58 protein-coding genes (2 of these 58 running past the window's edge) are annotated in these 56,669 nt (G+C 51.5%); 32 read left to right on the top strand and 26 right to left on the bottom strand.

The window, feature by feature from the left end; genetic code table 11:
- The 3 genes from HMY34_RS07360 to HMY34_RS07350 form a co-directional block, all read left to right on the top strand.
- Positions 1–201 carry the 3' portion of a BPSS1780 family membrane protein gene (locus tag HMY34_RS07360; protein ID WP_202718610.1) on the top strand. Its footprint begins 579 nt before the window's first position, so the window shows 201 of its 780 coding nt (coding positions 580–780); the start codon falls outside the window, past its left edge; it ends in the stop codon at positions 199–201.
- 168 nt (positions 202–369) lie between these two features.
- Positions 370–1,353 carry a hypothetical protein gene (locus tag HMY34_RS07355; RefSeq protein ID WP_202718609.1) on the top strand — a complete coding sequence of 328 codons (984 nt, stop codon included), beginning with the start codon at positions 370–372 and terminating at the stop codon, positions 1,351–1,353.
- Between the two features lie 94 nt (positions 1,354–1,447).
- Positions 1,448–2,401: a hypothetical protein gene (locus HMY34_RS07350; protein ID WP_202718608.1), complete on the top strand. Its 954-nt coding sequence runs from the start codon at positions 1,448–1,450 to the stop codon at positions 2,399–2,401.
- Here the strand turns inward: HMY34_RS07350 and HMY34_RS07345 are convergent.
- From HMY34_RS07345 to hslO, 3 genes are read right to left on the bottom strand one after another with little or no spacing between them, the layout of a single operon-like run.
- The gene (locus HMY34_RS07345) at positions 2,398–3,165 is read right to left on the bottom strand and encodes an alpha/beta fold hydrolase (protein ID WP_202718607.1); all 768 of its coding nucleotides are present in this window, start codon (positions 3,163–3,165) and stop codon (positions 2,398–2,400) included. The genes HMY34_RS07350 and HMY34_RS07345 overlap by 4 nt on opposite strands.
- Entirely contained in the window at positions 3,159–3,743 is a 585-nt protein-coding gene (locus HMY34_RS07340; RefSeq protein ID WP_202718606.1) for an NAD(P)H-dependent oxidoreductase, read from the bottom strand. Before HMY34_RS07340 ends, HMY34_RS07345 begins: the two co-directional genes overlap by 7 nt.
- 30 nt (positions 3,744–3,773) lie before the next feature.
- Positions 3,774–4,637 (bottom strand): Hsp33 family molecular chaperone HslO, encoded by an 864-nt coding sequence (gene hslO / locus HMY34_RS07335; protein ID WP_202718605.1) that lies wholly within the window; start codon positions 4,635–4,637, stop codon positions 3,774–3,776.
- A 247-nt stretch (positions 4,638–4,884) separates the two neighbouring features.
- Between hslO and HMY34_RS07330 the strand changes: the two genes are divergently transcribed.
- From HMY34_RS07330 to idi, 5 genes are all read left to right on the top strand, one after another.
- Positions 4,885–5,931: a rod shape-determining protein gene (locus HMY34_RS07330; protein ID WP_202718604.1), complete on the top strand. Its 1,047-nt coding sequence runs from the start codon at positions 4,885–4,887 to the stop codon at positions 5,929–5,931.
- A 37-nt stretch (positions 5,932–5,968) separates the two neighbouring features.
- The gene (gene mreC / locus HMY34_RS07325; RefSeq protein WP_228288044.1) at positions 5,969–6,820 is read left to right on the top strand and encodes a rod shape-determining protein MreC; all 852 of its coding nucleotides are present in this window, start codon (positions 5,969–5,971) and stop codon (positions 6,818–6,820) included.
- On the top strand, positions 6,810–7,304 hold the full coding sequence (gene mreD, locus HMY34_RS07320; protein ID WP_202718602.1) for a rod shape-determining protein MreD: 495 nt from the start codon (positions 6,810–6,812) through the stop codon (positions 7,302–7,304). The genes mreC and mreD overlap by 11 nt, the downstream gene beginning before the upstream one ends.
- Before the next feature lie 90 nt (positions 7,305–7,394).
- Complete coding sequence (gene folE2 / locus HMY34_RS07315; protein WP_202718601.1) at positions 7,395–8,384, top strand: GTP cyclohydrolase FolE2; 990 nt, start codon at positions 7,395–7,397, stop codon at positions 8,382–8,384.
- Positions 8,350–8,940 carry an isopentenyl-diphosphate Delta-isomerase gene (idi, locus tag HMY34_RS07310; protein ID WP_202718600.1) on the top strand — a complete coding sequence of 197 codons (591 nt, stop codon included), beginning with the start codon at positions 8,350–8,352 and terminating at the stop codon, positions 8,938–8,940. The genes folE2 and idi overlap by 35 nt, the downstream gene beginning before the upstream one ends.
- Here the strand turns inward: idi and murU are convergent.
- Both murU and HMY34_RS07300 read right to left on the bottom strand, forming a co-directional pair.
- Positions 8,926–9,612 (bottom strand): N-acetylmuramate alpha-1-phosphate uridylyltransferase MurU, encoded by a 687-nt coding sequence (murU, locus tag HMY34_RS07305; RefSeq protein WP_202719150.1) that lies wholly within the window; start codon positions 9,610–9,612, stop codon positions 8,926–8,928. The genes idi and murU overlap by 15 nt on opposite strands.
- Before the next feature lie 8 nt (positions 9,613–9,620).
- Positions 9,621–10,628 (bottom strand): aminoglycoside phosphotransferase family protein, encoded by a 1,008-nt coding sequence (locus HMY34_RS07300; protein ID WP_202718599.1) that lies wholly within the window; start codon positions 10,626–10,628, stop codon positions 9,621–9,623.
- A 95-nt stretch (positions 10,629–10,723) separates the two neighbouring features.
- Here HMY34_RS07300 and HMY34_RS07295 point away from each other — a divergent pair, with 95 nt between their 5' ends.
- Positions 10,724–11,164: a hypothetical protein gene (locus tag HMY34_RS07295; protein WP_202718598.1), complete on the top strand. Its 441-nt coding sequence runs from the start codon at positions 10,724–10,726 to the stop codon at positions 11,162–11,164.
- Here HMY34_RS07295 and HMY34_RS07290 read toward each other — a convergent pair.
- Entirely contained in the window at positions 11,159–11,818 is a 660-nt protein-coding gene (locus tag HMY34_RS07290) for an NBR1-Ig-like domain-containing protein (RefSeq protein WP_202718597.1), read from the bottom strand. The genes HMY34_RS07295 and HMY34_RS07290 overlap by 6 nt on opposite strands.
- A gap of 201 nt (positions 11,819–12,019) precedes the next feature.
- On the opposite strand from HMY34_RS07290, the gene HMY34_RS07285 reads away from it, so the two are divergent.
- Complete coding sequence (locus tag HMY34_RS07285) at positions 12,020–13,651, top strand: Lcl C-terminal domain-containing protein (protein WP_202718596.1); 1,632 nt, start codon at positions 12,020–12,022, stop codon at positions 13,649–13,651.
- 178 nt (positions 13,652–13,829) lie between these two features.
- A complete protein-coding gene (locus tag HMY34_RS07280) occupies positions 13,830–13,973 on the top strand; it encodes an Lcl C-terminal domain-containing protein (RefSeq protein ID WP_202718595.1) in 144 nt (47 codons plus the stop codon).
- A gap of 239 nt (positions 13,974–14,212) precedes the next feature.
- On the opposite strand, the gene HMY34_RS07275 is transcribed toward HMY34_RS07280, so the two are convergent.
- Complete coding sequence (locus HMY34_RS07275; RefSeq protein WP_202718594.1) at positions 14,213–14,569, bottom strand: endonuclease domain-containing protein; 357 nt, start codon at positions 14,567–14,569, stop codon at positions 14,213–14,215.
- 338 nt (positions 14,570–14,907) lie between these two features.
- Between HMY34_RS07275 and HMY34_RS07270 the strand changes: the two genes are divergently transcribed.
- The gene (locus HMY34_RS07270; protein WP_202718593.1) at positions 14,908–15,450 is read left to right on the top strand and encodes an Lcl C-terminal domain-containing protein; all 543 of its coding nucleotides are present in this window, start codon (positions 14,908–14,910) and stop codon (positions 15,448–15,450) included.
- 70 nt (positions 15,451–15,520) lie between these two features.
- Here HMY34_RS07270 and HMY34_RS07265 read toward each other — a convergent pair whose 3' ends face one another.
- Entirely contained in the window at positions 15,521–15,676 is a 156-nt protein-coding gene (locus HMY34_RS07265; RefSeq protein ID WP_202718592.1) for a hypothetical protein, read from the bottom strand.
- A 10-nt stretch (positions 15,677–15,686) separates the two neighbouring features.
- Between HMY34_RS07265 and HMY34_RS07260 the strand changes: the two genes are divergently transcribed.
- Both HMY34_RS07260 and HMY34_RS07255 read left to right on the top strand, forming a co-directional pair.
- Positions 15,687–15,974 (top strand): toxin-antitoxin system TumE family protein, encoded by a 288-nt coding sequence (locus tag HMY34_RS07260; protein WP_202718591.1) that lies wholly within the window; start codon positions 15,687–15,689, stop codon positions 15,972–15,974.
- A gap of 20 nt (positions 15,975–15,994) precedes the next feature.
- A complete protein-coding gene (locus tag HMY34_RS07255; RefSeq protein WP_202718590.1) occupies positions 15,995–16,330 on the top strand; it encodes an HVO_A0114 family putative DNA-binding protein in 336 nt (111 codons plus the stop codon).
- Between the two features lie 128 nt (positions 16,331–16,458).
- On the opposite strand, the gene HMY34_RS07250 is transcribed toward HMY34_RS07255, so the two are convergent.
- The 8 genes from HMY34_RS07250 to HMY34_RS07215 all read right to left on the bottom strand — a co-directional run bounded on the left by HMY34_RS07250 (position 16,459) and on the right by HMY34_RS07215 (position 26,017).
- Positions 16,459–16,839 carry a type II toxin-antitoxin system death-on-curing family toxin gene (locus HMY34_RS07250; RefSeq protein ID WP_228288004.1) on the bottom strand — a complete coding sequence of 127 codons (381 nt, stop codon included), beginning with the start codon at positions 16,837–16,839 and terminating at the stop codon, positions 16,459–16,461.
- Positions 16,836–17,084, bottom strand: coding sequence for a type II toxin-antitoxin system Phd/YefM family antitoxin (locus HMY34_RS07245; RefSeq protein ID WP_202718589.1), 249 nt, complete (start codon positions 17,082–17,084; stop codon positions 16,836–16,838). Before HMY34_RS07245 ends, HMY34_RS07250 begins: the two co-directional genes overlap by 4 nt.
- A gap of 333 nt (positions 17,085–17,417) precedes the next feature.
- On the bottom strand, positions 17,418–19,364 hold the full coding sequence (gene acs / locus HMY34_RS07240; RefSeq protein WP_202718588.1) for an acetate--CoA ligase: 1,947 nt from the start codon (positions 19,362–19,364) through the stop codon (positions 17,418–17,420).
- A 159-nt stretch (positions 19,365–19,523) separates the two neighbouring features.
- A complete protein-coding gene (locus HMY34_RS07235) occupies positions 19,524–20,285 on the bottom strand; it encodes a PP-loop family protein (protein WP_202719148.1) in 762 nt (253 codons plus the stop codon).
- A 47-nt stretch (positions 20,286–20,332) separates the two neighbouring features.
- Positions 20,333–21,997 (bottom strand): AMP-binding protein, encoded by a 1,665-nt coding sequence (locus HMY34_RS07230; RefSeq protein WP_202718587.1) that lies wholly within the window; start codon positions 21,995–21,997, stop codon positions 20,333–20,335.
- A 32-nt stretch (positions 21,998–22,029) separates the two neighbouring features.
- A complete protein-coding gene (locus tag HMY34_RS07225) occupies positions 22,030–24,321 on the bottom strand; it encodes a 3-hydroxyacyl-CoA dehydrogenase/enoyl-CoA hydratase family protein (RefSeq protein ID WP_202718586.1) in 2,292 nt (763 codons plus the stop codon).
- Positions 24,318–25,445 carry a thiolase family protein gene (locus tag HMY34_RS07220; protein WP_202718585.1) on the bottom strand — a complete coding sequence of 376 codons (1,128 nt, stop codon included), beginning with the start codon at positions 25,443–25,445 and terminating at the stop codon, positions 24,318–24,320. The genes HMY34_RS07225 and HMY34_RS07220 overlap by 4 nt, the downstream gene beginning before the upstream one ends.
- 104 nt (positions 25,446–25,549) lie before the next feature.
- Entirely contained in the window at positions 25,550–26,017 is a 468-nt protein-coding gene (locus HMY34_RS07215; protein WP_202718584.1) for a GNAT family N-acetyltransferase, read from the bottom strand.
- Positions 26,018–26,179: 162 nt separating this feature from the next.
- On the opposite strand from HMY34_RS07215, the gene HMY34_RS07210 reads away from it, so the two are divergent.
- From HMY34_RS07210 to HMY34_RS07185, 6 genes are all read left to right on the top strand, one after another.
- Positions 26,180–27,688, top strand: a complete 1,509-nt coding sequence (locus HMY34_RS07210; RefSeq protein ID WP_202718583.1) for a phospholipid carrier-dependent glycosyltransferase — start codon at positions 26,180–26,182, stop codon at positions 27,686–27,688.
- Between the two features lie 5 nt (positions 27,689–27,693).
- Complete coding sequence (locus tag HMY34_RS07205) at positions 27,694–30,216, top strand: TIM-barrel domain-containing protein (protein WP_202718582.1); 2,523 nt, start codon at positions 27,694–27,696, stop codon at positions 30,214–30,216.
- Positions 30,216–30,581 (top strand): DMT family transporter, encoded by a 366-nt coding sequence (locus tag HMY34_RS07200; RefSeq protein ID WP_202718581.1) that lies wholly within the window; start codon positions 30,216–30,218, stop codon positions 30,579–30,581. Before HMY34_RS07205 ends, HMY34_RS07200 begins: the two co-directional genes overlap by 1 nt.
- Positions 30,578–30,976, top strand: coding sequence for a DMT family transporter (locus HMY34_RS07195; protein ID WP_202718580.1), 399 nt, complete (start codon positions 30,578–30,580; stop codon positions 30,974–30,976). The genes HMY34_RS07200 and HMY34_RS07195 overlap by 4 nt, the downstream gene beginning before the upstream one ends.
- Positions 30,969–31,709, top strand: coding sequence for a dolichyl-phosphate beta-glucosyltransferase (locus HMY34_RS07190; protein WP_202718579.1), 741 nt, complete (start codon positions 30,969–30,971; stop codon positions 31,707–31,709). Before HMY34_RS07195 ends, HMY34_RS07190 begins: the two co-directional genes overlap by 8 nt.
- Positions 31,710–31,854: 145 nt before the next feature.
- Complete coding sequence (locus HMY34_RS07185; protein ID WP_202718578.1) at positions 31,855–32,493, top strand: ATP-binding protein; 639 nt, start codon at positions 31,855–31,857, stop codon at positions 32,491–32,493.
- Positions 32,494–32,516: 23 nt separating this feature from the next.
- Here HMY34_RS07185 and HMY34_RS07180 read toward each other — a convergent pair whose 3' ends face one another.
- Positions 32,517–33,485: a DDE-type integrase/transposase/recombinase gene (locus tag HMY34_RS07180; protein WP_202718577.1), complete on the bottom strand. Its 969-nt coding sequence runs from the start codon at positions 33,483–33,485 to the stop codon at positions 32,517–32,519.
- Between the two features lie 229 nt (positions 33,486–33,714).
- On the bottom strand, positions 33,715–34,899 hold the full coding sequence (locus HMY34_RS07175; RefSeq protein WP_202718576.1) for a trypsin-like serine peptidase: 1,185 nt from the start codon (positions 34,897–34,899) through the stop codon (positions 33,715–33,717).
- Between the two features lie 32 nt (positions 34,900–34,931).
- Here HMY34_RS07175 and HMY34_RS07170 point away from each other — a divergent pair, with 32 nt between their 5' ends.
- A complete protein-coding gene (locus tag HMY34_RS07170) occupies positions 34,932–37,313 on the top strand; it encodes an InlB B-repeat-containing protein (RefSeq protein ID WP_202718575.1) in 2,382 nt (793 codons plus the stop codon).
- Here the strand turns inward: HMY34_RS07170 and HMY34_RS07165 are convergent.
- Positions 37,300–38,001, bottom strand: a complete 702-nt coding sequence (locus HMY34_RS07165; RefSeq protein WP_202718574.1) for a pseudouridine synthase — start codon at positions 37,999–38,001, stop codon at positions 37,300–37,302. The two genes, HMY34_RS07170 and HMY34_RS07165, sit on opposite strands and share 14 nt — an antisense overlap.
- A 52-nt stretch (positions 38,002–38,053) precedes the next feature.
- Here HMY34_RS07165 and HMY34_RS07160 point away from each other — a divergent pair, with 52 nt between their 5' ends.
- The 4 genes from HMY34_RS07160 (at position 38,054) to HMY34_RS07145 (ending at position 43,243) form a co-directional block, all read left to right on the top strand.
- Positions 38,054–39,232, top strand: coding sequence for a PilT/PilU family type 4a pilus ATPase (locus tag HMY34_RS07160; RefSeq protein WP_202718573.1), 1,179 nt, complete (start codon positions 38,054–38,056; stop codon positions 39,230–39,232).
- A gap of 544 nt (positions 39,233–39,776) precedes the next feature.
- Entirely contained in the window at positions 39,777–40,277 is a 501-nt protein-coding gene (locus tag HMY34_RS07155; RefSeq protein ID WP_202715414.1) for a helix-turn-helix domain-containing protein, read from the top strand.
- Positions 40,246–40,683: a transposase family protein gene (locus tag HMY34_RS07150; protein WP_202715415.1), complete on the top strand. Its 438-nt coding sequence runs from the start codon at positions 40,246–40,248 to the stop codon at positions 40,681–40,683. Before HMY34_RS07155 ends, HMY34_RS07150 begins: the two co-directional genes overlap by 32 nt.
- 37 nt (positions 40,684–40,720) lie before the next feature.
- Positions 40,721–43,243 (top strand): Ig-like domain-containing protein, encoded by a 2,523-nt coding sequence (locus HMY34_RS07145; protein WP_202718572.1) that lies wholly within the window; start codon positions 40,721–40,723, stop codon positions 43,241–43,243.
- A 49-nt stretch (positions 43,244–43,292) separates the two neighbouring features.
- Here the strand turns inward: HMY34_RS07145 and argS are convergent, their stop codons facing one another.
- The 3 genes from argS to HMY34_RS07130 are packed head-to-tail and all read right to left on the bottom strand — an operon-like array spanning position 43,293 to position 45,878.
- Entirely contained in the window at positions 43,293–43,862 is a 570-nt protein-coding gene (gene argS / locus HMY34_RS07140; protein WP_228288003.1) for an arginine--tRNA ligase domain-containing protein, read from the bottom strand.
- Positions 43,760–44,314, bottom strand: a complete 555-nt coding sequence (locus HMY34_RS07135) for a histidine kinase N-terminal 7TM domain-containing protein (protein WP_202718571.1) — start codon at positions 44,312–44,314, stop codon at positions 43,760–43,762. The genes argS and HMY34_RS07135 overlap by 103 nt, the downstream gene beginning before the upstream one ends.
- A 34-nt stretch (positions 44,315–44,348) precedes the next feature.
- Positions 44,349–45,878 carry a methionine gamma-lyase gene (locus HMY34_RS07130; protein ID WP_228288002.1) on the bottom strand — a complete coding sequence of 510 codons (1,530 nt, stop codon included), beginning with the start codon at positions 45,876–45,878 and terminating at the stop codon, positions 44,349–44,351.
- 234 nt (positions 45,879–46,112) lie between these two features.
- On the opposite strand from HMY34_RS07130, the gene HMY34_RS07120 reads away from it, so the two are divergent.
- Both HMY34_RS07120 and HMY34_RS07115 read left to right on the top strand, forming a co-directional pair.
- A complete protein-coding gene (locus HMY34_RS07120; RefSeq protein ID WP_202718570.1) occupies positions 46,113–47,627 on the top strand; it encodes a fibronectin type III domain-containing protein in 1,515 nt (504 codons plus the stop codon).
- 71 nt (positions 47,628–47,698) lie between these two features.
- Positions 47,699–48,865: an ATP-binding protein gene (locus HMY34_RS07115; protein WP_202718569.1), complete on the top strand. Its 1,167-nt coding sequence runs from the start codon at positions 47,699–47,701 to the stop codon at positions 48,863–48,865.
- A 30-nt stretch (positions 48,866–48,895) separates the two neighbouring features.
- Here HMY34_RS07115 and HMY34_RS07110 read toward each other — a convergent pair whose 3' ends face one another.
- The 3 genes from HMY34_RS07110 to HMY34_RS07100 are packed head-to-tail and all read right to left on the bottom strand — an operon-like array spanning position 48,896 to position 50,244.
- Entirely contained in the window at positions 48,896–49,480 is a 585-nt protein-coding gene (locus tag HMY34_RS07110; protein WP_202718568.1) for a DNA-3-methyladenine glycosylase I, read from the bottom strand.
- A gap of 13 nt (positions 49,481–49,493) precedes the next feature.
- Positions 49,494–49,709 (bottom strand): helix-turn-helix domain-containing protein, encoded by a 216-nt coding sequence (locus HMY34_RS07105; RefSeq protein WP_202718567.1) that lies wholly within the window; start codon positions 49,707–49,709, stop codon positions 49,494–49,496.
- 4 nt (positions 49,710–49,713) lie between these two features.
- Positions 49,714–50,244: a DUF2975 domain-containing protein gene (locus tag HMY34_RS07100; protein WP_202718566.1), complete on the bottom strand. Its 531-nt coding sequence runs from the start codon at positions 50,242–50,244 to the stop codon at positions 49,714–49,716.
- Positions 50,245–50,320: 76 nt separating this feature from the next.
- Between HMY34_RS07100 and HMY34_RS07095 the strand changes: the two genes are divergently transcribed.
- From HMY34_RS07095 to HMY34_RS07085, 3 genes are read left to right on the top strand one after another with little or no spacing between them, the layout of a single operon-like run.
- Positions 50,321–50,905, top strand: a complete 585-nt coding sequence (locus HMY34_RS07095; RefSeq protein WP_202718565.1) for a hypothetical protein — start codon at positions 50,321–50,323, stop codon at positions 50,903–50,905.
- A gap of 52 nt (positions 50,906–50,957) precedes the next feature.
- The gene (locus tag HMY34_RS07090; RefSeq protein ID WP_202718564.1) at positions 50,958–52,649 is read left to right on the top strand and encodes an AAA family ATPase; all 1,692 of its coding nucleotides are present in this window, start codon (positions 50,958–50,960) and stop codon (positions 52,647–52,649) included.
- 58 nt (positions 52,650–52,707) lie between these two features.
- Positions 52,708–54,396 carry an AAA family ATPase gene (locus HMY34_RS07085; protein ID WP_202718563.1) on the top strand — a complete coding sequence of 563 codons (1,689 nt, stop codon included), beginning with the start codon at positions 52,708–52,710 and terminating at the stop codon, positions 54,394–54,396.
- 9 nt (positions 54,397–54,405) lie between these two features.
- Here the strand turns inward: HMY34_RS07085 and alkB are convergent, their stop codons facing one another.
- Positions 54,406–55,053 (bottom strand): DNA oxidative demethylase AlkB, encoded by a 648-nt coding sequence (alkB, locus tag HMY34_RS07080; RefSeq protein ID WP_202718562.1) that lies wholly within the window; start codon positions 55,051–55,053, stop codon positions 54,406–54,408.
- Between the two features lie 79 nt (positions 55,054–55,132).
- On the opposite strand from alkB, the gene HMY34_RS07075 reads away from it, so the two are divergent.
- Both HMY34_RS07075 and HMY34_RS07070 read left to right on the top strand, forming a co-directional pair.
- Entirely contained in the window at positions 55,133–56,050 is a 918-nt protein-coding gene (locus HMY34_RS07075) for a PGN_0703 family putative restriction endonuclease (RefSeq protein WP_202718561.1), read from the top strand.
- Positions 56,051–56,228: 178 nt separating this feature from the next.
- Positions 56,229–56,669, top strand: partial view of a hypothetical protein gene (locus tag HMY34_RS07070; RefSeq protein WP_202718560.1) — the 5' portion only. Its footprint extends 321 nt past the window's final position; only the first 441 of its 762 coding nucleotides appear in the window; it begins with the start codon at positions 56,229–56,231; the stop codon falls past the right edge of the window.

Here is a 56,669-nt window from a genome sequence, read left to right as displayed (position 1 = left end):
AATAACGTTCCGGTGTTTCAGGCGTTGAGCATGAGTTTTAAGGCGTGTTTGCGTAACCCGTTGGCCTTGATTGTGTATTCATTGCTAATGGTGGTGTTGCTGATTTTGGGGATGATTCCGTTGTTACTGGGGTTGCTGGTGGTAGTGCCGTGGATGTTTGCGAGCATGTATGTTTCCTACCGGCAAATTTTCCTCAAGTAATGCCTTTTACGGCCTGACGTATTTTTGTTGAGAAACCCGCCATTGTGCGGGTTTTTTATGCCTTAAAATGATAAAAATAACTGATTAAGGATGGGTAAAGTTACTCTGGTCTATTAATAGCGCTAATTATTCAAAATTAAGATGCTGTTTACACGAGGGGCTTAGGACATGCGCATTCGAGCGTGGGGAACACTTTTTGCACTGGCGGTTGTTATTGGCACGTCAGGGTGCAGCCAAACTATCCATACGGCTAAAGAGGATGACAGCGATGATTTGCTGTTTGGTTACAATAAGCCGACGGTTGCCAAAAAGAAAACAGCGACTACACAAGCCCAGCATTCATCCGGTGGCAGCAGACAAGTGGCGATGCAAGGCCAAGCTTATCGACCCGCCGTTGGCGCTGGGGTATCGGGGATGCCGACTTTATCCGGTCAAGAATTATTGCTGATTGCGGATCATATCTTCAAAAATGAAAGCGGCGGCGACCCTGACAAGTTAGTGCATTGGAATGATGGCGAAAACTTTGCGTCCATGGGCTTAGGGCATTTCACGTGGTATCCCGCCGGGCGTGCGGCACGTTTCGGCAATACCTTCCCGGATTTGCTGGGGCATTTGCAATCCAACGGGGTGCAATTGCCTGCTTGGGTGCAGCAAGCGCGTTACCAAGGTGCACCGTGGCGGACTAAAGCCGAGTTGATGCGTGCCAAGCAAACCGGGCAAGTGCGTGAGTTGCAAGATTTGTTGTACCAAACCCGTTTGTTACAAGCGGCGTATATTGTGGATCGTACCCGGCGTGCCATGCCGAAATTGGTGAATGCTGCCCCTGCGCATTCACGCAATCGCGTGGCACAAAATCTGAACGCGATTGCGAATACCCCCGGTGGTTGGTATGTATTGGTGGATTACGTCAATTTCAAAGGCGAAGGCTTGAACACTTCCGGTGGTTACAATGGTCAGAACTGGGGCTTATTGCAGGTGCTGGAAGACATGCAACCGAGTCAGCCGGGGCAACAATCATTGCATTTGTTTGCGGATGCTGCCAGCCGTGTTTTAGAGCGTCGAGTACGCAATTCGCCACCCGCCCGTAACGAAGCCCGTTGGTTGGCAGGTTGGTCAAAACGGATCAATACCTACCGTTATTCTAACGTTTAAGTACCGTTAATAGCGCTCGTCGGGTAATGCAACACGACGAGCGAATTTGCATTATAGTCCCACCAAAATACATAAAAATAAGAGGGATTGATTAATGAAAGCAAAAGCCGTTATGGCCTTGGCTGCCATTGCCAGTGTGGGGCTGTCAGCGTGTAGCCCCAGTTCTCAAGCCATCCGTAGCAATGCCGGTGCTGTACCACACACCAGTGCAACAGAATCGCCACGCAATACCTTTGCGATGAATAATCCGGCTGCACAAAATGCCTCACATTATTCATCGCAAAATATTTCCCGCCCTTTGCCGTCTGCTGGCGGTGGGATGCCGGAATTATCTCAAGTGGAATTGCAGGTGATTGGCGATCAGATCTTCAAAAATGAAGGCGGTGGCAATGTCAGCAATTTAGTGCATTGGAATGATGGTGAAGATTTTGCGTCGATGGGCATCGGGCATTTCACTTGGTATCCGGCAGGGCGTCATGCGCGGTTTGGCAGTACTTTCCCGGAGCTGCTAAGTTATATGCAAGCACGCGGCGTGCAAGTGCCTGCATGGTTGCCGCGTGAGGGTGCGCCTTGGAATAGCAAAGGCGAATTGATGCAGGCTAAACACACGCCGCAAGTGCAAGAGCTGCAAAATTTCCTGTACCAAACCCGCTTGTTACAAGTGCAGTTTATTGTGGATCGCACGCGCCGCGCCATGCCTAAGTTGGTTAAAAATTCCCCTGATCAATTGCGCCCACACGTGGTGGGTAATTTGAATGCGGTGGCAAATACGCCGGGTGGCTGGTATGCATTAATTGACTACACCAACTTCAAAGGCGAAGGTTTGAGCCGTAGCGGTGGTTATAACGGTCAAAACTGGGGCTTGTTACAGGTGTTGGAAGAGATGCGTCCGTCACGCCCCGGTGAGCAAGCCTTGCACGAATTTGCCGATGCTGCGATGCGCGTCTTGGAACGCCGGGTGCGCAATTCACCGCCCGCCAATAACGAGCGGCGTTGGTTGGCAGGCTGGTCGAGTCGGGTGAATACGTACCGCCGTTTGTTGGTCTAGTTCAGAAACGCATTCACCACGGCGCTGAATTCGGCGGGCGTTTGCACGTGTGGCAGATGCCCCGCTGCGTCAATGGTCGTTAAGGTTGCTTGCGGAAATACTTGCCAAATGCCATCAATGTCGGTGTCTTGCACGTAATCCGACTGCCCACCGCGCACAAACAGTGTCGGTTGGGTAAACACACTTTCCGGCGCGGGAAATCCTGATATTTTCAAATACTGTTTGGCAATCTCCGGCAAGTTGCATTGCCAGAAGAATGTGCCATCGGTATGCCGCCCCAAATTTTTCAGCAGGAAACCGCGCTCGAACGGGTGTTTGACGGTGCTGCTCAACCACTCATCGGCTTGTTTGCGGCTGGTAAGCGTGGCGAGGGGCAGGCTCGACATCGCTTGTAGCAGGGCTTGATGGCGAGGTGGGTAGGCTTTGGGCGCAATATCGACCACCAGCAAACGCTGTACCCGTTCTGGCTGTTGCAGCGCCAGCGTCATCGCAACTTTGCCGCCCATCGAATGCCCCATTAAATCGCAGTGTGGAATCGCCAAGGCATCCAGCACTTCCACCACATCCGCGCCCATTTGCCGGTAGGACATGCCTTCAACGTGCGGTGAATCGCCGTGATTACGCAAATCCAGCGCCAACACCGCGCGTTTCGCGGTTTGCCCGCGTGCAAAGGTTTGCCAGTTATCCAGCGACCCTAATAAGCCGTGCAGCACCACCAGTGGCGGGTTGCCGTCTAACGTTCCGAGTAGGCGGTAATTCAGCACGCGAATTCACGCCCCATGGTGGCAATGTTTTCCAAAATATCTGCGCGTGCCTCAGCACTGAGTGCGGGGACATTGTAGTAAATGCGATGACGCACGTCCTTAATGCCGCAGAAAGCCAATGTGCCATCCGTGACCGGGCGGTAGATCAAGTGTTCGGCGTCGGTTTGGCGGAAAAAGTCTTCGGTGCCGCCCGCCGTGATTAACACCAACGCCCGCTGGTGTTGCAGCAAGCCTTTCACGCCTTCTTGTGAATATTCAAACGCGGTGCCATTGGTCAAGACGTGGTCAAACCAGCCTTTGAGGATGGCAGGGCGGTCAAACCACCACAGCGGGTAAATAAACACCAAGCCGTCTGCCCACAGCAGGTCTTGTTGCTCACGGCTGATTTTGTCGGGAATCACGCCGGTTTGCAGGACTGCTAAGTCGCTGGCGCGTAATACCGGGTCGAAATCTTCCGCATACAGGTCTTTGACCCGTACTTCGTGTCCCCCTTCCTGCAAACCTTGTTGGCAATAATCCAGCATGGCATGGTTGAAGCTGCTGGGGTTGGGGTGAGCGTAAACGATCAGAACGCGCATGAGTGTTCCCTAGGTAAAGTGAGGATTCGGTTAGTGAAGGGTATCATTCGTTGGCATGGTTGGTTTGAATAATAGCCCGGTATCAATGGCGTCAAGTGTATAGTTTGCATTGCAAAATTCGCAAATGATCTCAATTTTTCCCTGCTCTTCAAGCATGGCGTCGGCTTCAGCCTGACCGAGTGAGCGCAACATGGTTTCGACCCGTTCACGGCTACAGGTGCAGTGAAAGCGAATGCCTTTGGGGTCAAATAAGCGCACGTCTTCTTCGTGGAACAGGCGATAGAGCAATGCTTCCGGTGCAAGCTGTGCCAGCTCGTCGCGAGTCAGGGTATCCAGCAAGGCGGAGGCACGTTGCCAATCGTCGGCATCGTGCTCGGTTTGCGGCAGGCGTTGCAGCAAAATACCGGCGGCGGCGGTGTCATTCGACATTAACCACAGGCGTGTTGGTAATTGTTCGGAACGCTCAAAATACGCTTCGAGTGCGACACTTAAGGAATCACCTTCCAATGGGATTAGGCTTTGGTAACGCTCGTTGCTTTGGTGCGATTCGAGGGTGATTGCTAGTTGGGCTTCACCAAACAAGTCGAGTAAACGGCTGCCGGTGGCTTCACCGTTCCATTGCGCTAGGCCGCGTACCGTGCCTTGCGCAGTGGCTTGAATGACCAGCAAATGGATCGGGCCATCGCCGCGAATTTGCAAGGTCAACGCGCCGTCATGTTTGATGGTGGCGGCTAATAACACGGCGGCGGTCACGGCTTCGCCCAAAATGGTTTTCACAAAAGCCGGGTAATCGGCACGCGCTAAAATTTCCTGCCAAGTTTGGTCAAGGTGTAACCATTCACCGCGCACATGCGCTTGTTCGAGCATAAAGCGTCGTAATGTATCGGCTGACATATTTTCTGAACCTCATGGAGCGAGAATTGCTTTCTAAATGCGGCTTAATCTGCTAAAAAGCACCCATTTTAGCCGGAACGTGAACTTATCACACAAGTCGGCTTGCCCAAAGTAGCGGCGGTTGTTACATTTAGCGAATTATTTTTGGGGGCTGCCCAAAGGTTAGCCTGTTCGCGGAAAAACGACAGTCACACAGGACGTGTTCAAGTACTCCCTTTATTTAGCTTTAAGCCGGATTGATTAGATTATGTTCAAAGCCTTATCAGGTTTATTTTCCAATGATATTTCCATCGACCTAGGCACTGCCAATACCCTGATTTATATGCGCGGCAAAGGTATCGTACTGGATGAACCTTCTGTTGTTGCTATCCGTCAAGACCGTGGTCCGGGTGGCCCCAAGTCGATTGAAGCCGTGGGAACGGAAGCCAAGAAAATGTTGGGGCGTACCCCTGAGAATATCACCGCGATTCGCCCCATGAAAGACGGCGTGATTGCGGACTTTACTTACACTGAAAAAATGTTACAGCACTTCATCCGCAAAGTGGATGCGGGTCGTATTTTGCGCCCTAGCCCGCGTGTGGTGATTTGCGTGCCGTGTGGCGCAACCCAAGTCGAACGCCGTGCGATTAAAGATTCCGCGTTGGGTGCGGGTGCGCGTAAAGTTTACCTGATCGAAGAGCCGATGGCGGCAGCGATTGGCGCGGGCATTCCGGTCGATGAAGCGATTGGTTCGATGGTACTGGATATTGGCGGTGGTACGTCCGAAGTGGCCATTATGTCATTGCGCGGGATTGTGTACTCGGCATCAGTGCGTATCGGCGGCGACCGTTTGGATGATGCGATCATCAGTTATGTACGCCGTAATTACGGCATGTTGATCGGTGAAGCCACGGCGGAACGGATTAAATGCGAAATCGGTTCGGCTTACCCCGGCAAGGAATTGCTGGAAATCGAAGTCAAAGGCCGTAACCTGTCAGAAGGCGTACCCCGCAGTTTCACCCTGACCAGCAATGAAATCCTCGAAGCCTTGCAAGAACCGCTGTTTGGCATTGTCAGCGCGGTGAAAACGGCGTTGGAACAAACCCCGCCAGAGTTAGCTGCTGACGTTGCCGACCGTGGTATCGTTTTGACCGGCGGTGGTGCATTATTGCGCGACTTGGATCGTTTATTGATGGAAGAAACGGGGATTCCGGTGGTGATTGCCGATGATCCGCTGACATGTGTGGCGCGTGGTGGCGGTAAGATTCTGGAAATCATGGAAGAAGAAGGCGTTAACTTCCTCGCTACCGACTGATCAGCAAGCGGAATGACAAGCAGCAGCGGAGGCGACCATTAACGACACCAATTATCATGCCACGCCGGGATTTTCGTTTCGGTTCATGTTGTTGATTTTATGTGCATTAGTGCTCATGGCGGTGGATAATCGTAATCCAGCGTCATTGTCCGCTGTGCGCACCGTGGCAACTATGATGGTTTATCCATTGCTGTACAGCGTTGATTTTCCGCAACAGGCTTATCAACGTTCCAGCGGATTTTTAACCAATCAACAACAATTAGCGGATGAAAATCTTATCCTGCGGCAGCAAGTCGGTGTGTTTTCAGCACAGCAACAGGATTTGGATAAGGTCATGGCTGAAAATCAGCGCTTGCGCACCATGCTCAATGCCGCCCCGCGTGAAACCTACACGTTTACCATGGCTGAAATTCTGGAAATTGCGCAAGACCCGGTGCGTGGCTTGGTGACGCTCAATAAAGGCAGCAATGATGCCGTTCAGGAAAGCCAAGTGGTATTGCATGGCAATAAAATCTACGGACAAGTCGTTAGTGTTACTCCGCTTACCTCCAATGTGATGCAGTTAATTGACATAGGTCACTCGATTCCCGTGGAAAGCAAACGCACCGGCGAACGCGGGCTTGCGAATGGCGACGGACGTGGACGACCGATAAAGATTGAAAATTTGCCAGCCAGCAGTACCGTTAAACCGGGTGATGTATTTGTCTCATCGGGGCTGGGTGGCTTGTTTGCGGCTGGCTACGAAGTCGCTACCGTATTACCCGGTGGCGTCGATGTGAAACAGGGCGACCCATTTGCCACGGTGTTAGCCATGCCTGCGGTGGACTACGAAGCCGTGCGCGAGGTGCTATTGGTGTGGAAAAATACGGGTGATGCTGATGCCCGTTAAAGACCCGCGTTTCCCCGGCGCTGTATTGGTAACGTTGATTCTGGCGATGGTGTTGTCGCTTATCCCCTTGGGCGATGTATTGAGTTTGTGGCGTCCCGAATGGATCGCGCTGACGTTAGTGCATTGGGCGTTAATTATCCGTGATCGCGTCAGTTTGGTGGTGGTATTCGCGATTGGCCTGATCGTAGACACAACTTTACCCGGATCATTATTAGGGCAACATGCCTTGGGGTATGTGCTGGTCACGTATCTTGCGGTGCGCTTGAGTTTGCGCATGACCCCCGAAGCGTTTATGCAGCAATTGGCACTGCTGTTTGTGATTTTGGGGGCATACATGCTGGCTAATCTGTGGATATTGCGGGTGGTAGGCGCTGGTAGCACGGGCGGTTGGTTGTATTGGGCACCATTACTCAGCAGCATTGCGATTTGGCCGGTTTTCCACTCCCTGCTGGGGTATTTCCATGTACAGCGAAAAGCCCTTTAATCAACGCCTGCTCTAGGTAAATTGTCATAGCGCCGCGCATTTTGCTACTGTGGTAGCCATAGAGCCAAGCCTTGACTAAGAGGAATTCACATGATGTCTACAAATGCCTGCCAGGAATTGCCCTGTGCGGTTGCCGCTATGCCGGATGTTGCCAAGCAACCCCTCGCAGGTGCTAAAGGAACGCTCAATTGGGTGGGAATGAGTCAGATTGAGCTGCCAGTCTTTCTGCGCAGCCCCAACGGTGAGCGGGTGCAAACACTGGCACGGGTTCAGGCTTACGTTAATTTGATCGACCCTAACAGCAAGGGCATTCACATGTCGCGCTTATACGTGGCGCTAGACACACTCCTCGGCATGAATGATCTGACACCTGAAGTGTTGCGTGCCACCATTGCGCAATTCGTTGATACCCATGGTGGTTTGAGTGATGCCGCTTATTTGGAATGCCGTTTTGACTATTTCGAGCGCCGCAATTCCTTGCTGAGCGCTAACAGTGGTTGGAAAAACTACCCCGTAAAAGTCGCTGCTACTTTGCGTAACGGGCAAATTGACACCGAAGTCAGCGTGGAAGTGCCTTATTCTTCCACTTGCCCGTGTTCGGCAGCATTAGCGCGGCAATTGATTCAAGAAGGTTTCCGCGAAACGTTCGGCGACGCTTCCGTCGTGGATGCGAACACCGTTTTCGACTGGTTAGGAACAAGCAACGGGATTCGGGCGACCCCGCATAGCCAACGCAGCATTGCGCAAGTACGGGTAAAATTGGCAGAAAAAGTACGCATACTGCCCATTACCAGCCTGATTGACCGGGTGGAAGCGGCGCTGAAAACCCCGGTACAAGCCACGGTGAAACGCGAAGATGAGCAAGAGTTTGCGCGTTTGAATGCGGCGAATCTGATGTTCTGCGAAGACGCGGCACGTCGCCTGAAAAATGCTTTGAACGACGATATTTCGGTGCGCGATTTCTGGTTGCGTGTCAATCACATGGAAAGCTTGCACGCTCACGATGCGGTCGCCGTTGTCGTTAAAGGTGTGGAAGGGGGCTACCGTGACGATCCGCGTGAATACGTCCACCCCACCTGATAGCTGGATGGAACACGTGGTGTTGGTCGATCAGCATAATGCGGTGCTGGGAACTGTGCCGAAAAGCCACGTGCATACGCTGGAAACCCCGTTACACCGGGGGTTTTCGGTGTTTATCTTTAATCAGGCGGGGGAACTGCTGCTGCAACAGCGCAGTTTCAGTAAGCTAACGTGGCCCGGTTTTTGGTCGAATTCGTGCTGTGGGCATCCGGCGTTGGGCGAATCGGTTGCTGAAGCCATCCAGCGGCGAGTGGCGTTGGAGTTGGGGATGCAGGTGTATGATTTGTGCGAAGCCTTACCCAATTTCCAGTACCGCTGCGAATACGGCGGTGTGGTTGAAAACGAAATCTGCCCGGTGTGGTTGGCGCGTACTGTGGATGAGCCAATACCCAATCCGCTCGAAGTCGCCGCTACGCGCTGGATTGCGTGGGAAGATTTCAAACAAATATTGGTGGCGGATGTGGCTGGTCATTATTCGCCTTGGTGCAAATTAGAAACCGCGCTGCTGGATGCGCTGGTAGAGACGCAAAATTTTGCGTCTCTACGGTGTCGGTGAGGGTGGATTTTTGGATAAATCTTGGTCTAATTCTGCCAACCGTTCGGGTGTACCGATGTCGCGCCAGTCGCCCGCAAAATATTCCCCGCTGACTTGATGTGCCTGCATCGCTTGGCGTAGCAAAGGGGCGAGTGGGTGTTTACCTAGTGGCAATCCGGCGAACAGTTCGGGGCGGTAATAACCAATGCCGCTGAAGGTGTAACGCGGTTCGCCACTGCTGCTAACCCGCCCTTGATTCAAGCCGAAATCGCCTTGCGGATGGTGTACCGGATTGGCAACCAGCACCAAATGCGCCAGATCGTGTTCCGCTAAGTGGAAAGGCAGGCACGGGTAATCACACCATACATCGCCATTCACCACCAAGAACGGCGCGTCACTTAATAACGGTAGTGCTTTGATAATGCCACCCGCCGTTTCCAATGCGCCCTCTTGCTGCTCGTCGGAATAGTGCAGATTGACATTCCAACGTGAACCATCCCCCAAGGCTTCGGGGATTTTCCAGCCCAGCCAGGCCAGATTGATTACAATGTCGCGAAAGCCCGCGCGGGCGAGTTTTTCGATATGCCACACGATCAACGGCTTGCCGCCAGCAGGTAGCAAGGGTTTCGGGGTGTGGTCGGTTAATGGGCGCATCCGTGTGCCGTGCCCAGCGGCGAGAATCATGGCTTTCATCATCGTCATCAGGCGGGAATGTGGACAGTGCCGATGCGTTCGGGAATGCCTGCCCGCCGCATCCATTCGATTAGCTCGCTGGTTTCGGGGTAGCGTGAGCCGACTTCCAGCACGTAACTCAGCACCAGAGGCAGGTCATCCAGATAGCCCGGTTTACCGTCACGGTGATTAAGGCGGGCAAAAATCCCCAGCACCTTAAGGTGGCGTTGCAACCCCATGAGGTCAAACCATTGCTGGTAGGTTTGCTGATCTACTGGCGGTAGCACCCCCGCAGCAATGGCTTCTTTGCGGTAGCAATCGACCCACCATTCGACTTGCGCTTGTGGCCAAACGATGTAGCAGTCACGCAGCAAGGACACTAGATCGTAGGTTGCAGGCCCTAATACCGCGTCCTGATAGTCAATAATGCCGGGGTTATTGGCGGTTGTGACCATGAGATTGCGGCTGTGGTAATCGCGGTGAACAAAGGCGACAGGTTGCCCGATAGCCGATTCGATCAGGTCTTCAAAGGTTTGTTGAATCAGTTCGTGTGGAATCTGCTCATCGCTGAAGCCTAGGTGGGTTTTCAGGAACCATTCCGGCATTAATTCCATTTCACGGCGCAAGATACGCTCGTTGTAAACCGGCAAATGGTCACAGTCGGCTTGCTGAAGTTGCAACAGCGCGTGCAGGGCATCGGCATACAAGTCTTTAACAGTAGCGGGGGTAAGCTGGCTCAGGTAGCTGGTATTGCCTAAGTCTTCCAGCAGCAGAAAGCCATCCAGCAAATTTTGCGCCAATAATTGCGGGGCATGAACGCCGGTCGCACTCAGCAAATGCGTCACTTCCACAAACGGGCGGATGTCTTCTTTATCGGGCGGGGCATCCATGCAAATGGCGGTACCGTCGGTGCCACGGGCGCGAAAATAATGCCGGAAGCTGGCATCTGCCGAAGCAGGTTCTAAGACGGCGTGCTCCCAGTTGGGCAGGCTGTTGACCCACTGAGTTAATTGCTCAAGACGTGTATCCTGTGTCATAAATCTCGGCGTTTCCTAGCGTATTGATAGGTTATGAATAGTGTATCCTAACATGCTAGGCTTTCTGTAAATTGAACATTAAATCGGCAAAATTCATGAGCGATTCTGAAGAATTGTGGCCGTCAACGGCTTATCACCAACAAGTGGAACAATTACGGGGTTTGATTGGGCAGCCGCTGCATGTGGTGGAAATCCATTCGACCGAAATCAACGCGGGCGTGCACTTTCCGGGTAAGCCATTGGTGTTGCTGGCGATTGTGGATTTTCCCCGACCTGACCCGTACCGGCAGCTTTGCCCGCATCTGTTGATTTTGGATGATGGGCGTGGGGTGAATTTGGGGCGTGTGGCGCGTATTAGTCGCGGCAGTGCTTATGCACCAACAGCGGATGACATTGTGTTTAGCAATCAGGAGTTTGTGGAAAACGTATTGTTTGCGCCGCGAAAACTGAGTCGTGCGCTGGTGGCGGCAACGTCGCGGATGGCGTTGGGGGAGATGCTGGGGAAACCGTCCGATAGATTGATAGAGCATTCATAGGGGCATTACTTGTACTAAGCAATACAATCCCGTCATATCGGGAAACAGTATGGTGTTTTCTGCATCGACCATTTTCCAATAGGAAATGGTGGTGCAGGCAACTTCGGGAGCAAGAAAGCAGATGCTGATTCGGTGATTTTGTCCGGGGTGGATGTCGGGGACGCAAATTTCACGCCCGTCCAGCGGCATAAGACCATACTTGTAGGTATCGAGTTTTTCACCATTTTGAAAGCGCACTTCGATTTGCTGATCTAAGCAGACAATCCGGCGGTTTTGCCAAGGGATAGCACCCACATTGCGGATTTCCCAGATTTTTTCAAAGGTTTGCCCCGGTGCAAGGATGGAGTGGTCGGGTATCGTAATATCCCCAATAAAACCAATATCATCGCCGTTGACAAGAGATTTGGTACGGGTGGGGGTGTTGGTCGGGAATTCCCAGCGGGAGAAGAAAACGCGCATCAGATCTAGCGGGTGAATTTTTAGCGCATTGGCTAGCTGGATAAAGGTGGTTAAACGGGCTTGTTCTAGTTCGGCGTTGAGCATGTTGTAGATGGATTGGCGGGATAGGTTGGAACGGCGGGCAAGTTCCGTCACGCTGATGCCGGATTTTTCCATTTGTTGGCGCAAATATTCGGCAAGGTCAAGGGCAGCCATAATGTATCCTGAAATGCTGAGTGTTACGCATTATACCCATTTTTAACAGCGAAATTGTAGCATGATTGTATGTTTTAACCGCCATCATAAAAAAATGTGAATAAATTTATATTTGTCAAAAAATAATGATGAAGTGTCAAGACGATTGGGCGGTTTGTCTTATAGACTGATTAGTATGTTTTTTGACTAGGGGTTGTTGTCATGAAGAAAGCAGGGTATTCACTTAGCCAATGGCTTGGGGTGTTTTTGGCGGCAATATTGTTATTGCCGGGTATGGGTTGGGCTGCGGAGAACCAGCAGCCCGTTGCCGTCGCAGCGAATTTAATCACCAAGGAAGATAAGCCCAAGCCCGTTACCCTCAAGGGGGTTGACCCGGAAAAGCAGAAACTGACCTTTAGCATCGTTAGCCCGCCTGCCCACGGCAAGCTTGCGCTGAAACGCGGGGCGATGGTTTACACCCCCGACCCGGATTATTTCAGCCCAGAGGGTTCGCCGGACAGTTTCACCTTCAAAGCCAATGACGGGCAACTTGATTCGTCGCCCGCCACGGTGTCAATCACGGTGCAGGCCAGCAATGATAAGCCGTTGGCGCAAAGCAGCGAAGTCTTGGCAGTCAGAAGCACGGCACGGGAGATTGCCCTGTCTGGGTCGGATGTTGATAGTGATACCCTGAGCTATAAGCCGGATAAGAAAAGCAAAAAAGGCGGCACGGTGGTGCTGAAGGGCGGCAATGTTGTCACCTATACGCCGAAAACGGGCTTTGTGGGCAAGGATTCTTTCAATTTCACCGTCCGCGATGGCAAGTCACCGGGCAAGCCGGGGAAAATCACGGTGGTGGTACGTGCAGAAAACACCGCTCCGCTGGCGAATGCCGGTGAGGATTTTGCAGCGGCTGAAAAGGCAGTGTTGTTGTTGGATGGCAGTGCCAGCAGTGATGAGGATGGCAATATCGTCAGCTATGCTTGGGAGCAGGTTGGGGGTACGCCAGCGGTATTGCAGGATGCTACCACCGCCACCCCGACAGTGGTGTTGCCGGATGTGACGGCGGATGAAATCCTGACTTTTAAGCTGGTGGTACGGGATAACAACGGGGCGGGCGGGGAAGATACGGTGGTTGTCACCGTCAATGCTGCCCCCACTCTCACTGCCAAACTCAACGACACAGGCATTACCCAATGCGGTAATGCCTCAGCAAACGCTGCTTGCCCACAGGCGGGTTTTCCGGGGCAGGATGCCGAAACCGGGCGCGATGCCACCCAAGCCACCAATAATGATGCCGATGGTCATCGGGGTTTCAATTTTACCAAGCTGGATTCCGCTGGGGTGGCGCTGGCTGACCAGTCTGCCGCTTATGCCAGCACCCCGTGGGCTTGTGTGAAAGATAATGTCACTGGCTTGATCTGGGAAGTGAAAACCGATGATAGCGGTTTGCACGACAAGGACTGGACATACACTTGGTACAACACAGATAACGCCAAAAACGGTGGGGGTGCAGGCACACCCAATGGCGGTAGTTGTGGTAGCCCCGCCACCAGCCAATGCGACACACAAGGTTACGTGCAGGCGGTCAATACGGCAGGCTGGTGTGGTGCAAGCAGCGGCTGGCGGATGCCGAGCGTGACCGAGTTGCGCTCCATCGCCGATCTGTCACGCAGCGATCCTTCCATTGATACGGCTTACTTCCCGAATACGAATTCATGGTGGTATTGGTCGGGAACACCGTATGCAGGTTATGCGTCCTACGCTTGGTATGTCAGCTTCTACAGCGGTGTTGACGGTTGGTACGACCGTGACAGTGGTAGTGCGGTGCGGTTAGTTCGTTCCGGTCAGTGATTTTGCTTTTTGCAATGGTTTAGGAGCCGAAGGTTGTTATTGGTGTTACATCGGCTGGTGAGGTTGGCTTTGTCCCCCTCGCCAGCGGTGGGGGCAGAATTGCCAGCCCGTGGCGGCTTGGCAAGTGACCCTTCTCACTGAGTGCCCGCGCCGCCAATGTGCATGAATAGGCTGCCCCGTGTCACCGTTAGGCTATGCGGGGTGGTGGGAAGTGCGCGGGTTAGCGTCCAACGCTTGGAATGTCAACTTCAACAACGGTAATGACACACAAAACAACCGTAACAATGATAATGCGGTGCGGTTAGTTCGTTCCGGTGAGTGAGAGAAATGGAAAGCGAACAATTCGGCAGTTTTCAACAATGCTACCACGCTTACAAGGTTTGCCGCCGTTACAAGCGCAAGTCGGCGGGGGTGTTGCAGTTTGAACGCAAACTGCTGGATGAACTGACTACCTTGTCCATAGGTATCTACACAAGTTTGGGATACCTTTTCACTGCATCACTCCGAACGTCCCCCCATCCCCAGCCCTTCCCCCACAAGGGGTGAAGGGGGTAAGAGATGCTACGGCTGTCTGTGTAAAGCGTGGTAGATTTGTTGTAAAACGACTTCCTGATGGTTCAGAATTTCGTGATTCCAGAAACGTAGCACCTGAAAATTTTGTTGTTGCATCCAATGGTCGCGTTCGCGGTCGTAACCTTGCTGCTCATGATGATGGTTGCCATCCAGTTCAATCACTAAACGTGCTTCCAAGCAAACAAAATCAGCAATATAACGTCCCAATGGGGTTTGACGGCGAAAACGGTAGCCATCGAGTTGGCGTTTTCTCAAGGCTTCCCATAACTGCTGCTCTGGTGTGGTCATGTTCTTGCGTAGATTTCGGGCAAGGTCACGATGTATCTTGTTGTTTTGTTTTTCCATCCCACCAGTGTCGACAACTTAGCCCTGCCACGCAATATTCACCGATAGGCAGCACCTCTTGCCCCCTTCACCCCTTGTGGGGGAAAGGCTGGGGATGGGGGGACGTTCGGAGTGATGCAGTGAAGAGGTATCCCAAACTTGTGTAGATACTTAAAATCGCAGCAAAAGGAATATGACGGGAGCGGTACGGGTAGGCAAACAAGCGTGCGGCTGGCTGAAACGCACCGCAGAAACGGAATGAACCTCTCTTAGCCCCTCTCCCCTTGAGGGACGACGCTGTAAGCGGCTGGGTGCGGGGTTGGGGTGAGGGGTAATCAATTTGAAACAGGAGACGAGAAATGAACCAACGACTTTTAAGCTGCGCCCTGCTGGGTGGGCTATTGCTGTCAGGGCTGGCAACCGCCCAAACCTGCACCAACACCGCAATGGAGCAAAGCACCCCGACCAGTGCCTTTACCTTCAACAGCGATGGTACTGCCACGCATCAGATGACGGGGCTGGTGTGGAAACGCTGTCTGGAAGGGCAAACCTTTACTGACAACGGCACAGCAACCCATTATCTGGACGACCAATGTACCGGGCAACCCAACGGCATGGAGTGGGCAGCGGCGTTAAATCTGGCACAAACCGCTGGGCAGGGCTGGCGTGTACCCGACCAGAAGGAATTGAGTAGTATTGTGGAACATTGCCGGGTTGACCCTGCCATTAATACCGAGGTGTTTCCCGGCAGTGGCTCCTATTGGGTCTGGAGCAGCAGTCCGGTGGTAAATTATCCAGATTATGCGTCCGACGCTTGGTTTGTCTACTTCGACGACGGTAGTGACGTTTGGGACGACCGTTACGCTGATGTTGCGGTGCGGTTAGTTCGTTCCGGTCAGTGATTTTGCTTTTTGCCTTCCTTTCAATCAACAGGAGTACCGACGTGAAATGAAACAGCTACAGCAGGGATGCCTACGTCGCGTATGCAGGCTGGGCGTTGGTCGGCAATGCCTCCACCGCAGAGGATGCATTGGCAAAAGCGTTAAGCTGGCTGGCAGCGAATACGTAGGGTGGGATGAGCCTGCGAATCCCACCAGCTTCATTGACAACCCGGATTGCTGTTGCCACTATTGGGTACATGACAGCAACATTAATTCACCGTAAACGCCACACTTTTGCCGATGGTAAAAAGATGGAAATGGTCATTTGGGAGGTGCCTCAGCCAGTGTTGGGCAGTCCCCACTGTTATAAGTACCGTTTGTTTTACGGTGATAGCCGAGAACGCACGGTTGGTTATGATAATGAACGACCCAAAGGTGATCATCGGCATTACGGCGATCACGAGGAAGCGTATCAATTCACCAATATCGAGCAGCTTCTGCAAGATTTTTATGACGACATTGCCAAACGGAGAGATGACCTATGAGAACCTTAACGATTAGTCTCATGGACTCACAAAGTGCCATGCGAGATATGCGTCAAAGTGCCATCCGTGCATGGAAAACCGTTGAATATCAAGGCGAAGCATTAACCTATGCCACCCCTGCCCAACTGTTTAGAGTATTTACCCTGAAGCGTTGGGAAATCATTGCGTGTTTGCAACAACAAACCAAGCCCGTCAGCTTGCCCGAATTATCCCGCTTAATGGGGGCGAGTACCCAGCATCTGCAAGAAGACTTGGATGTCTTGCTCGCCGAAGGTGTCATTGAGCAGGGTGCAAACGGCATCAGCACACCTTACGTGGCGATTCATACCGATTTCACGCTGAAAAAAGCAGCGTAAGAAACCGAAAGGGTCAAACTCGAATAATGTTTTGTAGGGTGGGATGAGCCTGCGAATCCCACCATCTTCAGCGTGTGGTTGTGTTGATGGTGTTGGGGGATGATGGGTTTCGTGCCTCGCGGTGTAGTTCAAGTAGCAGTTTGGCGTAGCCATTCTGCTAAAGCGGCTTCATCCACCCGACCTTGGGCGGCTTCAATGATCAGATCAGCGGCTTTCATTACATCAAAGGTGGGTTCAATGCCGTTCAGGGCTAGACTGATATTCATGCATGTAAAAGCGGTGCGCTTATTACCATCGTTGAATACGTGACCGACCGCCAAGACCACGGCATAGGTAGCAGCCAGTTCATAGGCATCGCTAATCATCCCGTAAGCCAGACGGTTTTCCACTCTTGCCAATACGCCAGCCAGCGACTTATCACCAGCCGACCCCGCCAGTTCACCCGGATACAGCACTTGTTCGTGGAGGTATTCCACATCCTCCACCGTTAGCAGCACGAACTCCATCATTTATCCCGAAGATAAACCAAAGCAGGGGCAAGCCGTGCTTTTTGTTGGGCAAAAGCCTGTTTGATGACATCCAGCCCTGCGGCGCGGGTCTGGATATTTTCAACCGCAGCCACGGGGACAAAATAGCCGATTACCTGATTGCGGTTCAAAATAGCGATAGGGCTATCCCCAGCCTGATTGAATACTTTGGCGGGTTCACGTAACTCGGTCATGGAGATGGTTTTGCGGGTAAGCAGGGTTTGCATAATGCCACCGATAATGTGTACTTAAATGTGATTAAATTATCACACTTTTATGTGATTTTAACAAGAGGCAAACGCTCCGAAGCACCTGAGCTACATCGGTAAAGAACGCCTGACCGGTATCGAGAAGGGCAGATTAGAGGGTGAGTTAAAGAAAGCCCAAGAAGTGGCACGTGGTCTTTTGCAGTTGGGGGTTATCTCTGAGGCAGACATTGCCCGCATTGCAGGTTTATCGTTGGAAGAAGTCCAAAAACTGCGCGTCCAGCATTAAGCTGAAGTGAGCGTTAAGTAAGAGTTGGAGAAGACAAACGCTTCCCCAACTCTTGAAAACTAGTCTTACTTGTTTTCGCGGCAGTCGATCAGGTTATCCACCACGCTTGGGTCAGCCAGTGTGGAGGTATCGCCCAGACCGTCAATTTCATTTGCGGCAATCTTACGCAGAATCCGGCGCATGATTTTACCGGAACGGGTCTTCGGTAAGCCCGGTGCCCATTGAATGATATTAACCTTGGCAATCGGGCCAATTTCCTTACGCACCAGATTGTTCAGATCAGCTTTCAGCTCATCCGTACCTTCTTCGCCCGCCATCAAGGTGACGTAAGCGTAGATGCCTTGACCGGTCAGCTCGTGCGGGTAGCCAACAACCGCTGCTTCCGCAACTTTCGGGTGCAGTACCAACGCAGATTCGATTTCCGCCGTACCCAGACGATGCCCGGAAACGTTCAATACGTCATCCACGCGCCCAGTGATCCAGTAGTAACCGTCTTCGTCACGACGTGCGCCGTCGCCAGTGAAATAGTAACCCGGATACATCGCAAAATAGGTTTCATAGAAACGCTTATGGTCGCCGTAAATGGTGCGCATCATGGAAGGCCACGGGGCTTTGATGCATAGCAAGCCTTCCACGCCATTGCCTTCGATTTCCACGCCTTTGTCATCCAACAGGCAAGGTTGTACGCCGAAGAATGGGGTAGTTGCCGAACCCGGTTTCAATGCGGTTGCACCCGGTAATGGGGTCAGCATGTGTGCGCCGGTTTCAGTCTGCCACCAAGTATCCACGATTGGGCAACGACCACGACCAACAACGCGGTTGTACCAATGCCATGCTTCGGGGTTGATGGGTTCACCGACCGTACCCAGCAAGCGCAGTTTGTCGAGTTTAGCGCGGTTAACCAGCTCTTCGCCTTGCCCCATCAACATACGGATAGCGGTTGGGGCGGTGTAGAAAATGGAAACGTCGTGCTTGTCGCACACATCCCAGAAACGCCCAGCATCTGGGTAAGTGGGGATGCCTTCAAACATCAGCGTGGTTGCGCCGTTGGTCAGCGGGCCGTACACGATGTAAGAGTGACCTGTTACCCAGCCCACGTCGGCCGTACACCAGTAAACTTCGCCGTCTTTATAGTCAAACACGGTTTTGTGGGTCATTGCCGCTTGCAGCAGATAGCCGCCAGTGGTGTGCAACGCGCCTTTAGGCTTACCGGTAGAACCAGAAGTGTAGAGAATGAAGAGTGGGTCGTCCGCCTCCATGTCTTCCGGCGGGCAATCCGCATCAGCCGCCGCTACCGCGTCGTGATACCAAATATCACGAGTGTCGTTCCATTTAACCGGATCGCCACCGCGTTGTACCACGATACAGGTGTGAACGGTTGGGCATTGATCCATCGCTTTGTCAGCGTTGCCTTTCAATGGCACTTTTTTGCCGCCGCGCATGGATTGGTCAGAAGTAATGACCACGCCGCATTCCGCATCTTGGATACGGTCACGCAGTGCATCCGGTGAGAAACCGCCGAATACGATGGAGTGCATTGCGCCGATACGCGCACACGCCAGCATTGCCACGGCTGCTTCTGGAATCATTGGCAGGTAAATGGATACGCGGTCGCCTTTTTTCACGCCACGGCCTTTCAGCACGTTCGCAAATTTAGATACTTCGGTATGCAGTTCGCGGTAAGTGATTTTGCGGTCTTCGTTCGGGCTGTCGCCTTCCCAAATGATCGCTACTTGGTCGCCACGGGTGTCGAGGTGACGGTCAAGGCAGTTGTAGGAAACGTTGAGTTTGCCGCCAGTGAACCAGTTGATATGCAGGTCATCTGCGCCAAAGCTCCAGTCGAGAACCGTGTCCCACTTCTTTGACCAGCTTAAATATTTTTCGGCTTGTTCGCCCCAGAACGCTGACGGATCGTCAACCGATTGCTGGTACATCGTGGCGTATTGTTCGGCATTGATGTTTGCTTGGGCAGCAAATTCGGCGGGTACTGGGAAGATTTTCATTTCTGTCATGCTGGAAGACTCCTCATCTCTAGTCGGGTAATTCTGCTGCGGTGTTAAATCCAGTAGCTGATGCCACCTTATTATTGGGTCATATCTTTATACAATCTGGGGCAAGTGTCCAGCCGAATGGTAGAAAAAGCCTATAATTGTCAACAATTCAGGTTTCTTCTACGTATTTTCCAAACCCTCGCGTATTAGGGGTTGCATCGCGGTCAGCAAGCTCTTGAACAGGTTGGTGTTTTGCTGTTCTTCACCTGCCAGCAATTCTTTCATGTGTTGACGTTGGGTTGGCATATCGAAACACATGGGGCAATTTTCCACGATCACCGGCAAAGCAGCGGCTTTGGCGAAATCGGCGGTTTGGCGTTCGCGTGCCATCACCAGTGGACGGATGACGCGCAAATCCCCCGCATCAATGCGGTAATGCGCTTTCATGGTTTTGAGTTTGCCACCGTGGAAGGCTGACATGAGGAAACTTTCTGCCAAATCGTCCAAATGTTGCGCCAGTGCCAAGACGTTATAGCCGTGTTCGCGGGCGGTACGGTACATCAAACCGCGCTTCATGCGTGAACAAAACGCACAATAGGAACTGTTATCCATGTGGGTTTCCGCCAACTTCACAATCGGTTCGCGCACGTAGTGGTAGGGAATGCCCAGGCTTTCCATGTAGGGAATCAGTGGCGAGGGGTCAAACGTATCGGCTTGTGGATCAATCGTGACTGCCGCAAATTCAAACTTGATCGGCGCGTGGCGCTGAAAATGGTTGAGCAAGTGCAGCAATGCCAGCGAATCTTTGCCGCCGGATAGCCCCAACAAAATGCGGTCGCCTTCACGGATGAGCTGGTATTCCCCGATGGCTTTGCCGACTTTGCTCAGCAGGGATTTGGGTGGTTTGACGAATTCTGGTCGGTTAAGGGCGACATTATCCATTGGCACGGCAACATCCAGCAATAAAGGGCATTCAGCGTATTACCCCGTTACCAATTCCGCAACTCTTTCCGCAAAATCTTACCCACATTGCTTTTGGGTAATGATTCCACAAACACGATTTGTTTCGGGCATTTGTACGCGGAAAGTTCTTTGCGGCAATAGGCTTTGAGTTCTTCCAGCGTCAGGCTCTGGTCTTTTTTGACCACGAAGGCTTTGACCACCTCGCCGGAATGTTCATTTTTTACACCAATGACACCGGCTTCCAATACTTTGGGGTGGCTTGCCAGCACGTCTTCGACTTCGTTGGGGTAAACGTTGAAACCGGAAACCAACACCATGTCTTTTAAGCGATCCACCAGCTTAATAAAGCCGCGTTCATTGATAACGGCGACATCACCGGTGCGTAACCAGTCGCCGGACATAATATTGGCGGTTTCATCGGGGCGTTGCCAGTAACCTTGCATCACTTGGGGGCCGCGTACCCACAATTCGCCTGCTTCACCCACGTCTAATTCATTGCCGTCAAGGTCGCGGATGGAGATGTCGGTAGACGGAATGGGTAGGCCGATCATGCCATTGTAGTCCGTTAAATCGACGGGATTAATGCACACGGCAGGGGAAGTTTCGGTCAAGCCATAAGCTTCCAGCAAGGTCACGCCGGTTAAGGCTTTCCAGCGTTCGGCGACGAATTTTTGCACTGCCATGCCACCGCCCAATGCAATTTTTAGGCGCGAAAAATCCACTTTTTGCAAATCAGGCTGATTCAGCAGCGCATTGTAGAGCGTGTTCACGCCGGTGATGAAGGTAAACGGTTCGTGTGCCAAGTCTTTGATGAAAGCTGGTAAGTCACGCGGATTGGTGATCAGCACATTCTTCGCACCCATTTTCAAGGCAAACAGGGCATTCGCCGTCAGCGCAAACACATGGTACAGCGGTAGGGCGGTAATGAAGACTTCGGTGCCTGAAATCAAATCTTCCGTCGTCCACGCTTCCGCTTGCAGCATATTGGCAATCATATTGCGGTGGGTCAGTACCGCGCCTTTGGCAACGCCAGTCGTACCGCCCGTGTATTGCAGAAACGCGGCATCTTCGTGTTGCGGTTGCGTATCGGTGAAGTTGTGCGCGTATTGTTTGCCGAGTGTCAGCGCTTGGTTGAAGGTGATGGCTTCCGGCAAGGTGAATGCAGGCACCATTTTTTTCACGTATTTCACCACCGCATTCACCAGCAGCGATTTGGGGAAACCCAGCAAATCGCCAATTTCGGTGGTAATAACGGTTTTAATGCCCACTTCGTCCATCACGCTTTCCAGCGTATGCGCGAAATTGGCGAGGATAACAATGGCTTTTGCGCCAGAATCTTTCAACTGGTGTTCAAGCTCGCGGTCGGTGTAGAGCGGATTGGTATTGACCACTACCAAGCCCGCTCGCAATGCCCCGAATAGCGCAATCGGGTATTGCAGCAGGTTGGGCATCATAAGGGCGATGCGGTCGCCGGGTTTCAGCCCCGCACCGTGGATCAGGTAAGCGGCAAACTGTTGCGTCAGGCGGTCAACTTCCGCATACGTTAGGATTTTACCCATATTGCTGTAGGCAGGGCGGTCGCGGTATTGCGCCACACTGCGCTGAAACAGATCCACCAGCGATCGGTATTGATGGGTGTCAATCGCTGCCGGAACGTGTTTGGGATAGCTTTGTAGCCATAACTTTTCCATTTCCTCCTCCTCTTGCCCGTGTACCGGGCGCTTTAATTCCGCAACGGTTTGCCCGTTTCTAATAAGTGACTGACTCGCGCCAAGGTTTCAGGGTTGCGCACCAGTTGCATGAATTGTACGTGTTCCAATGCCAGCATGTCGGTTTCGCTCAGCGTTTCAGTGATGTCGGTCTCACCGCCGCTGAGCACAGTGGCTAAGGCGTGTGCGACGACCGCATCGTAAGGCGTGGCTTTGCCTTGCGTGATGAAATCATTCACTGCCATTTCCATGGCGACACGGGCGGTTGCGCCGGGTAGGTGGAATACGGGTGGTTCAGGCGGTTGGTAGCCGTCGATCATTGCCAGCGCACGGGCTTTGGCATCGGCAAGCAGCCGATCACGGTTCATGGTAATGCCATCGTCGGGGCGCAGGAACAGGTAATCGCGGGCGGCTTGCGCGGATTTCGCCACGGTTGCCATGCTAATGATTTCAAAGCATTTCAATACGGGGGGCAGGAATCCACCTGGGCGTTTGGGGAACTGTGTCCAACGGTGCAGCATTTCTTTGCAGCCGCCCCAACCTGGAATCAGCCCCACGCCGGTTTCGACTAAGCCGACGTAGGTTTCGGCGTGGGCTTGCAGCGCGTCGCAGTGCAGCAGGATTTCACAGCCGCCGCCCAATGCCATGCCAGACGGTGCGCCAATCACGGGGAAGGGGGCGTATTTGAGGGCTTGGTAAGCGCGTTGCCCGGCACGGACGATATTATCGACTTCATCCCAGCCGCCCAGTTTAGCCGCAAACATGAGCAAACCGAGGTTGGCTCCGGCGGAAAAATTGCTGCCTTCGTTGTAGATCACCAGTGCCTTGTGGTGTTGCGGGATGAAGGCGACGGTTTCCTCGATCATTTCCAGTATTTGCGGGTCGAGGGAATTCATTTTGCTGTGGAATTCCAAGCAAGCTATGCCATCGCCAATGTCCCACAGGCTGGCGGCATCGTTGCTCAGCAAGGGTTCGGCATGGCGTTTGAGATCAGCGAGTAGCAGGACACCGGGAGGGCGTTGCAGCGGGTGATACGTGCCGTCGGGTTGGAGGTAGTGGGTTGAGTTTGCGTCATGCCGATAGAAACCCTGTTCCCGCGCTTTTTCTAACAGTGGCGGAATACTCACGCCATCCGCTGCAAGCCGTTGCGCAAATGCCTCTGCTCCCAACTGGTCGATCAGCTCAAACGGCCCGAATTTCCAGTTGTAACCCAGTTTCATCGCGGTATTGACGGCGCAAATATCGTCAGCAATGTCAGGCACGAGCGCGGCGGCGTAGCGCAGGGTTTGCGAGAGTACGCGCCATGCATATTGTCCGCCCTTGTCGGGGTGCGCAATCAAGGCGGGTAAGCCACCGTCGCGGGCAGCTTTCACGCTGTCGAGTTTGGCGGGTTGCGAGACGTGGTATTCGCCGGTTTGCAGGTTAATGGATTCTTTGATCTTTGTGCCGCCGTCACGGTTGAGCCGGTAGAAACCGCCTTTGCCTTTGCGCCCGGTATAACCGGTGTCGATCATGGTTTGAATCAGGGGCGGGATAGTGGCTTTTTCCAGCAAGGCATCGCCAGCGGGTAGGCTGCGGTTCATGCTGCGCATTAGGTGCGGCATGAGGTCAATCCCCACCAAATCGGAAAGCCCGAATACGCCGGTTTTGGGAATGCCCATGGGTTTGCCGACCACCGCATCGGCTTCTTCCACCGTTAATCCCAGTGCAATCGCTTCCTGTATCGCGGTTTGTATCCAGAAAATGCCGATACGGTTGGCGATGAATCCGGGGGTATCCTTGCAGGCAACCACGCCCTTGCCGAGTTTGTGGTCGCAAAATTGGGTGATGGTTGCCAGTGCGTCTGGATCGGTTTGCGCACTGCTGACGATTTCCAGCAAACGCATGTAGCGCGGCGGATTGAAAAAGTGCGTGATGATGAAATGCGCGGCGAAATCTTCCGGCAAGCCTGCGACCAATTCGTGCAGCGGAATCGAGGAGGTGTTGGATGAAACCACTGCATCGGCACGGCGCACGTTTGCCAGTTTGCGGTATAAATCTTGCTTAATGGCGAGGCGTTCGACAATCGCTTCAATAATCCAATCGCATTGCGCGAGGGCGGGCAAGTCGTTTTCAATATTGCCTGTTGTAATCAGCCGGGCATTTTTAGGGTGCATGAAGGGCGCGGGGTCGGCTTTCAGCAAGTTGTCGAGGGTGGGGGGGGTGAGGTCGAGTAGCAGCACCGGAATACCGGCATTGGCGATGTGTGCGGCAATGCTTGCACCCATGACACCCGCGCCGATGACGGCGACTTTTTGGATGTTCATGACACTGCCTCCAGAATCGTGGCGATGCCTTGCCCGCCGCCGATGCATTGGGTGGCAAGCGCAAATTGTTTGCCTTCGCGTTGTAACAGGGCAGCGGCTTTGCCGGTAATGCGTGCGCCGGTTGCACCGAGTGGATGACCTAAGGCAATCGCGCCGCCGTCGAGGTTGATCTTACTTTCATCCAGCCCAAGGTCGCGGATGCAAGCGATAGATTGCGAGGCAAAAGCTTCGTTGAGTTCGATAATGTCGAGATCGGCAAGCGTTAAACCGGCACGTTGCAGGGCTTTTTGCGTGGCAAGCACCGGGCCGATGCCCATTATGTCTGGGGCGCAACCGGAAATGGCGATGCTGCGAATCCGTGCTAACAGAGGTAAGCCGTGTGCACGGGCGAAGGTTTCGCTGCATACCAGCGTGGCGGATGCGCCGTCGGTGAGCGGGGAAGCGGTTCCGGCTGTTACCGTACCGTGTGCATCGAACGCCAGTTTCAGACCGGCAAGCGTTGCAGCGGTGGTGTCGGGGCGAATGCAACCGTCTTGTGTGACTGCGCCAACGGGGATGATTTCAGCGTTAAAATGTCCGGCAGCTTGGGCAGCAGCGGCTTTTTGCTGGCTGGTAACGGCGAAGGTTTCTTGTTCTGCGCGGGAAATGCCGTAGCGTTTGGCAAGGTTTTCGGCGGTTTGCCCCATGCTGATGTAGGCAGCGGGCAGCTTGGCATACAAGGCAGGGTTGGGGGAGGGGTTGAAGCCGGTCATGGGGATGCGAGTCATGGATTCGACCCCAGCACAGAGGAACACGTCCCCAGCATTCATCTGGATGGCCCCCGCTGCTTGGTGGATGGCTTGCATCGACGAGCCGCAAAAGCGGTTGACGGTGACACCGCCAATGGCGAACGGCAAATCGGCCATCAGCGCGACCAGCCGTGCCATATTGAAGCCTTGTTCGCCTTCGGGAAACGCGCAACCGAGAATCAGGTCTTCGATGGCGTGGGGGTCTAGGTCGGTTTGGGCTAATAAACCACGAATGGCGGCGGTCGCTAAATCGTCGGGGCGAACTTTGGCGAATGCGCCTTTGTGGGCGGGGGTAAAGGGAGTGCGGGCGTACCCGGCAATCACAACGCTCTTCATGCTTGTTCCTCCATCGGTACGGTTTTATTTTTTACTTGTTATTGTTGATACTAGAACTCGGCATTAGTTGCGTCAAATCAATGCGGTATTTGTGATGTTATGGTTTATGCCTCGGTGGGGTGCAGCATGGCGTAGTGGGGAACGCCTTCTTCCAAATATTGCTCGCCAAGGGTGATAAAGCCGAGGCGGGTGTAGAACGTTTCGAGGTGGGCTTGGGCGCTGATGCGGATGGCTTGTCCGGGGTAGAGACGGGTGCAATGGTCGATTGCCACTTGCATAATGCGCTTACCGAGACCGATGCGCCGGTATGCGTGGGTGGTGAGAACTCTGCCAATGGCGGGTTCGGGGTATTTTTTGCCGGGGTCGAGGATGCGCAGGTAGGCGGCGAGCTTGCCTTCGTGCCAAGCGGTTAAATGCCAAGCGTGCAGGTCGTGCCAGTCGGTGTCGGCGCAGCAGATGCGTTGTTCGTCGATGAAAACGGTTTGTCGCGCCAGCATGATGGCGTGGAGTTGGAGGGGAGACAGGGTTTCGAGGCGGTTACAGTGGAATTCTATATTATTAGTTGCGTTCATGGGATTAGGTTTTCCTGTGCCGAAATTGCATCACCATTCATCAGTTTTTATATCGCGATTATCTGTATTGTTAATTAGTATGACCCTAAGCAAGGGCGTGATGCTACCCGCTATTGCCGATCCCGTGAATACTTTATAACGATAATCCAAGGGAGAATGCTTGTGGCAACCCCAAAGCCCAGCAATACGCCTTATGTGTTTTTCATCGCCATTGCGTGCGGTGTGTTGTTTTCTGTCGCCATGCGTTTGATGCTCAGTTTTAACGGCGGGCATATCGACGAATACGATTATTTGTTTGTCGGCAAGCAATTGCTGGCAGGTGAAGCTTGGGGGACGTATTTCTACATTTTTGGCTCGAATTTGAACTGGTACATCCTCGGTATCGGTGAATCTCTCGGCGGGTTAAGCGGGGCGCGAGCCGTAGCCGGGTTGTTTGGGTTATTGTCATTGGTGGGCATGTATCGGTTTGCGCGTCAGTTGTTCGATAGCGTGGCGGTGGCTTGGTTGAGTGTGGTGTTATTGGCGATACAGGCAACGCATATTTTCATCAGTAAGTTCGCTACTTACGACATTATTGCCTTGGCGTTTTTCAGCTTGTCGCTTGCCCCCTTATTGCTGGCGTGCCGTCAGGAAGGTCGGGCGCGTTATCTGGCGTTGTTGGCAGCGGCAGTGTTGTGTGCATTGGCTGTCACCAGTAAATACATTGTGGTGGTGTATGTGCCGTTGCTGACTTTGGTGGCGTTGTGGCTATCCCCGGTGGTGGGCGTTTGGTTTGGCTTGGGGATGAGCGTGGTGTTGGGCGCGTATGTCGGGTGGCATTGGCAGGATTTGCAGGGGTTATACCGTGTCCAGATCCAAGGCACGCACGGGGTTAATGCCAATTATGCGTTCATTTTGCGGATGGAAACGCTGTATTTGGCACTGCCCCTGTTGTTGTGGCTGGGTGCATTGGGTTGGCAGGTGTGGCGGTGGCGTGCGCAAGCCTTGCGTGACCGTATCACGCTGATTTTGTTGGTGTTGCTGGTGTTGGCATTACCCTTGGCGGCTTACCACTTGCACGGGCAGAATATGATTTCGCTGTTTAAGCATCTGGTGTACGCGCTGTTTTTCCTCACGCCGGTGATGGCTTGGTGGTTGTGGCAGGGGCTGCAACACTTCCGGTTCAAACCGGCGGCGCAAGCTTTTGGCGCGGTTTTGGTGTTGGGGATGGTGTGGCTGAATCATGGATTTTTGCGTGAGATGGAAACCGCTTACCCGGACGTGCGCCCGATCATTGCGGCAATGGCGGCGCAGCCATTGGATGAAAATGTCACCATTGCCAGCGAAGATCCGTATTTAATGCGTTACCTCGCGTTTGGCCAATTGCCGCAGAATCACATTAAAGAATTGGGCTGGATCGACAACAATCGGGATGGCAAATACGAGAAAAAAGATGCGATCGAAGCGGTTTGGGACAGCAAGTTTAGCTATGTTTTCCTCAATAACCTGATTCAACCCAAAGCCAATCAGGATCTACGCGGGGTTATGCTCAGCAGAGGTTATGAAAAGCTTGTGGAAATCCCTTGGCGGACTGCGCCCGTGATGAGTAGCCGGAACAGCGGGGTATTAGAGCTGTACAAAAGTACCCGACCGCCGCGCATTCCGACCAACGACGATGCGATGTTTAAGTGATGGGCATGAAAATTTATTGGATAGCACCACTCTTGCTGTTATGGGCAGGGACAGCGGCAGCCTCGCCGTTGTCGGCGCGTCACGGCACCGAATGTTTGACGGCGGAACTGTTGGAATCCGGCTGGTTGCGAGCCAGTTACCGCACGGGCGCAGCGTGTGAGCAAGCCGCCTTTCCCGCCAGCCCTTACGTGCTGGATGCCACCCAAAAACCGCTCAAAACAGAAAGCCGTCGCGAATCCGGCAAACAAATCAGCGAAAGCAAACGTCTGCGCATGACCTTGGATGAGGCGTCACTCTGTTTAACCCTGTATGACAAAGCCAAACAACGCGAGGTAAGCCAGTTCTGCCCCGGCACGGGTGAACAGGGTTGGCTGACGCTGGCAATGGCAAAAGGCAACACCCAACAACTGTACGGTTTAGGGCAATCACACCCCGCACCGGGGATCAGCGATGGGGATTGGTTACAACGGGGTAAGCGGGTAGCGGGCAGCCAATACGGGAATCAAATGGTGGATGCACAAGGCGGTTTGGTGGGCAATACCCAGTTTCCGATTCTGTATGCCTTGGGCAAGGACGCGACCCCGTGGGCGTTGTTTCTGGATAACAGTTACCCGCAAAATTGGGATTTCCAGCACGACCCGTTCAAAGTCGGGGTAAACGGTGGCGATGACTTGCGTTTTTACGTGCGAGTGGGGGATTCACTGGCGGATTTGCGGCGTGGCTACATGCAATTGGTGGGCAAGCCGCTGATTCCTAATCGTAAGCTGTTTGGGTTGTGGGTGTCGGAATTTGGTTACGACGATTGGGCGGAACTGGAAGGCGTGAGCCAATCCTTGCAGAAAAACGCTTTCCCGCTGGATGGCATGGTGATGGATTTGCAGTGGTTTGGCGGTATCCGCGATAATTCCGACAACAGCAGCATGGGCAAATTGACGTGGGATGAAAGCCATTTCCCCGAACCTGCTGCCAAGCTCAAACAACTGGCGCAAGACCAGCACCTTGGGGTGATGTTGATTGAGGAATCCTACATCAGCAAAGGCTTGCCCGAACACCAAAAGCTGCACGACAAAGGTTTTCTGGTGAAACAGCCTGACGGTCAGCCGGTGTATCTGGCGAAAAAACCCTGGTGGGGCAAAGGCGGAATGTTGGATTGGAGCAATCCGGCAGCGGGCGCATTCTGGCATGACTGGAAACGCCAACCGCTGGTGGACATGGGAGTTCTGGGGCATTGGACGGATTTGGGCGAACCAATGGATTTTGCCGCTGATGGGGTTTATCACGGTTTCAGCCCCGGTAAAACACGCCATGCCGATGTGCATAACCTCTACAATTTACTGTGGCATCGCTCGATTTTCGACGGTTATCAGCGTCATCACCACGAACAACGCCCGTTTATGTTGTCACGCGCAGGTGGCGCAGGGATGCAGCGTTACGGCGCGGGGATGTGGTCGGGGGATATTCCGGCACGCTTGAAAAACCTTGCCTCCCATTTGAATGCGCAGATGCAGATGAGTTTATCCGGTGTCGATTATTTCGGGTCGGATACCGGCGGATTTTACCGCAATTCGTTTGACGGTAAGCCAGAGGATTATGATCAACTGTACACGCGCTGGTTTGCCGTTTCCGCATTGATCGACCTGCCATTACGCCCGCACGCGGATAATGTGTGCAATTGCTACCAGACCGCACCCGACAAAGTGGGCGATATTGCCAGCAATCTTGCCAATACGCGGCTGCGTTATGAGCTGATTCCTTATTACTACTCGCTGGCACATCGGGCGAATCGGGTGGGCGATCCGATTATTGCTCCGGCGATTTATGCGGATGAAGCCGACCCGACCTTGCGTGGCATGGGAGCACAAAAGCTGATTGGTGACAAATTGCTGGCAGCATTGGAAACGCGCCCGGATAGTAAAACCATGCGGGTTTACCTGCCCAAAGGCGAATGGTTTGATTACCACAGCCACGCATGGCAAAGCAGCAAAGGCGAATGGCTGGAAGATGTGCCGCTGTTCCACGATAAGCTGTACCGCTTGCCGCTGTATGCGCGGGCGGGGGCGATTATTCCATTGTTGGAGGTGGGTGATAGCAGCGTCGATGCCTTTGGTCGCAAGCCGGGCAGCATGGAGAAACCCGCATTATTGAAGCTGAAAGTTTTCCCGCACCGCCAAGCCAGCACATTTACCTTGTATGAAGACGATGGCGAAACCACCGCCTACACACAGGGCAAAGCCCGCACTACCCGTATCCGCCAACAGCGTGATGCTGACCTTCAGCATGTTTGGATTGAGGCGGCGCAAGGCGATTATCAAGGTGCGCCAGCGCAGCGTGAAGTACAGTTAGTGCTGGCAGAAATTGCGCAAGTTGCAGCCGTACTGGTGGATGGCAAGCCTGTACCCGCAGCGGATAAATCCGGCTTCGGTTGGCAACGCAGCAATTCCAATACCTTGAACGTGCGCTTGCCAGCGTTGGCAGCCAAACAAGCGCACCACATCGAGATTCGCTATGCAGCGCAGGAGAAAAAGTGATGGCTAACGTTCCCGCATGGGTTTACGTGTTGCTGGTCGTGTCGATTGGGTGCAGCAGTGCGGCGCAAATTTTCCAGAAACTCGCGGCACAGGATTTGGCAACGCATCGCGGTTCGCCGCTGCAACTGCTGTTGAAGCGTAATATTTTGTTGAGCATTTTCTTTCTCGGCACGGGCTTGCTGTTGTGGCTGGTGGTGTTGGGCAAGCTGGAATTGAGCGTCGCGTACCCGATGTTGAGCATGGGGTACGTGGTGGTGATGCTGGCGGCGCGTTGGCTGTTTCACGAAACCATTCCGCCGCGTCGCTGGTTGGGAACGGCGTTCATTATGGCAGGTATCTCGCTGCTGGTGGGAGGCGTGTTATGAAATGGCTACTGATGGCAACGTCCATTATTTGCGGCGCATTGGGGCAATTGTTCATGAAGGCGGGAATGCAGTCGGTGGGGGCGTTGGCGGCGTTTTTCCCGGCGTTGCAATCTGGCTCAGTGAGCACGGAACAGTGGTTTGGCGTGCTGTGGGTGATGGCGGGCATTGTGTGTTACGGCATAGCAATGCTGGTGTGGATTTATGTGCTTGGGCATTTTGAACTGAGCGTGGCGTACCCTTTACTGAGTGTGGGGTATATTTTGGTGTATTTAGGCGCGGTGCTGTGGCCTCGGATTGGTGAGGCGTTCACGCTGGAAAAAACAGCGGGAATTGTGCTGATCATGCTGGGTGTGGCGCTGGTGGCAACTCCGACGAAGGCAAATAATCATGAATAACGAACGACCTTACCTGTCCATTATCATTCCGGCGTACAACGAGCAAAGCCGGATTGCCGATTCGCTGTACAAGGTGAAAGATTACCTCTCGCAGCAGCCGTATCGCAGCGAAATCATTGTGGTAGACGATGGCAGCCGTGATTTGACTACCGAAGTGGTGAAATTCATCGACATCTACGGCAAGGAAACCAAGGAGCAGGAAGAAGGCCAGTTGATGGAAAACATCAAAAACGTCGGCAAAGGCTTTTCGATTGCACGCGGCATGATCAAAGCATCCGGCGACATCGTGCTATTTAGCGATGCGGATCTTTCCACGCCGATTGAGGAAATCGAGAAGCTGTTGCCGTATTTTGAGCAAGGTTTCGATGTGGTGATTGGTTCGCGCAAACTGGCGGATTCCGAGGTGGAAAAAAAGCCGTGGTATCGAGATGCGATGAGTTTGATCTTTAATATGGCAGTACGCACATTGTCAGTGCCGGGGATTAAAGATACGCAGTGCGGGTTTAAGGCGTATCGGCGGGAAGCGGCGCAGCGGATTGCGTTATTGCAGCGGATTTACGGCTTTGGGTTTGACGTGGAGCATTTGTACATCGCCCGCAAGCAAGGCTTCAAAATCAAGGAAGTGGCGGTGAAGTGGGAACACATGGACGGTTCTAAGGTTGACCCGATTAAGGATTCGCTGCGGATGTTTAGCGATTTGTTGAAGATTCGGTGGTTGCATCGGGCGATGTAGTTTTCATTAACTGAACCACGCTTGCACAGATGATATTGCTCCTGCTAGGTGGCTTAGTGGCGTGGCGTTTGCGGCGAGGTTGATAGATACAAGGCTACTCCTGTAAATTCAAGGATTATGATCCTTAGATTTACAGGAGTAGCTCATGCTAAACCGCAATATTGCCGCTGATGTACAAGCCTATCTCGCGCATTTCCCGTCCTTGCTGATCACGGGCGCACGGCAAGTGGGCAAATCCACGCTGGCGTTGCAGTTGGGGATTGAGCACTACGTCACGTTGGATGACATTGCTACTTACCAAAGTGCCAAGGCTGACCCGAAAGGGTTTGTGCTCAGCCTGCCCAAGCCGGTGGTGATTGATGAGGTGCAGCGTGTGCCGGAGTTGTTCGTTGCCATCAAGGAACAGATTGACCTTGACCGCACGCCGGGGCGGTTTGTGCTGACAGGTTCGAGCAGCTTGCAGGGTTTTCGCGACATTTCAGATTCGCTGGCGGGGCGTATTGGGATTGTGGATTTGTATGCCTTGAACCTCAGCGAGTTGTACGGGCGCAGTTTCAATTTCATCGACCATGTGTTTTCTGGCGCGGCATTTCCGGCGGTGGCGCAAGTGACGGATATTGTGCCGCATTTGCTCAAGGGCGGGTTTCCCGAAGTGCAGACGATTGCACACGCTAAAACGCGCATGTTGTGGTTCAGTTCGTATATTCGCACTTACATTGAGCGCGATTTGCACGATATGGGCAATATCCGCAATCTCGATAGCGGAACGTGTCAAGCAAATTGAGACCAGTCTGTTAAAAAATAAAACTACAAAATGGCTTTTTTAGCGGCAGTCAATGTTGGAAAATTTACCGGTATATTTTCATCTGCTTCATCAGGGTGTGCTGGATTGATCCACTCTTCCTTGGGCGGCAACTTGACGACAGGCGCACCGTCGATGAACCGTTTTGGATTGGTCTCATAAACGGTTTGCAGAGCTGTGTGGCGGCAGATAGCCACTTCGCCCACCCGATTCGTGAACACTTGTGCCGGGGTAAAGAAAGCCAAGCCACTGTGTTGGTGGCCGAAGTTGTACCATTCCACGTAGTCGGCAAACCATTCCCGCGCATGGCTGACACTGGCAAAGCGTCCGGGGTAGTCGGGTTGTTGCTTACAGGTCTTGAACTGGCTTTCACTGAAGGGGTTGTCGTTGCTGACCCGTGGGCGGCTGTGGCTACAGGTGATTTCCAGTTCTGCCATCAGGTCGAGGTAGCCGTGAGCCGTTATGGGTGCGCCCCGGTCTTGGTGCAGGGTGAGTTCCCCCAAGCCAGTGCGGTAACGGGTGCTGGCTTCCTGCATCAGTTGTTTGGCAAGGTGGCTGTTCTCCTTGCGGGAGACCATCCAGGCGACGATGAAGCGGCTGTACAAGTCCAGCATAACGTACAGTGACAGGTAAACACCGCGCTGTTCAGTCGCTAATTTGGTGATGTCCCACGTCCACACGTCGTTGGAGCGCGTGGCTCGCAGGCACGGCATGGCGTGCGTTTGGGGTTGACGTTGGTGACGGCCTTCCCCGGTTTGCCGAACTTTGCGCAGGAGGCGGTACATGGTGCTGACGGAGCAGTAATAGATGCCCTCACTCAACAAGGTGGCATACACTTCGGCGGGTGGTTGGTCAGCAAAGCGTCCGCTGTTAAGTACCGTCAGTACCTGTTCCTGTTCGGCGGCACTCAGAGCGTTGTCGAGGACAGCGCGGACGGTAACGGCGGCTGCAACGACAGCGGTGTCATGTCCCATGTGCAATACTACCACTCGGAGCAAATAGATGGTTATCTGCATTTATTAATATGTGTTTACAACTTTGGCTTTTTCACCTACTGAAATAAATTATAAATCAAATAATTTTATAGTAAAGGTAATTAATTTATATTTATTATGAGAATACATAAGATTTTCTTATTTTTTAATAAAAAAGAAAACACGACAATCTTAACCACCAGCATTGTCGTGTTTTGCTGTCCAACCATTACTTACACAATTTACTGGTATCACCTTCTGGGCAGAACCAGTCCACTAGGGGTAGAATATTATCACTAGTGAATGGTGATGCGCCTTGTGCTTTGTATACATTACCATTCCCCCAACCCCAACTGGTCACACCAACGACGACATTTGACCAAGCATCGTAACCGACATTGATACCTTGGCCTAACGATGCGACCTGACCGAAATTGACTAACCACGGCCCACCACTTGAACCACCTGTTTGGCGAGAACCAATATAAGTATTGTCAATATTGTCGCTATCAACAATACCCACACTATCGGTTCGTTGCATCAGCTTTCCTTGATCATGGGAAACTGGGTAGCCAAGCTGGGTAATCTGCACAATCCCATCAAGATAACTGTAACCATCTACACCGATGCCATACCAACCTGCCTTGTTGCCAGGGTAAGTTTTGCCAGCAGGTTTCATTTGCATGACAGCTATATCGTTATCACAAACGACTCCATCAATACAGTTAGCTGTACCCTGCAAATAACTACTGAAAACAACAACATCCTCAGCTGTCCACTTGCCATAAGGCGCTTTGCCATTGTAGTAAGCGGGAATAAATTCAAAGTTATCATAGAATCGGTCTTCACCAAAACCAGCTACACAGTGTGCTGCTGTCACTACTAAACCTGGTCGAATCAAGGATGCTGAACACACGTAGGTATCGCCATCAACCTTGAAAAACAGCTTGCCTGCCGCCGAGTAAGGGTAAGATTTGGAAAGTTGCGTTGGGTGAGCAGGCTTAACTTTCTGGATATCAACCCGTGAGGTTGAAAACGGTAAAATATCCTCACTATACTCATACCCATATCCTGGGCTATCCAATGACATTCCCATTCCTTGATCACCAACCTTATCCGTGAACAACTGGACAGGTGTTTCTTTTCCATCACCCATCCCACCCGGAATAACACGCGATTTTTTCGGTGCAAGGTCGGCAGCCCCCCCGGTTACAGGCAGAGACCTAGAAGGTCGATTGGATGCCTCAGGCAGGGGTATAGGTTTAGCATTGGCATAGTCCAATGCTGAATCCTTACTCCCCAGCTTGGCAACTGCCAATGAACCCTTTTTATCCACGCTGACCACTTCACCCGCTAATGCCGATGAAGTCACTACAAAGCTGCCGCATAACAACACATAAGATAAACCTTTCATAAAACCCCCATCCCTATAAGAAAAGTGAATGAATGCTTAATATTACAAAAAATATTGATGAGTCAATAGAAATATACTATTTTACAGGAACAGGATTCGACAAAAATTGGGGAAATAATACGATGAGTATTTTGCTAAAACTGACGATGCGTCATCTCAAAGCATTGGGATTTATGATTATTTTCATATCAAGCAGTGTGTGGGCAAATAACTCTCCACCATCCGCTTTATTTTTCACACCGCCCGCGCTGGGGGATATGCCTTACACACCCGGTAATACCGTAACCAGATCACGCTTTGTCAAAGTTGATAAGAACTTACTGACCTCTACTGCTCCCTTGTTAACACTCAACCTCTTTGACGATACCAATGTCGTTGCCGTACATGAACGCACTGAAAAAACCCCACGAGGTATCGTTTGGATAGGGCATTTACAAAACAAACCACTGAGTCAAGTTATCATCGTGGCTAATGGGGAAAACATAGCGGGTAATATCACCTCAGCAGGTACAAAACGTTACCATCTCCGCTTTGTTGACAGGGATATCCATGCGATTCAGGAAATTGATGTGACAAAATATCCCGAAGATGAACCCTCCGTACCGGTTCCATCACCAAAACGCCTTACCACACCAGCATTAGATCCTGCACACGCTGACGATGGCACAATGATTGATGTGATGGTCGTCTACAGTGATGACGCAAGTTCAGCCGTTGGGGGTACAGCAGCCATGCAGACACTGATTGACTTGGCTATTGCAGAAACCAACCATGCGTATACGCAAAGCGCGGTTGCACCACAACTCAGGCTAGTCCACACCCAGGAAATGTCTTATGCAGAATCTGGCAACCTAGAAACTGATCTAAATTGTATTACTGAATCTAATGATAATTGTTTGGACAGTATTCATACGCTCAGAAATACCCACAAAGCTGACCTAGTGAGCTTCTGGGTAAAAAATGGTGGCAACTACTGTGGAATAGCTTGGCTGATGGATTCCATTTCCCCAGCTTTTGCGGATTGGGGCTTCAATGTTGTAGACAAAGACTGTGCAACTGGATACTACAGTTTTGGACACGAGTTAGGTCATAACATGGGATTAAATCATGACACCTATGTAGAACCACAAGAGGTTCCCTATCCACATGCTCATGGGTACGCCTATCCTGCGGATAGCTGGCGCACCATTATGGCATACAACAGTGTGTGTGAAGCACAAGGGAAAAACTGCCAACGCCTACAATATTTTTCTAATCCCAATATTTTAAAAAATACTGTACCGATGGGTGATGAATCAACGGCAGATAATCATCGCGTATTGAATGATGTCGCTTTTACTGTAGCTAACTTCCGGCAGACAGGAGTAGACACAACCCCTTCCAATTTCCATTTTACCGATCAATCTAACGTTGCACTCTCCAGTGTGATTGAATCGGATGAAATAACCATTAGCGGCATTAACACCACGACCAATATCACGGTGTCGGATGGAGAATACAGCATCAATAATGGCATATATACCGATGGAGATGGCACTATCGAGAATGGTGATAAGGTTAAAGTACGCCATACTTCATCTGCTAACTATGCGGTTGAGACGGACACCATCCTAAACGTCGGTGGAATTGAGGATACCTTTACCAGCACAACGCTTTCCGAGTCGTCTACTCTCAATATCAGCAAGACCGGGGAAGGGGTTGGCACTGTCAGGGGAATATTTTCAGATACTAACAAATCAGCAGGCATTAACTGCGGTACTGATTGCAATGAAACTTATGCAACAGACGGACAAACTATCAAATTAACCGCTACACCAGCCAGCAATTCCGTCTTTACCGGCTGGTCAGGAAATTGTAGTGGCCTCAACAGAATATGTACGGTAGCAGTAGCAGGTGTCACTGATGTCACTGCCGATTTCAACCTAATCACCCACAAACTAACCGTCACAAACGCGAAGGGTGGCAATGTCACCAGTGCACCAACAGGTATTGATTGCGGAACCGATTGTGACGAAAGCTACCTACCCAATACTCGCGTGATCCTAACTGCATCAGCAGATGACGGCTACCAGTTCACTGGCTGGTCAGATGCCTGTACCAATAAAACCAATACTTGCCGCCTCAATATGACAGCAGCTAAAAATGTCACTGCCAACTTCACACCATTATTCAATCTGAGTGTCACCAAGACAGGTACAGGTACTGGCTCTGTCAAAAGCCAACCAGCCGGTATCAATTGTGGCGCTGACTGCACAGAAGATTTTCTGGAAAATACCAAAGTCACCCTGACAGCCAAGGCAGATAAAGGCAAGAAATTTGTTGCTTGGTCGGAAGGGTGTTCAGGGACAAAAACCACCTGCAAAACAACCCTATCAGAAACGAAAAATGTATCGGCTGAATTTACATCCCAGTAAGTAGCTTGTTCTCACTTACCGTCAACTCCCGCCACTCACCCGGCGGGAGTTCCACATCCAGCACCAGCCCACCAATCCGCTCCCGATGCAACGCTTCCACCCGATTCCCCACCGCCGCCAACATGCGCTTCACCTGATGGTATTTCCCTTCAGAAATCGTAATCCGCGCCTGATTCTCCGGTAAAACCTCCACCTCCGCCGGTTTGGTCAGCCCCTTCTCCCCATGCAATTGCACTCCAGCACGCAAGGCTTGCGCCCCCGCCTCCGACAATTCCCACGCCAACGTCGCCAGATAGGTTTTCGGCACATGGTGTTTCGGCGCAGAAATCCGGTGCGACCAATCACCATCATTGGTAAGCAACAACAAACCCGTCGTATCTTTATCCAGCCGCCCCACCACATGCAGCGTTTTGCGGTGCGGATGATCAATCAAATCCAACACCGTGGGATGCTCAGGGTCTTCTCGCGCACTCACCACGCCTGCGGGTTTATGCAACATCAGATAAATATCCCCTGGCAAGGTCAGCGGCGCATCATCCAACGTCACTACCGCCGTGGTCGGCTCAATGTGCGTAGACGTTTTCGTCACACGCGCACCATCCACCTCCACCCATCCACACCGAATGGCTTTTTGTGCATCCACCCGCGTGAGCGCGGCGGACTGACTGACGAACTGATCTAAACGCATGATAGGGTTACTGCTATACTGGAAAAAACCAACAACAATAAAGGCAACACCCATGAAACTCAAAGAATATCTACGCATCCTCGCCCATTACGACGGTTCCGACCTGTACCTGACCGCCGATCTCGAACCCAAAGCCAAATTCCAAGGCAAACTCAAAGCCGTCGATAAAGTGATCATGACGCCGGAAATACTCAAAGCGATGGCCTACGAATTGATGAACCCTGAACAACAGCAACAGTTTGAAAAGAAACCGGAAATGAACCTTGCCATCAGCGAAGAAGGCATCGGGCGTTTCCGCGTCAATATATTCAAGCAGCGCCACAAAATCGCAATGGTGATCCGCAATATCAAAACCGACATCCCCAACGCTGACAAACTCGGTTTACCGCAAGTCTTGAAAGACGTGATCATGGAAAAACGCGGACTAATCCTCTTCGTCGGCGGCACAGGTTCGGGCAAATCCACCTCACTCGCCGCCCTGATCGACCACCGCAACGCCAGTGCAGACGGGCATATCATCACCATCGAAGACCCTGTGGAATACGTGCATCCCCACAAAAAATGTATCATCAACCAGCGCGAAGTCGGCGTTGACACCGACAGCTACGAAGACGCACTCAAAAACACCCTGCGCCAAGCCCCCGACGTGATTTTAATCGGCGAAATTCGCGCCCAAGAAACGATGGAACACGCCCTAGCCTTCGCTGAAACCGGGCATCTGTGCCTTTCCACCCTGCACGCCAATAACGCCAACCAAGCGCTCGACCGCATTATCAATTTCTTCCCAGAAGAACGCCGCCACCAATTGCTGATGGATTTATCCCTCAACCTCAAAGCCTTCGTCTCGCAACGCCTGATCCCCACCGTGGATGGCAAGCGCGTTGCCGCCATCGAAATCCTGCTCGGCACACCAATGGTGCGTGACCTGATCATGAAAGGCGACGTTCACGCCATCAAAGAAATCATGGAAAAGTCCGAAGAACAGGGGATGCAAACCTTCGACAGCCACCTCTACAAACTGTATCTGGCTGGGCAAATTTCACTGGCGGAAACCTTGCGCAATGCCGATTCACCTAGCAACTTGAAGCTGAAGATCAACCTGTCGGGGAATTTGAATAAGCCGCGTCCGACGGCTGCCGCACCTGCGCCAGAGGCAAAGCCCAAGGTGGCAGATGAGGATTTCATGGCGAAACTGTCGTTACAGCCGAAGCCGGAAGTGGAGTTGACGTAACTCACTCTCCGCACAATGATCAATTTATTCTATCAATTGATCATTATTAGTTGATCGAAAAATCAATCAAAAAAACTTATCAAATGTAAACCCGTCATTACACGCTTTCTGTTATGGTGATAAACGGTACTTGTTAATTACTATACTTCATTAATCGTCTAACGGGGGATTTGCACTATGATTTCTGTCAACAGGAATATCTGGCCTCATACCAATATATTTGGTTCGGGGCATCAAACCAAAAGCCTTACTATTCAATACCTTATATGGATTCTGCTATTCTTATCCATTATCAGTAGCTTGCCTGCTATGGCTCTCACAGACCGTGAGCAAATGCAGATGTCAGGACACAGCAATTTGCCTAAAGCCGTTGCGTCAGCTACCGGCCCTCGCACGTCACCGTTTGAACCAAGTGAAGCCTCCGATAATACTAGACATTATTCCAAAATCTCGCACTTGTCCCTAGTCAACAAATCATGTGAAAAATCAACGGGAATGCGCTACAACCTATGATCATCATTTTCACCAAGGGAACGGAACACCCATGACAGAGTACAGCTACCATGCGCTCAAAGGCAAGAGCAAAACCTTCCGCGCCATGACAGGCATAGATCTGGGTGAATTCACCAAACTGTTGCCCCATTTTCAACGGGCATACACGGCGCAGTTGATTGTTGATGGTCATGAGAGTGAAACGAAGCGAGGTCGCCCCGGCAACCTGACAACGATCGAAGATAAGTTGTTCTTTATTCTGTATTATTTGAAGACTTACCCACTGCAAGAAGTGTTGGGCTACTCCTTCAATATGTCCCAAGGGTTAGCCAATCGGTGGATACATCGCCTGTGTCCCGTTTTGCAGTCGAGCTTAAAAAGCATGGGACATTCCCCGGCCAGACTCCCCGAAGAGGTATTGGAACGCCTTTCGCATGAAATGCCGCAAGCGCTGGGCTTGGATGCGACAGAACGCCGTATCCAACGTCCGACTGACTTTGGGGTTCAGGAGGAATACTACAGTGGAAAAAAAATTCCATTCGGTGAAGAATAACATAATAGCAGGCTTAGAAGATCGTGAAATCAAATACTTGGGAGAAACACGACGCGGCAAAGACCATGACAAACGTATCGCGGATGAGGAAGGCGTGAAAGTGCCAGAAGGGTATGAGATTTACCGGGATTTGGGCTATCTGGGGCATAATTCGGGTGACGGGGCAGTTGTCCACCAACCCAAGAAAAAGCCACGAGGTAAACCCTTGAGTGATAAGGATAAAGCGCATAATCGTGCCATTTCTAGCATTCGGGTGGTCATTGAACATGTGAACAGCGGTATCAAACGGTGTCGGTGCGTCAAAGATATTTTCCGCAACTACGTGGAAGATTTTGATGATTTAGTGATGGAAATCGCTTGTGGTTTGCACAATTTGCGCACTGCCATGCGAATCAAAAACTACTGAATTCATTTAACCATCAATAAGTTGAGATTTTGGAATAATGTCTAATAGTTCAACAATTACCTCTGGCAGTGTGGGTAGTCTTGAATTTTGGCTGAACAAATCCGAGCCTTCTACAGTATTGGTTTTTAGTGAGAATGCAGAATTTACAGCCGTTTTCAAGAGACCCGATGGTTCTATCGTTCAATCAGCAAATGGCATTACTATAGAACAAGGAGAGGGATTTTTCGGTAACGAAACTGTATTGACATTAGATGCGGCAAGTGCGGTAGAAGGTACTTGGAGTGTTTCATACTCAATTACAAATACTGGCTCATATAGTCAAGCAAATATTTCTGCATTAGTGATTGATAATGCAAATAGTTTGTCAGGGACATTCTCACAAGCGCCAGGTATTTTGAAAGCGGGGCATAACGGAACTGTAGCAGTTACTTTGCAAGATGGTTCTAGCCCACTTAAAGGTGCTCAAGCTACTTTGAAACTTGCTAGTGGGGACATTGCTTTAACAGAAACTGGATCAGGTATTTATTCGGCATCAGTGAACTTCCCAGCGGAAGGAATCTATGAAGGGCAAATTGAAGTTGTATACAGCGGGCGTACCAGTTACGCAGGCGTATCAATAAATGTCATACAAGGCAAGGATGCAATCGGCTCTCCAACCGCTGATGCCGGTGTTTCCAACCCTACGAACGGACTATATGATAGCTTGAAGGTAACGGTTCCAATAACAGTGGATGATGCTATGCATTACCGCCTGACAGGAACATTGCGGACATCATCAGGAAAAACCATTGATGCCTCGGCAGAAGCTGACCTTAGTGCCGGGACAGGTTCGATTGACCTGCTGTTTGATGGAAAAAGCATTTATGCTACTGGCGAAGATGGCCCATACACGATCGAAAATTTGATTTTGTATTCTTATTCAGATGAAGTCTTTTCAAAGCTGATTGATGCAGGTGCAATGACTTATACAACATCCAGTTATGCAGTGAATTCATTCCAGCATGATGCAGTTTCTATTGACGCAAGTAAGCCAGTAACCAGTAACGCCATTGATAGCAATAGTGATGGTATGTTAGATCGTATCCAAGTTTCTATCCCGGTGGTTTCTAGCAATGCGTCGAATGCTTACTATGAATGGACAGCATCTCTCTATGATTCAGCGGGAATTCAAGTATCCCAGGCGGCAAATAGTGGAACGGTTTCTCCGGGAGATGGCACACTGACGTTGGAATTCGATGCCTCCCAAATTGGTCCGAATGCGATGGATGAACCTTTCATTTTAGGTGGTTTCTTATTGTATGGTGATTCCACACTATCACTGGATACCATTGCAGAGATCAACACGCCATCCATTAATCAGTTTGTTGGTTTTGTGCCTTGCACACTGACAGTAAATGATGTGGCATTCCCTGATACAATACTGCCAGCAGCGCCCAGCCCACAAACGCTTACTGTAACCAATACAGGAGCAGCACGTTGTGTATTGACTGGTTCAAATGTGAGTTCTAGCGATTTTACCGCGAATACCTCAACTGGTTTCCCGGTCATTATGGAAGCAGGAGCAGCAATCACCATGTCGGTTGACCTCACTAATCTGTCTACGGGTCAACATGATGCAAGTATTACGCTATCAGCTACTGGCGGACAGAACGCTATTGCCACATCAATGGTTTCAGCGAAGGTAATTTCTTCTGTTAACCATGCACCTGTGGCCAATGATGATACAGCTACAACTGGTTATGACACACCAGTGACCATCAGCGTATTGTCCAATGACGTGGATGAGGACGAAGACACCATTACTATTAGTACGGTAGATTCTGCTTCGCTTCAAGGCGGTTCTATCAAAAACAATGCCGATGGCACGGTCACATACACGCCTAAAGCGGGATTTGTAGGTGTGGACAGTTTTGGCTACAGTATTACTGATGGGAATGAAGGTTCTGATGCAGCAACAGTTAGTGTCACTGTGAATGATTTGGGAACAATGTTCATTAATAAAACCAATGTACAACCCAATGTTACGGTGGAATCTGACAAGATCAAGATTAGTGGCCTGAGTGCTGAGAGCAGATTTTCCATATCTGGTGGTGAATACAGTCTTAATGGTAGTCCCTATACCAAAAGGGCAAGAGGCACCATCAAAAATGGCGATATAGTGCAAGTAAGACATACATCTTCCAAGCAGTCAGAAAAGTCAGTAACCACTACTTTCATACTCGGCAAGACGAAGCTGAAGTTTACGAGTACCACACTTGTATTTGACATTTCCCCTGATAGTGTCAGTTTTACTGAAGCAACAGGGGTTGCACCTGCTACGCCAGTTGAGTCCAACATCATTACCGTGACAGGGATCAATGTTCCAATCGATATTTCTGTGGTTAATGGTGAATACCGAATTAATGGCGGGGACTACATCAAGAAAGCAGGAGTTGTTAAGAGTGGGGATACCGTGCAAGTCAGGCATAGATCTTCAAACCGGTCAGCTAACGCTGTAGAAACAACTCTTAAACTTGCCAAAACAAAAGTAATGTTTAAGAGTACTACTGCTACGTTTTAAACGTTGAAATAAAAAGGCCGGACTTGCTCCGGCCTTTTTTAATATTCCATCACATCCGCTCCAACACCCCAATCCCCAGCAAGCCCAAGCCGGTTTGCAGGGTTTGCAGGGTTTGTGCGGTCAGATTCGCCAGTTGCAAACGGCTGTTACGCACCTCTTCCACCACCCCGTCTTTGAGGATCGGGCAGGCTTCATAGAAACTCATAAAATTGCCCGCCAATTCGTACAAATACGTGCAAAGATGGTTCGGCAAACCCTCTTTCGCCACGCTATCCGTCGCCTCGGTGAATTGCAGCAGCTTCATCGCCAGGGTACGTTCTGCGGATTCTTGCAGGGAAACATTCACCTCCCCTGATAAGGGGAGGCCGGGAGGGGTTTCTTCTGCGCGACGGAAAATGCTCTTAATCCGCGCATACGCATACTGCAAATACGGCGCGGTATTGCCCTCGAAGCTCAGCATGGTTTCCCAATTAAAAATATAATCAGAGTTGCGGTTTTTGGACAGGTTGGCGTATTTCACCGCGCCAATGCCAACCGTGCGAGCGATGTCATGACGTTCCGTCTTACCCAACTCCGGAGATAAAGCGTAAGCACCGTTAATAGCAATAATGTACTCCACGCATAGATATACCGAACAATGAGATAACTGCCGAGCCGTTGCTCAGGGTCTATCAATGCAACGGTTGACGCCCGACTTAAATAACCATGGGCAACCATATCAAAAACCACCAGCAGACATTGCAGCAAAGGATGAATCAGAAAGATCAGGATTCTGAAATCAGTTACGGCAATCTTCCGTTCCTGTTGGTATTCCAGCAACATCCAGACCCAGATCGGATAAATTAAGGATGCCAGCAAAAAATCAAAATCCAGTAAAACCTGACCGATCAATTGCCCATTATCCCATGCAAACAGTTCGAGCACACGCAAACTGACAAAGATAGCCATGAAATAGACCTGTGCGGTAAACGGTCGGGCAATCGGTAAATAACGGTTTTTGAAGCCATCCCATCCGAACGACATCGCCATAATGCCGCTGAGTGCGTAGAGCAAAAAGGCCGCATCATTCATGATGATGGTTTCTCTCGCTTACACTGAAATGCGCTCAGGCAAACACCAACGCCTGCTCAACATCCCGCAGCAAATCCGCCACATCTTCCAACCCCGCCGACAACCTGACCAACCCTTCGCTGATCATGTGTTCTGCTCGCTCTTCCGGCGTATAAGTGGAATGCGTCATGCTCGCAGGGTGTTGCGCCAAACTTTCCGCATCGCCCAAACTCACCGCACGGGTGATCAAGTTCAAGGCATTCATGAAACGGCAACCCGCTGCAAAACCGCCCTTGAGTTCAAACGCCACCATGCCGCCCGGTTGCGCCATTTGCCGCTGTGCCAAAGCGTATTGCGGGAAACTTGCCAGACCGGGGTAATGGCAGACTTCGACCTTGGGGTGATTGGCAAGGAATTCAGCAATCGCTTGCGCATTCTGGCAGTGCCGATCCATCCGCAGCGCGAGGGTTTTCAGACCGCGTAATACCAGAAACGCATCCTGCGATGACATCACCGCGCCGGTCATATCCTTGATGCCGTAGAAGCGTACTTGGGTCAGCGTTTCCGCATCGCCGACAATTGCCCCGGCAATCAGGTCGCCGTGTCCGCCGAGGTATTTGGTGGCGGAATGCACCACGTAATCCGCACCCAATTCCAGCGGACGTTGCAAATACGGTGTGCAATAAGTGTTATCGACTACCACTTTGCAGTTGTCGTGCTGATGGGCAATGGCGGCAACCGCCGGAATATCCACCAAGCGCATATTCGGGTTGGCAGGCGATTCAAAGAACACGATGCGGGTTTTCGTGCTAATCGCAGCCGCAAGATTGGCGGGGTCAGCCATATCGACGTGAGTAATGGTTACGCCGAACTTCGCCAGCCCGTGATTAAAAAACGCATAAGTGCAACCGTACAGCGTTTTATCCGCAATGATTTCGTCGCCCGGTTTGAGCAGCGTCCACAGCAAAGCGGCGGTTGCGCCCATGCCGGAGGCTGTTACCAACGCTGCTTCCCCGCCTTCCAAATCAGCGAGGCGTTGTTCCAGCAAGACCGTGGTGGGGTTGCCAACGCGGGAATAGACAAAGCCTTGCTGCTCACCTGCAAACCGTGCGCTGCCATCTTCCACCGTGGGGAAAGTGTAGGTGGAACTCAGGTGTACCGGCGGATTCAAGTCGCCTGTACCCGCGTAAGCGTCGTAAGCGTGGTGAATGGCGCGGGTGGAAAAGCCTGCTTTCGACAACGCCACGCCTTCAAAGCGAATGCCCGCCCAGCCGTGACGCAGGAAAGTACGGATATTGGCATGGTCAGCTTCGTGCGGTGTTGCCAAGACTTTGCGGTAATGTTCGGCAAAACACGCCAGCGTTTGCGCCTCGGAAAGCCCGTGCAATTGCCCGAACGCAAACACCTTGCACGAGCCTGCATTTGTCCCCGCCGGGCTGGTGATGCAATCGTCGCCGCAACCGTTGTGAAAGGTTTGAGGCGTGTAGGTGTAATGCGCGTCAATACTGGCAATCACGCTGGCGAAATCGAGGGTGTCGGGCTGGGCATCGAGTTGAGTGAGCAATGTGGGGATCGTTAAGGGCATGGTGTTCTCTTTCGCAGGGTAACAGAGACAAGATGGTAACATTGCCAATACGCTGTAAGGCAATCAACATTTAAGCATCGCCTTGAATTTATCAATAAGCTTAACTACGCTTATGAAGTAAGTTTAATTTATCCGTAGTCACGCGCATTTTATTAAAAATATGTCTAATTATTACCGTGACTGCGTTTAGATCTCTGGGGATACGCAAGGGCTGTTGCAAGACGGAGACATGATATGCGGCGTTTTCTAAACAGACTTGCGGGTTTGTTAGTGTTGTTGACCCTTATGCCTGCTCAATTATTCGCAGGCGGGGTGGTACTTACTTTTGACGATTGGTTTGTTGACCAATGGCATGATTTTTTTGTGAACCCAGCCACTCGACCCCCCGAACTCAATGGGATTGATTTACACGCCACCTTTTTCGTCGCCCATTGGCGCAGTGACATCAAAGGTTTCGACCAAGGGAAAATGGGGGGCGACAGCCATTATGTCAAACTCAAACAACTTGAAAATGCAGGCCATGAAATTGCCTCACACAGTGTTAATCACCTCGATGCAGGACAAGCACCTTACGCCTTGGCTTGTGACAAAGCCGCACAATATTACGCGGATGAAGTAGAGCCAACGCTAAGCAATATGGCGGGGGGCGATCCCACAACAAATTCAGCATTTGATAATAATTCAGACGTTTCATTCACACCCACCAGTTATTCCTACCCATATGGCAGTGGCTTGAACGTTTATGACAACACCATCAAGGATAAAAATAGCCTGCTGTATTTACGCGGCACACTGGAAGATCGCTCAAAACCCCTGCAAAACACCGACGCTATTTACCACAAGTTAGGCGCAAGCCGCCCGCACTTGATTGGTGATGGTATCGACTTCGGGTATGACAACAGCGTGGCGGAAATTAAAGCCGCCTTGGATCGTGCCAGTAATAATGATGAAGTCATTACGTTGTACGGGCATCGCATCTTAACGGGCGAAGACCTCGGCAAAGGTTTATTGGGTATTCCCAAAGCCGATTTGTTAGAAATCATCCTCTACGCTCACAACAAAGGTTTGAAATTTTACCGTTTCCGCGAATCGTTCCAGCCTGTCCGCGTTGCGGGTATCTGCGACGGTACGCCGCCACCACCGCCACCACCACCACCACCACCACCGCCGCCATCAAATGTACTGACAGCACCCAGTAATCTTATGACTACGGTGGTTTCCGGCACTCAAATCAATTTGAAGTGGCAAGACAACAGCAGCAACGAAGCGGGATTCAAGATCGAACGCTGTGCCGGTGCAACGTGTACCAATTTCGCCGTGATCAAATCCACTGGCGCTAATGTGGTGGCATTCAACAACACGGGGCTGACCGCCGGTACGGTTTACCGTTATCGGGTACGGGCTTTCAAAGGAACGCTGTATTCCAGCTATACCACCATTGTGAATGCGCAAACCACCCCCAAACCTCTGACCAAACCGACCAGTTTGAAAACGACGGTTTTGGCTGGCAAGCAAATCAGGTTGAATTGGAAAGATGCTAACACGACCGAAACTGGCTTCAAGATCGAACGGTGTACGGGCGCTAGTTGTACCAACTTTGCAGAAATCGCCTCGGTGGGTGCCAATGTGCTGACCTTTACGAACACGGGCTTGCAGGCTGGAACGGAATACCGTTATCAAATCCGTGCCTTTAACAGTTCCAGCTTTTCGCCCTACTCTGACCGCAGTAAAGGGGTCGCAAAACCGTAGCATGTAATCTGTCGGGACTTAATAATTACTTAATCCTAGCAAATTATCGTGAAAAATGATAATTTGCTAGGATGATAGCCCGAACTCTCACCCAAGCTCTCCTTGAAGCACTACAATACCAGCCAGCGGTCGTGCTGCTTGGCGCACGTCAGGTGGGCAAAACCACGCTGGCACAACAACTGCTCACCACACACAAAGCCCTCTATGTGGATTTGGAAGATTACATCGAACGCGCTGGAGTCATGCAAAATCCCAAACTGTTTTGTGAACAGCACAAAGATGAGCTAATCATTTTCGATGAAATCCAAAACACCCCAGATTTATTCCCCGTGTTACGCGGTATCATTGACCAACGGCGGCGCGAAGGGCGTGAAGCGGGACAATTTCTGCTGCTAGGTTCAGCCTCCTTGGAATTGGTCAAGCAAGCGGGAGAACGCTTAGCGGGGCGCGTAGCGTATCTGGACATGACCCCGTTACACGCTCTCGAAGTCGGCAAGGCAAACGTCGAAACACTCTGGACACGCGGCGGTTTCCCACAAAGTTACCTCAGTGCCAGCGATGAAGAAAGTTTTCGCAAACGCAAATACCTGATCCGCAGCTATCTGGAAAAAGACATCCCGTTTTTCGACCGCAGTGTGCCGCAGGAAACCATGCAACGTCTGTGGCTGATGCTGGCACATTTGCAGGGTCAACCCTTCAATGCCAGCCAGATAGCGGAAAATTTAGGGCTGGATTACCGCAAAGTCATCGCCTACACCGACTTGCTGGTAGATCTGATGCTGGTGCGCCGCCTGCAACCGTTTCACGCCAATATCGGCAAACGTTTGGTCAAAACACCGTTTTTGTACATTCGTGACAGTGGTTTATTACACGCGCTGCTGACGATTCAGCACTGGGATACCTTGATTACTCACCCGATTGCGGGCGCAAGTTGGGAAGGCTTTGTGATCGAAAACTTGCTGGCGGTTGCCCCCGAAGGTGTCATCCCGTTTTTTTACCGCACCAGTGCAGGCGCGGAGATTGATTTGATTCTACTGTTTCCTGACCAAAGCAAGCTGGCGATGGAAATCAAACGCAACCCACGCCCTAAACTCAGCAAGGGATTTTACATTTCACAGCAAGACCTCCAACCGCAACACAGCTACGTGGTGACACCGGAAGAGAAAGTGTTTCCGCTGGATGAACACACCACGCAAATCGGGTTGTATGGATTGATGCAACGCTTGCAGGCCATGTGAACAGCATGATTTTCACTTGTCTGCCACACGTTAAACCTCCCGCCGGAAGCAATCGAGCATGTGATCATTCACCATCCCCGTCGCCTGCATAAACGCATAACACACGGTAGACCCCATGAATTTGAAGCCACGCTTTTTCAAATCCTTGCTCATTGCATCCGATTCCGGGGTGGTGGAGGTATATTCTGCCAAGGTTTTTCGGTGGTTGACAATGGGTTTGCCGCCGACAAACTGCCACAAATACGCATCAAAACTGCCGAATTCTGCCTGCACTGCCAGAAAGCGTTGCGCGTTATTGATGGTTGCCAACACTTTCAAGCGATTGCGGATAATTCCGGCATTGCCGAGCAATTCCTCGACTTTGGCAGCATCGTAAAGCGCGATTTTTTCGGGGTCGAAATCGTCGAAAGCTTGGCGGTAACTATCGCGCTTGCGCAGGATGGTGTACCAACTCAAGCCTGCTTGCGCCGATTCCAGCACAATGAACTCGAACAGCTTGCGATCGTCGTGGACAGGTACGCCCCATTCTTCGTCGTGGTAGGCGACGTAATCGGGTTTGCTCAGGTCTACCCACGCGCAACGGCACGGGGTGGTGTCATGTGTAACAGCAGTCACGGTGGTATTCCTTTTACTCTCCAGTTTCCGACTCAAACGCCAAAATATCCCCCGGCTGGCACTGCAACACTTCGCAAATCTTCTCTAGCGTGTCAAAGCGGATGCCTTTCACCTTGCCCGATTTGAGCAAGGACACATTCTGTTCGGTAATGCCAATGCGTTCCGCCAGCTCTTTCGAGCGCATTTTGCGTTTGGCGAGCATCACATCAAGGTTCACAATTATAGGCATGAGGTCACACAATCTGGCGGTTATCGTCGGCAATCGCGGCGGCGGCTTGCAAGGCATGGGCAAGCATCACCATTAACGCCCCGATTAACACCAGCAGCACATCATTCATCTCAAAACTAACTGCTATCACCTGATGCCCTTCGGGATTTTCAAGCGTTAGCACCAACACCGTCAAGAGCCGCGCCACGGGGCTGGTCACGCCAAACACCACCAACATCCACGCGAAACACTGCAATTCCGTCGCAATGTCTGGGTGGAAATAATCGCGTTGCGCCAATAAGCGAAACACGCCCGCCATCGCCCAAATCCCAAAGACCATAATCAACAGGTGCAGCGTGGAAACGCCCCACCCCATACCCAGCGCGAACGGGGTCAACTGCAAAGTTTCCGTGGTCAAGGTGGCAAAATGTTTAACGACAAGTGCTTGTCCATCGGGCAGCCACCACAGCAGCGCGTTGGATAAGAGCAGCAATGCCGCAATTACTTTTGCCGCCGGTGCCAGCCAATGTTTCAGGTGGGAAGTATTGAATTTCATAGTAACCTCATTTCATGTTGCATGAAAAAATATTACTGTATTACAATAATTTTTTCAACCAAAACGGTATTAAACCATGAAACGACTCCTCCCCATCGCCGCCGCCGTCATGCTGGGCGCATGTACGTCCATCCCCGTCAAAACGCTCTACAAACTTGCCACCGCTGACCTGATGACGGTTGATCCGAGCGTTTTACGGGTTGCCGCACAAATGCCGGATTGGGTTGCGCCACGCCCTGATGGGGTCAAGCTGGAACTCGGCATGAAGCGCGAGGGTGAAACGCCGGTTAATGAACGCTTCAACCTCGAAGCTGTACCGCTGGCACTGGAAAGTAAAACGCTTGCCGATAATGCCAAACCGGGCTATCAACTGTATGCGTACCGGCTTGCACCGGCGGATATTCCGCGCTTGCAACACTTCCGCGACACGCTGAAGGCGAAAAAAGCCGACGGTGGCAAAAAGCCGGAAACTTCAATGGGTGTCGGGGTGGATGCGTGTCGCAAGACCGAACTGCCCGCAGGCAAAATACCCGCCACCACGTTCCTGCAACTGGATCGAGAATCGGGGTATCTGCCTTTGTTGGTCGATTACGATTTGCGCCAAAAGGTGGATGGCAAGGAATTAGCGACCCTGATTCCGCCGTGTACCACTCACCCTTGAAGGGGCTGGCTTATGCTAAACTCCCTCTATCAACCCGAAGGATAATAACGGCATGAAAATCCCCTACGGCGAAAGCAATTTCAAAAAAGTCATGACGGACGGTTTTGTCTACATCGACAAAACCCACTACATCACAACCTTGGAAACCATCGGCAGCCACTTGTTTCTGCTACGCCCGCGCCGTTTTGGTAAAAGCCTGTTTTTGTCGATGCTCGAATATTATTACGACGTGGCGTATCGGGATGAATTCGCTACCCTGTTTGGTCGCCTGGCTATTGGGCAAAATCCCACCCCGTTGCACAACAGCTATCAGGTGCTGTTCATGGATTTCAGCGGCATTGATACCGACGAGGGGCATGACACGATTCTCCAGCGTATCAATGAGAAACTGGATAGCCACCTGCAACATTTTTTGCGGCGTTATGCTTATCCTGAAACGTTTCAACGTGAAGTGCTGGCGAAAACCTCACCCGCTGCCAAAATGCAGCATTTTTGGGACTTGATGTCCGGGCAAAAGCTGCTACTGTTGATCGACGAATACGACCATTTTGCCAACAGCATCTTGGCTGCTGATATGAAACTGTTCTTGCGTGTCATGGGCAAAGGCGGCTTTGTGCGCAGCTTTTACGAAACGCTCAAAACCGCCACACAACGGGGCACGCTGGATCGGCTGTTCGTCACCGGCGTTACCCCCATTATGCTCGACAGCATGACCAGCGGTTTCAACATCGGGCAAAATCTCTCGCTGCATGAAGCTTTCAACGAAGCGATTGGTTTTACCAAAGCGGAAGTCAGCAGCCTGTTGCAACCGTTGGCAGACAGTTGCCCGGTGGCGTTGGAACAGTTGCTGGCGGACGTAACCCGCTGGTACAACGGCTACCGTTTCAACATCAAAGCCCCTGAAACGGTTTACAACGCCAATATGGTGCTGTATTTCGTGAAGAATTTTGATCTGCGCCGTTGTACTTATCCCAAGCCAATGATGGATGAAAATATTGCCTCCGATTACGGCAAAATCATGGGTATGTTCAGTATTGGTAATCGTGATGAAAATTTCGCAGTGCTGGATGAGCTGATTAATCAGGGCGCAGTGCAGGCTTCACAACGCCGCAAATTTGAATTCGACAAAGGTTTTGATCGCGATGATTTCATCAGCTTACTCGCCTATATGGGCTTTGTGACCCTACAAAATGAAACGTTGGCGGGCGAAACATTCGTCATTCCCAATTACGCCATCCGCGAATTCTACTTCCATTATTTCAAAGTGGAACTGGAACGCCGCAACCAGATCAGCATCCCCAATCAGGCATTGCGGCTGGCAGTGGAAAAGCTCGCGCTGTACGCCGACATTCAGCCCTTGATGGATGAAATGGTGCGTGCTTTGCAACTGCTTTCCAACCGCGATGCGATGGGGATGGATGAAAAGCACGTCAAGGTGTTGCTGCTGACGCTGTTGTACCAGACGCAAATCTATTTCGTGCAAAGCGAACGTGAACTCAACCGCCGTTACCCCGACATTTTGCTGCTAGAACGCAACCCCATCGCGGTGCCTCACCAGCATTTGATTGAGCTGAAATACAGCAAGAAAAGCGACAAGGCAGCGGGTTGGGCAGCCAAAAAGCAGGAAGGCATGGAGCAGGTGCAAGGCTATTTGCAACTGCCAGAAATTGCCGCGTTGCAAAACCTCGTTGCATGGCTGCTGGTGACGGATGGCGAGCGGGTGGAAGTGGTTACGTTCGCTTAACTATTGGCGGCACGGCTTATGCTAAACTTCCTCTATCAACCCGACGGATTATAACGGCATGAAAATCCCCTACGGCGAAAGCAATTTCAAAACCGTCATCAGCGGTGGTTATGTTTATGTCGACAAGACTGCGACAATTACCCAGTTGGAAGAAGCAGGCAAATACCTGTTTCTGCTGCGCCCGCGCCGTTTTGGTAAAAGCCTGTTTTTATCGATGCTCGAATATTATTACGACGTGGCGTATCGGGAGGAATTCGATAACCTGTTTGGTCGGTTGGCTATTGGGCAGAATCCCACGCCGTTGCACAACAGCTATCAGGTGCTGTTTATGGATTTCAGCGGCATTGATACCGATGAGGGACATGACACGATTCTCCAGCGCATCAATGAGAAACTGGATAGCCACCTGCAACATTTTTTGCGGCGTTATTCTTATCCTGAAACGTTTCAACGCGAAGTGCTGGCAAAAACCTCACCCGCTGCCAAAATGCAGCATTTCTGGGACTTAATGTCCGGGCAAAAACTGCTGCTGCTGATCGACGAATACGACCATTTTGCTAACAGCATTCTCGCCGCTGATATGAAACTGTTCTTGCGGGTCATGGGCAAGGGTGGCTTTGTGCGCAGCTTCTACGAAACGCTCAAAACCGCTACACAACGCGGTACGCTGGATCGGCTGTTCGTCACCGGCGTTACCCCCATTATGCTGGATAGCATGACCAGCGGTTTTAACATTGGGCAAAATCTCTCGCTGCATGAAGCTTTCAACGAAGCGATTGGTTTTACCAAAACAGAAGTCAGCAGCCTGTTGCAACCGTTGGCAGACAGTTGCCCGGTGGCGTTGGAACAGTTGCTGGCGGACGTAACCCGCTGGTACAACGGCTACCGTTTCAACATCAAAGCCCCTGAAACGGTTTACAACGCCAATATGGTGCTGTATTTCGTGAAGAATTTTGATCTGCGCCGTTGTACTTATCCCAAGCCAATGATGGATGAAAATATTGCCTCCGATTACGGCAAAATCATGGGCATGTTCAGTATTGGTAATCGTGATGAAAATTTCGCAGTGCTGGATGAGCTGATTAATCAGGGCGCAGTGCAGGCTTCACAACGCCGCAAATTTGAATTCGACAAAGGTTTTGATCGCGATGATTTCATCAGCTTACTCGCCTACATGGGCTTTGTGACCCTACAAAATGAAACCTTGGCGGGCGAAACATTCGTCATTCCCAATTACGCCATCCGCGAATTCTACTTCCATTATTTCAAAGTGGAACTGGAACGCCGCAACCAGATCAGCATCCCCAATCAGGCATTGCGGCTGGCAGTGGAAAAGCTCGCGCTGTACGCCGACATTCAGCCCTTGATGGATGAAATGGTGCGTGCTTTGCAACTGCTTTCCAACCGCGATGCGATGGGGATGGATGAAAAGCACGTCAAGGTGTTGCTGCTGACGCTGTTGTACCAGACGCAAATCTATTTCGTGCAAAGCGAACGTGAACTCAACCGCCGTTACCCCGACATTTTGCTGCTAGAACGCAACCCCATCGCGGTGCCTCACCAGCATTTGATTGAGCTGAAATACAGCAAAAAAAGCGACAAGGCAGCGGGTTGGGCAGCCAAAAAGCAGGAAGGCATGGAGCAGGTGCAAGGCTATTTGCAACTGCCAGAAATTGCCGCGTTGCAAAACCTCGTTGCATGGCTGCTGGTGACGGATGGCGAGCGGGTGGAAGTGGTGACGTTCTAAAACAGAATTTCACAACGCTTGCCGAAACGTCAGGTTGATACGCACTTCACCCAGCAGCGGATGTTGCCCCGCCTTGAGTGGCGCAATGCCGTGGAATACCAACCGCGCTGCCCCGCCCCACACCACCACATCGCCGTGCAGCAATGGCACTTTCACCGCCTTGTCACTGCGCTGCAATCCGCCCCACAAGAATGTTGCGGGCAAACCCAACGACACCGACACAATCGGCGCGGTCAGGTCGCGTTCGTCGTGATCCTGATGCAGTGCCATTTTCGCCCCCACCGGATAGCGGTTGATCAGGCAAGCATCCGGCTGGAATGCGGGGAAACCTGCCGCCAGTGCTGCGGCTTGCGCCAAGCTGCGGAAATCCGCTGGCAGCGCAGGCCACGCTTGCCCACTCAGCGGGTCGGTGGTGCTGTAGCGGTAGCCTTTGCGGTCGGTGATCCAGCCCGCCGTGCCGCAATTGGTCATCGCCACCGACATCGTATAGCCGCCGGGCGTTTGCATCTGCCGGAACGGGGCGTGGGCAGCAATGGCGTGGATGCCTGCCAGCAAGCTGTCGGTGTGGGCGGTGGCGTATTGGCGCAATACCAGCGCACCGGGGCTTAAGGGTTCAGTCCACGGTTCGGGCGGGGTGTTGAAGAGGTCGAGGTTCATGCTGGTATTCTAACGATTTGATGTGCAAAATCGAGACATTCATTAATTTTTCAACTTTTTACATTTTTAGGGGAAATTTGTGCATATTAAAGACTTTATTGGCAATATTTCCACATCCGATAGCTCTCGAACCAAACGAGCGCGTATCCATCAGGGTTGGTGGCGAGCCTTCGTCCTAAAGCAACCCGCCGGACAACATCCTATCAAAAAAGATATGACGGTATGCAATGTATTACCCGTTCAAACGGCTGGCTATAGCAATTTTATAACGGAAAGTATCGGTGATCTGGCTGAACGTACAGCAAAAGAACATAACAACACAAAGTCTGCCGGAATGATGGAAATGAATCGCCTGAAAACCAACCTACTTTCCAGCCAACCGCTGTGTTTCAATTTCTTTGGGCTTCTAGCACTAGACCGTGAGCTTGGTCTGAAAACCATTAAAGCTTTTTTTCCCGAAATAACGGGATTTTCAGGCGTAAAATTTGAATATGCGCCATCACCAAAGGAAGAATACACCAATGACAATTCAGCTTTTGACGTTGCATTGGAGGTATCCATCGGTGATCAACAAGGTCTCATTGGGATTGAATGCAAGTATACTGAACCGTTTTCTCCGCACGAGTACAGAAAGTCTGACTATGAAAATATCCACAATGCGAGCAATAATTTTCTTGCCAGTTATGAGGTGTTGACCAGTAGCACATTCAATCAGCTCTATAGAAATCAACTCATTGCCGAAGCATTACTGCAAAAGGGTCATTATCAATTTGTGAAAACGGCACTCTTCTGTTCACCTGATGACGAAAATGCCAAAAATGTGGGTAATGAGTTTGGTAAAATGCTCAAAAGCGGCTTCACCGTTATCGACTTTTTTGAATACATTACCGCCATGCAAAAACTTGATCTCACGCCTACTCAACGAAAAAACACTATGATGTTGTGGGCGCGGTATATGGCGCATGAATTAAGTCACGCTGCTTCGTTAGAGTATTAAAGATAACAACCCTCATGATTGACCACCAAAAATTCCAGTTGGTACGTTTGAAGAAATATTTAACGGGTCAGGGCATTAGAAAAAAGCACAATAACCTAAAGATCGCACAACACAATAACCTAATAATGGCATAGCATGATAACCTAAAGATTGTCTGTCACAGCCCGCGAGTACCCCCATGTCCCCAGCCGACAAACTGGCACAATCCCTGAGTGTCTTGAAAGCCTTGCAAGACCAACAGCGCGTTGGCATCCAAAGCAGCGAGCTAACCCGCACCCACCGCGAACGCCTGCTGCAACAAGGTTTCCTGCGCGAAGTCATGAAGGGCTGGTTCATCCCCACCCGCCCGGATGAACGCCAAGGTGAAAGCACTTCTTGGTACGCATCCTTCTGGGGTTTCTGTCACGATTATCTAAATACCCGCTTTGGCACTGAATGGTGTTTGGGCGCAGAACAATCCATCAGTCTGCACGTCGGCAACTGGACAATTCCCCGGCAATTGCTGGTACGCTCCCCTAAGGCAGGCAATAAGCCGACAGCACTCTTGCATGGCACATCATTGCTGGATTTGCGCTTAGAGATTCCCGCCCCTGCATACATCCAAACCCTTGACGGTATT

Source organism: Thiothrix subterranea (assembly GCF_016772315.1).
GTDB lineage: Bacteria > Pseudomonadota > Gammaproteobacteria > Thiotrichales > Thiotrichaceae > Thiothrix > Thiothrix subterranea.
This window is presented reverse-complemented; position numbering and strand designations above follow the sequence as displayed.

Coding starts and splice junctions, on each gene's coding strand:
- HMY34_RS07330 (WP_202718604.1), top strand. CDS start 4,885: ATGTTCAAAGCCTTATCAGGTTTATTTTCCAATGATATTTCCATCGAC.
- HMY34_RS07095 (WP_202718565.1), top strand. CDS start 50,321: ATGAAACGACTCCTCCCCATCGCCGCCGCCGTCATGCTGGGCGCATGT.
- murU (WP_202719150.1), bottom strand. CDS start 9,612: ATGAAAGCCATGATTCTCGCCGCTGGGCACGGCACACGGATGCGCCCA.
- HMY34_RS07135 (WP_202718571.1), bottom strand. CDS start 44,314: ATGAATGATGCGGCCTTTTTGCTCTACGCACTCAGCGGCATTATGGCG.
- alkB (WP_202718562.1), bottom strand. CDS start 55,053: ATGAACCTCGACCTCTTCAACACCCCGCCCGAACCGTGGACTGAACCC.
- HMY34_RS07355 (WP_202718609.1), top strand. CDS start 370: ATGCGCATTCGAGCGTGGGGAACACTTTTTGCACTGGCGGTTGTTATT.
- HMY34_RS07145 (WP_202718572.1), top strand. CDS start 40,721: ATGTCTAATAGTTCAACAATTACCTCTGGCAGTGTGGGTAGTCTTGAA.
- HMY34_RS07120 (WP_202718570.1), top strand. CDS start 46,113: ATGCGGCGTTTTCTAAACAGACTTGCGGGTTTGTTAGTGTTGTTGACC.
- mreD (WP_202718602.1), top strand. CDS start 6,810: ATGCCCGTTAAAGACCCGCGTTTCCCCGGCGCTGTATTGGTAACGTTG.
- HMY34_RS07245 (WP_202718589.1), bottom strand. CDS start 17,084: ATGCAAACCCTGCTTACCCGCAAAACCATCTCCATGACCGAGTTACGT.
- HMY34_RS07200 (WP_202718581.1), top strand. CDS start 30,216: ATGGCTAACGTTCCCGCATGGGTTTACGTGTTGCTGGTCGTGTCGATT.
- HMY34_RS07105 (WP_202718567.1), bottom strand. CDS start 49,709: ATGCCTATAATTGTGAACCTTGATGTGATGCTCGCCAAACGCAAAATG.
- HMY34_RS07340 (WP_202718606.1), bottom strand. CDS start 3,743: ATGCGCGTTCTGATCGTTTACGCTCACCCCAACCCCAGCAGCTTCAAC.
- HMY34_RS07290 (WP_202718597.1), bottom strand. CDS start 11,818: ATGGCTGCCCTTGACCTTGCCGAATATTTGCGCCAACAAATGGAAAAA.
- HMY34_RS07230 (WP_202718587.1), bottom strand. CDS start 21,997: ATGGAAAAGTTATGGCTACAAAGCTATCCCAAACACGTTCCGGCAGCG.
- HMY34_RS07170 (WP_202718575.1), top strand. CDS start 34,932: ATGCTTAATATTACAAAAAATATTGATGAGTCAATAGAAATATACTAT.
- HMY34_RS07255 (WP_202718590.1), top strand. CDS start 15,995: ATGGACTCACAAAGTGCCATGCGAGATATGCGTCAAAGTGCCATCCGT.
- HMY34_RS07090 (WP_202718564.1), top strand. CDS start 50,958: ATGAAAATCCCCTACGGCGAAAGCAATTTCAAAAAAGTCATGACGGAC.
- HMY34_RS07085 (WP_202718563.1), top strand. CDS start 52,708: ATGAAAATCCCCTACGGCGAAAGCAATTTCAAAACCGTCATCAGCGGT.
- HMY34_RS07220 (WP_202718585.1), bottom strand. CDS start 25,445: ATGAAGAGCGTTGTGATTGCCGGGTACGCCCGCACTCCCTTTACCCCC.
- HMY34_RS07225 (WP_202718586.1), bottom strand. CDS start 24,321: ATGAACATCCAAAAAGTCGCCGTCATCGGCGCGGGTGTCATGGGTGCA.
- HMY34_RS07190 (WP_202718579.1), top strand. CDS start 30,969: ATGAATAACGAACGACCTTACCTGTCCATTATCATTCCGGCGTACAAC.
- HMY34_RS07115 (WP_202718569.1), top strand. CDS start 47,699: ATGATAGCCCGAACTCTCACCCAAGCTCTCCTTGAAGCACTACAATAC.
- folE2 (WP_202718601.1), top strand. CDS start 7,395: ATGATGTCTACAAATGCCTGCCAGGAATTGCCCTGTGCGGTTGCCGCT.
- HMY34_RS07215 (WP_202718584.1), bottom strand. CDS start 26,017: ATGAACGCAACTAATAATATAGAATTCCACTGTAACCGCCTCGAAACC.
- HMY34_RS07350 (WP_202718608.1), top strand. CDS start 1,448: ATGAAAGCAAAAGCCGTTATGGCCTTGGCTGCCATTGCCAGTGTGGGG.
- HMY34_RS07195 (WP_202718580.1), top strand. CDS start 30,578: ATGAAATGGCTACTGATGGCAACGTCCATTATTTGCGGCGCATTGGGG.
- HMY34_RS07285 (WP_202718596.1), top strand. CDS start 12,020: ATGAAGAAAGCAGGGTATTCACTTAGCCAATGGCTTGGGGTGTTTTTG.
- HMY34_RS07275 (WP_202718594.1), bottom strand. CDS start 14,569: ATGGAAAAACAAAACAACAAGATACATCGTGACCTTGCCCGAAATCTA.
- HMY34_RS07295 (WP_202718598.1), top strand. CDS start 10,724: ATGAGCGATTCTGAAGAATTGTGGCCGTCAACGGCTTATCACCAACAA.
- hslO (WP_202718605.1), bottom strand. CDS start 4,637: ATGTCAGCCGATACATTACGACGCTTTATGCTCGAACAAGCGCATGTG.
- HMY34_RS07165 (WP_202718574.1), bottom strand. CDS start 38,001: ATGCGTTTAGATCAGTTCGTCAGTCAGTCCGCCGCGCTCACGCGGGTG.
- HMY34_RS07160 (WP_202718573.1), top strand. CDS start 38,054: ATGAAACTCAAAGAATATCTACGCATCCTCGCCCATTACGACGGTTCC.
- HMY34_RS07155 (WP_202715414.1), top strand. CDS start 39,777: ATGACAGAGTACAGCTACCATGCGCTCAAAGGCAAGAGCAAAACCTTC.
- HMY34_RS07185 (WP_202718578.1), top strand. CDS start 31,855: ATGCTAAACCGCAATATTGCCGCTGATGTACAAGCCTATCTCGCGCAT.
- HMY34_RS07270 (WP_202718593.1), top strand. CDS start 14,908: ATGAACCAACGACTTTTAAGCTGCGCCCTGCTGGGTGGGCTATTGCTG.
- HMY34_RS07260 (WP_202718591.1), top strand. CDS start 15,687: ATGACAGCAACATTAATTCACCGTAAACGCCACACTTTTGCCGATGGT.
- HMY34_RS07130 (WP_228288002.1), bottom strand. CDS start 45,878: ATGCCCTTAACGATCCCCACATTGCTCACTCAACTCGATGCCCAGCCC.
- HMY34_RS07250 (WP_228288004.1), bottom strand. CDS start 16,839: ATGATGGAGTTCGTGCTGCTAACGGTGGAGGATGTGGAATACCTCCAC.
- HMY34_RS07175 (WP_202718576.1), bottom strand. CDS start 34,899: ATGAAAGGTTTATCTTATGTGTTGTTATGCGGCAGCTTTGTAGTGACT.
- HMY34_RS07205 (WP_202718582.1), top strand. CDS start 27,694: ATGAAAATTTATTGGATAGCACCACTCTTGCTGTTATGGGCAGGGACA.
- acs (WP_202718588.1), bottom strand. CDS start 19,364: ATGACAGAAATGAAAATCTTCCCAGTACCCGCCGAATTTGCTGCCCAA.
- HMY34_RS07100 (WP_202718566.1), bottom strand. CDS start 50,244: ATGAAATTCAATACTTCCCACCTGAAACATTGGCTGGCACCGGCGGCA.
- HMY34_RS07300 (WP_202718599.1), bottom strand. CDS start 10,628: ATGACACAGGATACACGTCTTGAGCAATTAACTCAGTGGGTCAACAGC.
- HMY34_RS07180 (WP_202718577.1), bottom strand. CDS start 33,485: ATGGGACATGACACCGCTGTCGTTGCAGCCGCCGTTACCGTCCGCGCT.
- HMY34_RS07235 (WP_202719148.1), bottom strand. CDS start 20,285: ATGGATAATGTCGCCCTTAACCGACCAGAATTCGTCAAACCACCCAAA.